The 54,905-nt window shown below is 59.8% G+C and carries 54 protein-coding genes; 22 read left to right on the top strand and 32 right to left on the bottom strand.

The features are described from left to right. The first annotated feature begins 597 nt into the window (after window positions 1–597). From VJ651_RS12320 to VJ651_RS12270, 11 genes are all read left to right on the top strand, one after another. Entirely contained in the window at window positions 598–894 is a 297-nt protein-coding gene (locus tag VJ651_RS12320) for a hypothetical protein (RefSeq protein WP_324107739.1), read from the top strand. Window positions 895–1,497: 603 nt separating this feature from the next. Then, window positions 1,498–2,448, top strand: coding sequence for a ribose-phosphate pyrophosphokinase (locus VJ651_RS12315; protein ID WP_324107738.1), 951 nt, complete (start codon window positions 1,498–1,500; stop codon window positions 2,446–2,448). A gap of 97 nt (window positions 2,449–2,545) precedes the next feature. Then, window positions 2,546–3,157, top strand: a complete 612-nt coding sequence (locus tag VJ651_RS12310; RefSeq protein ID WP_324107737.1) for a 50S ribosomal protein L25/general stress protein Ctc — start codon at window positions 2,546–2,548, stop codon at window positions 3,155–3,157. A 181-nt stretch (window positions 3,158–3,338) separates the two neighbouring features. Next, entirely contained in the window at window positions 3,339–3,917 is a 579-nt protein-coding gene (gene pth / locus VJ651_RS12305) for an aminoacyl-tRNA hydrolase (RefSeq protein ID WP_324107736.1), read from the top strand. Beyond that, on the top strand, window positions 3,914–5,014 hold the full coding sequence (locus tag VJ651_RS12300; RefSeq protein WP_324107735.1) for a patatin-like phospholipase family protein: 1,101 nt from the start codon (window positions 3,914–3,916) through the stop codon (window positions 5,012–5,014). Before pth ends, VJ651_RS12300 begins: the two co-directional genes overlap by 4 nt. Before the next feature lie 60 nt (window positions 5,015–5,074). Next, window positions 5,075–6,166: a redox-regulated ATPase YchF gene (gene ychF, locus VJ651_RS12295; RefSeq protein WP_324107734.1), complete on the top strand. Its 1,092-nt coding sequence runs from the start codon at window positions 5,075–5,077 to the stop codon at window positions 6,164–6,166. 186 nt (window positions 6,167–6,352) lie between these two features. Next, on the top strand, window positions 6,353–8,200 hold the full coding sequence (locus tag VJ651_RS12290; protein WP_324107733.1) for a phage integrase central domain-containing protein: 1,848 nt from the start codon (window positions 6,353–6,355) through the stop codon (window positions 8,198–8,200). A gap of 58 nt (window positions 8,201–8,258) precedes the next feature. Next, on the top strand, window positions 8,259–9,413 hold the full coding sequence (locus VJ651_RS12285) for a hypothetical protein (protein WP_324107732.1): 1,155 nt from the start codon (window positions 8,259–8,261) through the stop codon (window positions 9,411–9,413). Further along, window positions 9,401–11,806 (top strand): TOTE conflict system archaeo-eukaryotic primase domain-containing protein, encoded by a 2,406-nt coding sequence (locus tag VJ651_RS12280; RefSeq protein ID WP_414691341.1) that lies wholly within the window; start codon window positions 9,401–9,403, stop codon window positions 11,804–11,806. Before VJ651_RS12285 ends, VJ651_RS12280 begins: the two co-directional genes overlap by 13 nt. 165 nt (window positions 11,807–11,971) lie before the next feature. Continuing rightward, a complete protein-coding gene (locus VJ651_RS12275) occupies window positions 11,972–12,826 on the top strand; it encodes an MOSC domain-containing protein (RefSeq protein ID WP_324107730.1) in 855 nt (284 codons plus the stop codon). Between the two features lie 129 nt (window positions 12,827–12,955). Further along, the gene (locus VJ651_RS12270; RefSeq protein ID WP_324107729.1) at window positions 12,956–14,050 is read left to right on the top strand and encodes a sensor domain-containing diguanylate cyclase; all 1,095 of its coding nucleotides are present in this window, start codon (window positions 12,956–12,958) and stop codon (window positions 14,048–14,050) included. Between the two features lies 1 nt (window position 14,051). Here the strand turns inward: VJ651_RS12270 and VJ651_RS12265 are convergent, their stop codons facing one another. Genes VJ651_RS12265 through VJ651_RS12245 form a run of 5 tightly spaced genes read right to left on the bottom strand, consistent with a single transcriptional unit; the run spans window position 14,052 to window position 18,265 of the window. Beyond that, window positions 14,052–14,309, bottom strand: coding sequence for a YfhL family 4Fe-4S dicluster ferredoxin (locus VJ651_RS12265; RefSeq protein ID WP_136413297.1), 258 nt, complete (start codon window positions 14,307–14,309; stop codon window positions 14,052–14,054). Between the two features lie 54 nt (window positions 14,310–14,363). Further along, a complete protein-coding gene (coaD, locus tag VJ651_RS12260; RefSeq protein ID WP_324107728.1) occupies window positions 14,364–14,852 on the bottom strand; it encodes a pantetheine-phosphate adenylyltransferase in 489 nt (162 codons plus the stop codon). A 42-nt stretch (window positions 14,853–14,894) separates the two neighbouring features. After that, window positions 14,895–15,554 carry a 16S rRNA (guanine(966)-N(2))-methyltransferase RsmD gene (gene rsmD / locus VJ651_RS12255; protein ID WP_324107727.1) on the bottom strand — a complete coding sequence of 220 codons (660 nt, stop codon included), beginning with the start codon at window positions 15,552–15,554 and terminating at the stop codon, window positions 14,895–14,897. A gap of 3 nt (window positions 15,555–15,557) precedes the next feature. Beyond that, complete coding sequence (locus tag VJ651_RS12250; RefSeq protein ID WP_324107742.1) at window positions 15,558–16,880, bottom strand: pitrilysin family protein; 1,323 nt, start codon at window positions 16,878–16,880, stop codon at window positions 15,558–15,560. Between the two features lie 14 nt (window positions 16,881–16,894). Further along, on the bottom strand, window positions 16,895–18,265 hold the full coding sequence (locus tag VJ651_RS12245) for a pitrilysin family protein (RefSeq protein ID WP_324107726.1): 1,371 nt from the start codon (window positions 18,263–18,265) through the stop codon (window positions 16,895–16,897). Window positions 18,266–18,403: 138 nt separating this feature from the next. Between VJ651_RS12245 and ftsY the strand changes: the two genes are divergently transcribed. The 4 genes from ftsY to rpoH all read left to right on the top strand — a co-directional run bounded on the left by ftsY (window position 18,404) and on the right by rpoH (window position 22,309). Further along, window positions 18,404–19,594: a signal recognition particle-docking protein FtsY gene (gene ftsY / locus VJ651_RS12240; protein WP_324107725.1), complete on the top strand. Its 1,191-nt coding sequence runs from the start codon at window positions 18,404–18,406 to the stop codon at window positions 19,592–19,594. A 1-nt stretch (window position 19,595) separates the two neighbouring features. Further along, window positions 19,596–20,276: a cell division ATP-binding protein FtsE gene (locus VJ651_RS12235; RefSeq protein WP_324107724.1), complete on the top strand. Its 681-nt coding sequence runs from the start codon at window positions 19,596–19,598 to the stop codon at window positions 20,274–20,276. Further along, the gene (locus VJ651_RS12230; RefSeq protein ID WP_324107741.1) at window positions 20,276–21,199 is read left to right on the top strand and encodes a cell division protein FtsX; all 924 of its coding nucleotides are present in this window, start codon (window positions 20,276–20,278) and stop codon (window positions 21,197–21,199) included. The genes VJ651_RS12235 and VJ651_RS12230 overlap by 1 nt, the downstream gene beginning before the upstream one ends. 219 nt (window positions 21,200–21,418) lie before the next feature. Next, the gene (gene rpoH / locus VJ651_RS12225) at window positions 21,419–22,309 is read left to right on the top strand and encodes an RNA polymerase sigma factor RpoH (RefSeq protein WP_324107723.1); all 891 of its coding nucleotides are present in this window, start codon (window positions 21,419–21,421) and stop codon (window positions 22,307–22,309) included. Window positions 22,310–22,377: 68 nt separating this feature from the next. Here rpoH and VJ651_RS12220 read toward each other — a convergent pair whose 3' ends face one another. From VJ651_RS12220 to VJ651_RS12200, 5 genes are read right to left on the bottom strand one after another with little or no spacing between them, the layout of a single operon-like run. Then, window positions 22,378–23,007, bottom strand: coding sequence for an SCO family protein (locus VJ651_RS12220; protein ID WP_414691340.1), 630 nt, complete (start codon window positions 23,005–23,007; stop codon window positions 22,378–22,380). A gap of 3 nt (window positions 23,008–23,010) precedes the next feature. After that, a complete protein-coding gene (cyoE, locus tag VJ651_RS12215; protein ID WP_324107722.1) occupies window positions 23,011–23,895 on the bottom strand; it encodes a heme o synthase in 885 nt (294 codons plus the stop codon). Window positions 23,896–23,904: 9 nt separating this feature from the next. Continuing rightward, window positions 23,905–25,017, bottom strand: coding sequence for a COX15/CtaA family protein (locus tag VJ651_RS12210; protein WP_324107721.1), 1,113 nt, complete (start codon window positions 25,015–25,017; stop codon window positions 23,905–23,907). 6 nt (window positions 25,018–25,023) lie between these two features. Then, window positions 25,024–25,614, bottom strand: a complete 591-nt coding sequence (locus VJ651_RS12205; protein ID WP_324107720.1) for a cytochrome C oxidase subunit I — start codon at window positions 25,612–25,614, stop codon at window positions 25,024–25,026. After that, a complete protein-coding gene (locus VJ651_RS12200; RefSeq protein WP_324107719.1) occupies window positions 25,601–26,314 on the bottom strand; it encodes an SURF1 family protein in 714 nt (237 codons plus the stop codon). Before VJ651_RS12200 ends, VJ651_RS12205 begins: the two co-directional genes overlap by 14 nt. Before the next feature lie 71 nt (window positions 26,315–26,385). Between VJ651_RS12200 and VJ651_RS12195 the strand changes: the two genes are divergently transcribed. Beyond that, a complete protein-coding gene (locus VJ651_RS12195) occupies window positions 26,386–26,586 on the top strand; it encodes a twin transmembrane helix small protein (RefSeq protein ID WP_136413323.1) in 201 nt (66 codons plus the stop codon). Window positions 26,587–26,654: 68 nt separating this feature from the next. Here VJ651_RS12195 and VJ651_RS12190 read toward each other — a convergent pair whose 3' ends face one another. The 7 genes from VJ651_RS12190 to VJ651_RS12160 form a co-directional block, all read right to left on the bottom strand. After that, entirely contained in the window at window positions 26,655–27,521 is an 867-nt protein-coding gene (locus VJ651_RS12190) for a cytochrome c oxidase subunit 3 (protein WP_324107718.1), read from the bottom strand. A gap of 23 nt (window positions 27,522–27,544) precedes the next feature. Then, window positions 27,545–27,760 (bottom strand): DUF2970 domain-containing protein, encoded by a 216-nt coding sequence (locus VJ651_RS12185; protein ID WP_324107717.1) that lies wholly within the window; start codon window positions 27,758–27,760, stop codon window positions 27,545–27,547. A gap of 16 nt (window positions 27,761–27,776) precedes the next feature. Next, on the bottom strand, window positions 27,777–28,340 hold the full coding sequence (locus VJ651_RS12180) for a cytochrome c oxidase assembly protein (RefSeq protein ID WP_324107716.1): 564 nt from the start codon (window positions 28,338–28,340) through the stop codon (window positions 27,777–27,779). A 1-nt stretch (window position 28,341) separates the two neighbouring features. Then, the gene (locus VJ651_RS12175; RefSeq protein ID WP_324107715.1) at window positions 28,342–28,449 is read right to left on the bottom strand and encodes a cytochrome oxidase small assembly protein; all 108 of its coding nucleotides are present in this window, start codon (window positions 28,447–28,449) and stop codon (window positions 28,342–28,344) included. Window positions 28,450–28,484: 35 nt separating this feature from the next. Next, entirely contained in the window at window positions 28,485–30,080 is a 1,596-nt protein-coding gene (gene ctaD, locus VJ651_RS12170; protein WP_324107714.1) for a cytochrome c oxidase subunit I, read from the bottom strand. 18 nt (window positions 30,081–30,098) lie between these two features. After that, window positions 30,099–31,259, bottom strand: a complete 1,161-nt coding sequence (gene coxB, locus VJ651_RS12165) for a cytochrome c oxidase subunit II (protein WP_324107713.1) — start codon at window positions 31,257–31,259, stop codon at window positions 30,099–30,101. Between the two features lie 497 nt (window positions 31,260–31,756). Further along, entirely contained in the window at window positions 31,757–32,701 is a 945-nt protein-coding gene (locus tag VJ651_RS12160; RefSeq protein ID WP_324107712.1) for a methyltransferase domain-containing protein, read from the bottom strand. A 66-nt stretch (window positions 32,702–32,767) separates the two neighbouring features. On the opposite strand from VJ651_RS12160, the gene VJ651_RS12155 reads away from it, so the two are divergent. The 3 genes from VJ651_RS12155 to VJ651_RS12145 are packed head-to-tail and all read left to right on the top strand — an operon-like array spanning window position 32,768 to window position 34,501. Further along, the gene (locus tag VJ651_RS12155; RefSeq protein WP_324107711.1) at window positions 32,768–33,505 is read left to right on the top strand and encodes a ComF family protein; all 738 of its coding nucleotides are present in this window, start codon (window positions 32,768–32,770) and stop codon (window positions 33,503–33,505) included. 13 nt (window positions 33,506–33,518) lie between these two features. Then, entirely contained in the window at window positions 33,519–33,989 is a 471-nt protein-coding gene (gene trmL, locus VJ651_RS12150) for a tRNA (uridine(34)/cytosine(34)/5-carboxymethylaminomethyluridine(34)-2'-O)-methyltransferase TrmL (RefSeq protein ID WP_324107710.1), read from the top strand. Between the two features lie 29 nt (window positions 33,990–34,018). Then, window positions 34,019–34,501, top strand: a complete 483-nt coding sequence (locus VJ651_RS12145) for a copper chaperone PCu(A)C (protein WP_324107709.1) — start codon at window positions 34,019–34,021, stop codon at window positions 34,499–34,501. A 16-nt stretch (window positions 34,502–34,517) separates the two neighbouring features. Here VJ651_RS12145 and VJ651_RS12140 read toward each other — a convergent pair whose 3' ends face one another. The 3 genes from VJ651_RS12140 to VJ651_RS12130 form a co-directional block, all read right to left on the bottom strand. After that, a complete protein-coding gene (locus VJ651_RS12140) occupies window positions 34,518–35,525 on the bottom strand; it encodes an asparaginase (protein WP_324107708.1) in 1,008 nt (335 codons plus the stop codon). Between the two features lie 4 nt (window positions 35,526–35,529). Then, the gene (rfaE2, locus tag VJ651_RS12135; protein WP_324107707.1) at window positions 35,530–36,006 is read right to left on the bottom strand and encodes a D-glycero-beta-D-manno-heptose 1-phosphate adenylyltransferase; all 477 of its coding nucleotides are present in this window, start codon (window positions 36,004–36,006) and stop codon (window positions 35,530–35,532) included. Between the two features lie 71 nt (window positions 36,007–36,077). Continuing rightward, complete coding sequence (locus VJ651_RS12130; RefSeq protein ID WP_324107706.1) at window positions 36,078–36,935, bottom strand: ferritin-like domain-containing protein; 858 nt, start codon at window positions 36,933–36,935, stop codon at window positions 36,078–36,080. Window positions 36,936–37,068: 133 nt separating this feature from the next. Between VJ651_RS12130 and VJ651_RS12125 the strand changes: the two genes are divergently transcribed. Next, window positions 37,069–38,265 (top strand): MFS transporter, encoded by a 1,197-nt coding sequence (locus VJ651_RS12125; protein WP_324107705.1) that lies wholly within the window; start codon window positions 37,069–37,071, stop codon window positions 38,263–38,265. Here the strand turns inward: VJ651_RS12125 and moaA are convergent. The 8 genes from moaA to gabD all read right to left on the bottom strand — a co-directional run bounded on the left by moaA (window position 38,262) and on the right by gabD (window position 48,722). Then, window positions 38,262–39,272 (bottom strand): GTP 3',8-cyclase MoaA, encoded by a 1,011-nt coding sequence (moaA, locus tag VJ651_RS12120; protein WP_324107704.1) that lies wholly within the window; start codon window positions 39,270–39,272, stop codon window positions 38,262–38,264. The genes VJ651_RS12125 and moaA overlap by 4 nt on opposite strands. A gap of 123 nt (window positions 39,273–39,395) precedes the next feature. Then, on the bottom strand, window positions 39,396–40,478 hold the full coding sequence (locus VJ651_RS12115) for a porin (RefSeq protein WP_324107703.1): 1,083 nt from the start codon (window positions 40,476–40,478) through the stop codon (window positions 39,396–39,398). Between the two features lie 136 nt (window positions 40,479–40,614). After that, complete coding sequence (gene lpdA, locus VJ651_RS12110; protein WP_324107702.1) at window positions 40,615–42,012, bottom strand: dihydrolipoyl dehydrogenase; 1,398 nt, start codon at window positions 42,010–42,012, stop codon at window positions 40,615–40,617. Between the two features lie 9 nt (window positions 42,013–42,021). Further along, entirely contained in the window at window positions 42,022–43,269 is a 1,248-nt protein-coding gene (locus VJ651_RS12105) for a pyruvate dehydrogenase complex dihydrolipoamide acetyltransferase (protein ID WP_324107701.1), read from the bottom strand. Between the two features lie 30 nt (window positions 43,270–43,299). After that, a complete protein-coding gene (locus VJ651_RS12100) occupies window positions 43,300–43,842 on the bottom strand; it encodes a VOC family protein (protein WP_324107700.1) in 543 nt (180 codons plus the stop codon). A gap of 12 nt (window positions 43,843–43,854) precedes the next feature. Beyond that, complete coding sequence (locus VJ651_RS12095; protein WP_324107699.1) at window positions 43,855–46,059, bottom strand: alpha-ketoacid dehydrogenase subunit alpha/beta; 2,205 nt, start codon at window positions 46,057–46,059, stop codon at window positions 43,855–43,857. Between the two features lie 24 nt (window positions 46,060–46,083). Then, window positions 46,084–47,223 carry a GTP-binding protein gene (locus tag VJ651_RS12090; protein WP_324107698.1) on the bottom strand — a complete coding sequence of 380 codons (1,140 nt, stop codon included), beginning with the start codon at window positions 47,221–47,223 and terminating at the stop codon, window positions 46,084–46,086. Window positions 47,224–47,234: 11 nt separating this feature from the next. Then, window positions 47,235–48,722 carry an NADP-dependent succinate-semialdehyde dehydrogenase gene (gabD, locus tag VJ651_RS12085; protein ID WP_324107697.1) on the bottom strand — a complete coding sequence of 496 codons (1,488 nt, stop codon included), beginning with the start codon at window positions 48,720–48,722 and terminating at the stop codon, window positions 47,235–47,237. Between the two features lie 434 nt (window positions 48,723–49,156). On the opposite strand from gabD, the gene VJ651_RS12080 reads away from it, so the two are divergent. Continuing rightward, window positions 49,157–50,071 carry a LysR family transcriptional regulator gene (locus tag VJ651_RS12080; protein ID WP_324107696.1) on the top strand — a complete coding sequence of 305 codons (915 nt, stop codon included), beginning with the start codon at window positions 49,157–49,159 and terminating at the stop codon, window positions 50,069–50,071. Window positions 50,072–50,135: 64 nt separating this feature from the next. Here the strand turns inward: VJ651_RS12080 and VJ651_RS12075 are convergent, their stop codons facing one another. Then, complete coding sequence (locus VJ651_RS12075) at window positions 50,136–50,369, bottom strand: DUF2798 domain-containing protein (protein ID WP_324107695.1); 234 nt, start codon at window positions 50,367–50,369, stop codon at window positions 50,136–50,138. A 373-nt stretch (window positions 50,370–50,742) separates the two neighbouring features. Here VJ651_RS12075 and VJ651_RS12070 point away from each other — a divergent pair, with 373 nt between their 5' ends. Continuing rightward, window positions 50,743–51,720, top strand: coding sequence for a zinc-binding alcohol dehydrogenase family protein (locus VJ651_RS12070; protein ID WP_324107694.1), 978 nt, complete (start codon window positions 50,743–50,745; stop codon window positions 51,718–51,720). Window positions 51,721–51,908: 188 nt separating this feature from the next. Here the strand turns inward: VJ651_RS12070 and VJ651_RS12065 are convergent, their stop codons facing one another. The 3 genes from VJ651_RS12065 to VJ651_RS12055 all read right to left on the bottom strand — a co-directional run bounded on the left by VJ651_RS12065 (window position 51,909) and on the right by VJ651_RS12055 (window position 54,749). Beyond that, a complete protein-coding gene (locus VJ651_RS12065; RefSeq protein ID WP_324107693.1) occupies window positions 51,909–52,370 on the bottom strand; it encodes a cache domain-containing protein in 462 nt (153 codons plus the stop codon). Window positions 52,371–52,488: 118 nt separating this feature from the next. Then, complete coding sequence (locus VJ651_RS12060; protein ID WP_324107692.1) at window positions 52,489–53,742, bottom strand: Xaa-Pro peptidase family protein; 1,254 nt, start codon at window positions 53,740–53,742, stop codon at window positions 52,489–52,491. Window positions 53,743–53,843: 101 nt separating this feature from the next. Next, entirely contained in the window at window positions 53,844–54,749 is a 906-nt protein-coding gene (locus VJ651_RS12055) for an NAD(P)-dependent oxidoreductase (protein WP_324107691.1), read from the bottom strand. Window positions 54,750–54,905 lie beyond the last annotated feature (156 nt).

The raw sequence follows: 54,905 nt of genomic DNA, 5'->3' as shown, positions 1-54,905 counted from the left end.
GGCCACATGGTATGATAGATGAAGCGGAGGAGGAATAGGTTATGACGACATACAAAGAGAGAAGTGAGTTGACGGAAAAGAGCGGAGCAAGCTGCGATGTCAAGACATGGGCCGGGGCATGCCAGCATAGCGATTACAGAGCCGAGGGAGACGAGTATCTATGCTCCTCATGTGGGAAAATCATCGGGCTCACCCATGAGGTGCGTCACGAGGGGTTCCCCTATATCAGCGGCGATGAGGACAATTTGAGCTGAAAAATGTTGGGAGTCCGAGAAATCCGGCCCTTTTTCACAGTAAGTCTACAATAGAGGTTGCACGAGAGGTTGCATAAAGAAAAAGGGCCTATAGATGGAGGCTTTGGGGAAACCACAGGGCCTCTTTATTTTGATGCGATAAAAACCCACCATACGACTCTCCGAAAGACATTTCCCTTACCACACCCCCCATCAAACAAACACATTGATTGAGCAATCAAATTGATTGGCTATGCAATGTAAGTGGTTGATATTAAAAAAGAAATTGACCATTTACGGATTATCTGATAAGGTCGGTTTCATTGAATCACCTACTAAAATGAGAAGGCAAAAGGGGGGCGTCATGGGTCGTTTGGAAAAATGGCAGGAGACAAACTGGGATAACATTTGTGAGGCATACAACGAGACAGCGAAAAGCCATAGTCGGGCGGTTTCGGCAACACTCGCGCTGTCCGGTCTTCTGGCGACACACGCCAGCAAGGAAGGCAACCTGGACCCGGTGATGGTTGGGGGGCTGTCGGACCTCCTGCGGGTGCTGTCCGATGGCCTTTTTTACGACGTAAACCATTACCACGACATGGCAACCGTCGCAAAAAAGATTAGCGTGGGCGATATGAGCGTCGCGGAGGTGGGGAAATGACACCCCCAAACCCACTAGCGGACATTCCCACCAGCGACCTGCTGGCAGAGCTGGACGCGCAGACCCACATCATAAAAGGGGCGCTTGCTGAGTGCGACGTGATCCGCGAAGAATTGGAGCGCAGAGGATAGAATTGACCGGCAGGGGCGGCTTTGTTCGTTTAACCGTTTTGGGGAAATATCACCCGCGCCCAAGAAGAAGGGAGCATGGGGCAGGCGAAGGTGAATCTCCATAGGATAGGGGGAGGGGCCTTTTGTTCGTGTGCGGTTACAGGGGTAGGGTATGAGCTTCCCTCGTCCTAGCTCAATACCACCCCGCCCCCCTTAGTGCAAATTCAGTGCACTTGCTGACGATTTTGAGCAGCAATAACCAACATTGCACAATGACACAACCTTATTAAGATGCTGTTTTTATTATTGTTACGACCTGTTATCTGTTGGTGTTTATAGTGTGATAGGTGATTTTGATTCCGGCATTCCAAGGTTCGAATCCTTGTTCCCCTGCCATTAAAACAAAGAAGAAACCAATAAGCCGCCAACGCAAGACGACAAGTCAAGTTTTGGCGGCTTTTCATCCTTTTAAACCGTTTGCTTTAGGTGTGTCATGGCGCTTGAGAACCTGATGGTCTTTACCGGCAACGCGAACCCGGACCTGGCCGCCGGGGTAGTCAAGCAGCTGGGTATTCCGCTTGGCAAAGCCGTTGTCTCGAAATTTTCCGATGGCGAAGTCATGGTGGAAATCAACGAAAACGTCCGCGGCAAGGATGTGTTCGTTTTGCAATCAACCTGTGCGCCGACCAACGACCACCTGATGGAAATCATGTTGATGGTCGATGCTCTGAAGCGTGCATCGGCTGGTCGTATCACTGCTGCGATCCCTTATTTCGGCTATGCCCGCCAGGACCGCCGTCCGCGTTCCGCGCGCGTTGCGATTTCCGCCAAGGTCGTTGCCAACATGCTGCAGCAGGCCGGCGTCGATCGCGTCCTGATCATGGATCTGCACGCCGACCAGATCCAGGGCTTTTTCGATATCCCGGTTGACAACATCTATGCGTCGCCTATCCTGCTGGGCGACCTGGTGGAAAAGAATTACGACGACCTGCTGGTCGTTTCTCCTGACGTCGGCGGCGTGGTGCGCGCCCGTGCACTCGCAAAGCGCATGAATTGCGACCTCGCAATCATCGACAAGCGCCGTCCGAAGGCGAATGTTTCGGAAGTCATGCACATCATCGGCGAAGTCGAAGGCCGCAACTGCGTGATCATGGACGACATGGTCGACACTGCAGGCACGCTGACCAAGGCCGCCGAAGTCTTGAAAGAGCGCGGCGCGAAGAAAGTCGTGGCCTACTGTACTCACCCAGTGCTGTCCGGCCCGGCCATCGAGCGCATCATCACCTCGCCTCTGGACGAGCTGGTCGTCACTGATACCATTCCGCTGACTGCCACTGCCAAGGCCTGTACCAAGATTCGTCAATTGACCGCCGCCGGCCTGTTGGCCGAGACGTTCAAGCGCATCACCAAGGGCGACTCCGTCAGCTCGCTGTTCGTCGATTAAGTTTTTCCCTGTTGCTCTTCGAGGAACGGGTTTTCAGGTCCCCTGGTCGCGGGGGATTCAACGCAAGGTTGCGCCTTGCATACATTGGAGCTTAAAAATGAAAGTTGTCGCATTCCCACGCAAAGAGCAGGGGTCCGGAGCGAGCCGCCGCCTGCGCAATGCGGGCCAAACACCGGCCATCATCTATGGCGGTACCGCTGCACCGATCACCGTTGCACTGGACCACAATGCGCTGTACCACGCGCTGAAGAAAGAAGCCTTCCATTCGTCGATCCTCGACATGGAAATCGAAGGCAAGATCGAAAAGGTTCTGCTGCGCGACGTTCAGATGCACGCGTACAAACAGCTGGTCCTGCACGCTGACTTCCAGCGCGTCGATGCAAGCCAGAAGATCCACGTGAAGGTGCCGCTGCACTTCGTGAACGCGGACGTTGCACCGGCAGTGAAGCTGGGCGGCGCCATCGTCAGCCACGTGATGAACGAACTGGACATCACCTGCTTGCCGGGCGATCTGCCGGAATTCGTCGAAGTCGACCTGTCGACGATCGAAGCCGGCGCGTCCCTGCACCTGTCCGACATCAAGTTGCCGAAGGGCGTGGTTGCAGTTGCGCACGACAATCCGACCATTGCTACCGCCAGCGTTCCGGCCGGCCAAGTTTCCGCTGACGAAGCGGCAGCAGGCGAAGCACCTGAAGGCGAGAAGAAGTAATTTGCTCGACATTGGCAGTCATGCCAAATCAGCAGACCCCGCCCCTGTGGCGGGGTTTTTGTTTTTCGCGGCGCCTGTATCTGTTCTCGACAGATTGGACGGCGCAATGCGACATCCGTGATAATCATGGCTTTCGCCCGGGACTCATTTTCACGGGCATCGATACAGGACATGCAAACCCATGCCCATTCGCCTCATCGTCGGCCTCGGCAATCCAGGCCCTGAATACGAACAAACGCGCCATAACGCAGGCTTCTGGCTGGTCGACAACCTGGCCGGGAATCTGCTTCGGCGCGAAGCCCGCTTTAACGCTCTGGCGGCAAAAACCGTCGTCGCGGACCAGGAAGTCTGGCTGCTCGAGCCGCAGACCTACATGAACCGGTCCGGCCAGTCGGTCGGCGCACTGGCACGCTTTTACAAAATCATTCCCGATGAAATCCTGGTCGTGCACGACGAGCTTGACCTGCCTCCGGGCGCCGCAAAGATCAAGAAAGGCGGATCATCCGGCGGACACAACGGACTGAAAGACGTTACGGCCGCGCTCGGCACGCAAGACTACTGGCGGCTGCGTATCGGCATCGGCCACCCGCGCAGCATGAATCTGCAGCAGGCAGTCGTTGACTTTGTCCTGCATCGCCCACGCAAGGAAGAGCAGACGCTGATCAACGATGCCATCGAGAAGAGTCTGGATGTGATACCGCTGCTCTGCGAGGGAAAGTTCGAAGCGGCGATGATGAAACTGCATTCCGCGGCAAAATGACCAGGTACGCCCTATCGATCCACGCCGGCCCCAAGGCTCTCGCACATATCCGCGAGCATGGCCTGCGGGCGGGAGACATTGCGATCGTGCCCGCCGCTGCGGGCGGCCCGAAAGGCCTGATTTTCCAGAAGATGGATCAATGGCTGTTCGGCAGCTGGCTCCCGTCAGCTCCACGCGAGCGGACATTGATCGGCGCGTCGATCGGCGCATGGCGCATGGCAGCGGCCTGTCATGCCGATCCAGTGGACGCATTCGAGCGCCTGGGCGACTTGTATTGCGAACAGAAGTACCCGCCTCGCCCGACGGCGCGCTATGTGACCGAATCCTGCGAACGCTTTCTCGCCGAATTCATCGGAGGGCGAGAAAAGGAAATCACCAGCCACCCGCACTATCGTCTGCAAATCATCACTTCGCGCGGCCGGCGGCTGCTGAAGGCGCCGCGCCGCAACATTTCAGTGACCGCTGGGTTCGGTCTTGCCGTGATTGGCAATCTGGTCTCACGCTCGCAGCTCGCCAATCATCTGGCTCGCGTCGTTATCGGCGACGAGCGCGACCCGGCGTTCTGGCTGAAGGCAAAATTCGATGCATTCGACACGCAATTCGTGCCGCTGACCCCGGACAATCTGGCGAGCGCCCTGCTGGCGTCGGGCACGCTTCCGTTCACCATGGAGCCGGTGCGGGCCATTGCCAAGGCGCCGCCAGGAGCCTATTGGGACGGCGGGTTGATTGACTATCACCTTGCATTGCCCTATTCCCGCGTCGCCGGCAATCCAGACGGCGGCCTGGTTCTTTATCCGCATTTCAGCGATCAGATTGTTCCGGGCTGGCTCGACAAGTCGCTGCCCTGGCGCCGCGCCAACTTCGGCAGGAACAGCGAATGGCTCACCAACGTGGTGCTTGTTTCACCTTCTCGGGCATTCCTGCAAACCTTGTCGCACAGCAAACTTCCCGATCGCAAGGATTTTCTGTACTACGGCGCCAACAATGCTTTCCGAATTCTCAACTGGAAGCTGGCAATCAGCGAAGGCGAGCGTTTGCGCGACGAACTGGCCGAATTTGTCGCCAATCCGTCCCCGGACCGCGTACAAGCGATCTGATCCCGCCCCGCGGTACGGTAAAATAGCGGGTTAATCCAAACATTTAGCGAAGCACACATCATGAGTCTCAAATGCGGCATCGTCGGCCTGCCTAACGTCGGCAAATCCACTCTGTTCAACGCGCTGACCAAAGCCGGCATCGCTGCGGAAAACTATCCGTTCTGCACCATCGAACCGAACGTCGGGATCGTCGAAGTGCCCGATCCACGTCTGGATGCGCTGTCGGAAATCGTGAAGCCGGAACGCGTGGTGCCTGCCGTCGTGGAATTCGTCGACATCGCCGGCCTGGTCGCCGGCGCCTCGAAGGGCGAAGGCCTGGGCAACCAGTTCCTGGCCCATATCCGCGAAACCGATGCGATCGTCAACGTGGTGCGCTGCTTCGAAGACGCGAATGTCGTGCACGTCGCCGGCAAGGTCAGCCCGCTGGACGATATCGCCGTGATTCAGACCGAATTGGCACTGGCCGACATGGGCACCGTCGAAAAGGCACTGCAGCGCGAAAGCAAGAAAGCCAAGGCGGGCGACAAGGAAGCCATCAAGCTGGTTGCCTTGCTCGAGCGTATCCTGCCTCAACTGAACGATGCCAAACCGGTGCGCGCAATGGGTCTGGACGCGGAAGAAATGGCCTTGATCAAGTCGCTTTGCCTGATCACCGCCAAGCCCGCGATGTATGTCGGCAACGTCGCAGAAACCGGCTTCCATGATAACCCGCTGCTTGACCAGCTCGCAGCCTATGCCAACGAGCAGAACGCGCCGATGGTCGCCATTTGCGCAGCAATCGAAGCTGAAATCGCCGACCTCGACGATGAAGACAAGGGCGCCTTCCTGGCAGACATGGGCATGGAAGAGCCGGGCCTGAATCGCCTGATTCGCGCCGCGTTCAAACTGCTCGGACTGCAGACCTACTTCACCGCCGGCGTCAAGGAAGTCCGTGCATGGACCATCCATGTCGGCGATACCGCACCGCAGGCGGCAGGCGTGATTCATACCGATTTTGAACGCGGATTCATCCGCGCGCAGACCATTTCCTATGAAGACTTCATCACCTACAAGGGCGAACAGGGCGCGAAGGAAGCGGGCAAGATGCGCGCCGAAGGCAAGGAGTACATCGTCAAGGACGGTGATGTTCTGAACTTCCTGTTCAACGTCTAGCTCGAAGGCATCGTTTCACGACGTTCTACAAAACATCAAACACCCTCGAAAGCCCCGTATTTACGGGGCTTTTTGTTGATGGCGGTGTCTTGCCGTTCCTTGTGATCCCACCCAAAAGCGGGTACGTTTGTGGGTATGGTCCAAAAATACCCGTCCCAAAAAGCGGGTATGAAACGGAGGCCCGCCATGCTCACCGATTCGCAATGCCGCACCGCCAAATGCAAGGACAAGCCCTACAAGCTCACCGATGGCAAGGGGCTGTACCTGGAAGTCAAACCCAATGGCGTGAAAGCGTGGCGATACCGTTTCAAGCTCACCAAGGCAGGCAAGACGACGGAAAGCATCTTTGCGATTGGCGAATACAGCTACGCGCCACCGGGGGAGACGAAGGACCAGGCCAAGGCGCGGCGTGATGGCAAGCGCTTTACGCTGGCCGAAGCACGCGACGAGCGCGCCAAAGCGCGGGCGCTGGTCCAGCAAGGCATTAACCCGGCGCATAGCCGGCGACTCGACCGCATCAAGCGGGAACACGACAACGCAACCACGTTCGAGGCTGTGGCCCGTGAATGGCTGGCGCTCAAGGATTGGGAAGAAGTCACGAAGGCCCGGCGCCTGGACATGCTGCAGCGGGTCGTTTTCCCGAAGATCGGCGCATTGCCGGTCAAGCAAATCACGCCGGTCCACGTGCTGGATGTGCTGAACACGGTACTGAAGAAGAACGGCCCGTCGGTGGCAGCGGAAGCCAAGCGCACCATGTCCACCGTGTTCGAGCTCGCCGTGTCGACGCTGCGGGCAGAAACCGACCCGGTCTACCCGGTGCGCAAGGCACTGCCGGCGAACAAAACGCAGCACAAGCGTCCCTTGTCCACCGAAGAGATGGGGCAATTGCTCCGCGCACTGGACGGCTACGACCGGAATTTCCAGACGGTAGACGACCCTGAACAGCGCTTTCAATCGATCGATATTCGCAAGCCACTGATGATGGCGCTGCCGCTTGCCGAGGCCAGCATTGTGGATGAGTTGCCCAAGGGGTTTCGGTTGCCGGAAGGTGAACTGCAAAGCCGGCAAGAACCGGTACTGTCACGCAAGGTCATTCGGGAAGCATTGGCAAATGCAGTAATGCATCGCAGCTATCAGGATCACAGCCCGATCCAGATCATTCGCTACAGCAATCGCATCGAAATTCTCAATCCAGGATATTCACTGAAAGACATGGCGAGCTTGGGTACGCCCGGCTCACGCCTGCGCAACCCAGCGATTGCAGCGGTTCTGCACGAGCTGAGCTGGGCCGAAACCAAGGGTTCCGGCATACGCACGATGCGTCGCATGGCTGGCGAGGCGGGATTGCCGTTACCGGAATTTGCCTCGGACAGGCAGAAAAATGAGTTCAAGGTCACGCTGTTTCTGCACCATCTGCTTACTGAGGAAGACTATACCTGGCTCAAGGCGCTAGCGGGCGAGTCGCTTTCCGGCGATGAGGCCAAGGCGCTGATTTATGCACGGGAAACTGGCGCGGTGGACAACACTGCGTGCCGCGATTTTTCAGGGCTCGACACCTTGCAGGCGAGCAGCCTGTTGCGTCGTCTGCGTGACCGTGGCTTGCTGGAAAAGCAAGGGGCGGGGAGCCGTACCTATTACACATTGTCATCGCCGCAGACCAGCGTTGATCTTCATCCCGAACAAGGGAAACTTCCACTGGAAGGTGGTAACCAAAGCGAGGAAGGTGGTAAGCAGTCCAGTCAAGGTGGTAAGCGAGCCTTGCCGGACTTACCACCCGAGCTCGCCGCACGGTTGCCTAATCCCGGCCAGCGCTTGGACGGTGTAGGCTTACGGCAACTTATCCGCGACCTATGCAGGTGGCAACCGCTACGCGGAGAGGAGCTTGCCACCTTGTTGCACAAAGACCTGAAATACCTGCGCAACAAGCACCTGACCGAAATGGTGCAGACAGGGCAATTGGCATTTCTCTATCCAGAGTCGCCAAACCATGCGCTACAGGCTTATACATTGCCGATAAATGGAAACGGCGATTGATATTGGTTAAGGTGGCTGCTTTGTTCCAGGAGCCATCAGGCAGAAATAAACAAACAGCATGAGCGAGTACCAATACTACGAATTCGTTGCCATCGACCGGCCACTGACCCGTAACGAAATGGCCGAACTCCGCTCCCGCTCTTCGCGGGCGACGATCACAGCGACGAGTTTCGTCAACGAATACAACTGGGGTGACTTGAAGGCTGATCCGGCGGACTGGATGCGGCGCTATTTCGATGCCTTCGTCTACACGGCCAATTGGTGCACTTGCCGATTGTCCCTACGGTTGCCCCATCAGGCCTTCAAAAAGGCCGAGTTGAAGCGGTTCGCGACCCAGTATGCACTGACAATCGATGATTCTGGCACGCACTGGATCATCAACTGGTCACTGGATGAAGGCCAGGATTACGATCGCTTCGGCATGGAAACCGGTCAAGGCTGGATGGGGAGCCTGGTTCCGCTGCGTGACGAATTGCTGCGCGGTGACCTGCGTCCACTCTATCTTGGCTGGCTCGCCGGCGTCAGCGCCGGTGAAGTAGGTGACAATGCCGTTGAACCGGAAGTGCCGCCTGGCATGTCGCAGCTTTCGGCTGCGCAGCAAGCGCTGGTGGAATTTCTGGAGATCGATCCCGACCTGGTGGCCGCTGCGGCTGCGGGGAGCCAGGAGATCGAAGACTACTGCCACGATGATGACAGTGTCGAGGTATGGATGGCGGAACTGCGCAGGAATGAGATAGAAACTGTCATTAACCTGCTGTTGCAGGGCGCCTCGCAACAGGCCGAGCGCTGGGTAAAGTCGGAATTTCTCGCCTGGTTAAAGGAAAGCGGATCGCGAGAATCATCGCCCGCTAAACCACGCAAAGTGGCCGAATTGCGCACGCTTGCCAAGGAAGCGGAAAAACTTCGCCTGAAACACGAAGAGAAAGAGCGCGCCCGGCAAGAAGCTGAGCGCCGCAAGCAACGCGAGGCCTATCTCCTGACGCTGGCTGCCGATTTCGATCGGCACTGGAAGGCGATACATCAACATGCGGAACGCGGCACAGCATCCGGCTATGACGAGGCGAAACGCGCCATCGTCGATCTTGCCGACGCGTATGCGCTTGCCTCGAATCGGAACGCATTCGATAAGGCCTTGCGCCGCTTCATGGTACGCCATGCCAAACGTGGGGCGCTGGTTCGCCGTCTGGTCGAGGCTGGACTATGGGAGAAATAGCGATCAAACACGCGCAGTTTTCCGCATCAGGGTGTCCCGACTGCGAAAAGCTGCATGCCGAGAACGCACGCCTTGTCGCTCTGCTGGACGCGCACGGCATCGATTGGCGGATCCCGAAGCCCGCGCCGGTCCCGCCGGTGTCGATTGAGCCGGAACCATCCCGGCTGAGCACGGAAGAAAAGATCGCCCTCTTTCGCCGCCTGTTCCGTGGCCGTACCGATGTTTACCCCATCCGCTGGGAGAGCAAGGCCGGCAAGTCGGGATATGCACCCGCCTGTGCCAATGAATGGCGGGCGGGTATTTGCGAGAAGCCACGCATCAAGTGCTCCGATTGCAGCAACAGGCTGCTGATTCCGCTCTCCGACGCCATCATCTACGACCACCTCGCCGGCGAGCACACCATCGGCGTCTATCCGCTGCTATCCGACGATCAGTGCTACTTTTTGGCCGTGGACTTTGACGAGGCCGATTGGCGAGACGATGCACGAGCCTTCGTGCAGTCGTGCCGTGAATTAAGCGTGCCGGTGGCGCTGGAGGTTTCACGCTCCGGCAACGGGGCGCATGCATGGATTTTCTTCGCGTCCAGTCTCCCGGCGCGGGATGCCCGGCGCCTGGGCACGGCCATCATCAGCCACACCTGTGCCCGCACGCGGCAATTGAAGCTCACGTCCTACGACCGGCTGTTCCCCAACCAGGACACCATGCCGAAAGGCGGCTTCGGCAATCTGATCGCATTGCCGCTGCAGAAGAAGCCGCGCGAGAACGGCTGCAGCGTGTTCGTGGATGACGATTTCAAGCCGCACCCCGATCAATGGGCTTACCTGGCGTCCCTTTCGCCAATGTCCACGCAGGCTGTTGAGACTGCGATCTTGAATGCAACCGGCGGCACCCATCCATTGGACGTGACGTTCATCGCGGACGAGGATCAGCAAGAACCTTGGAAGCGCGTGACTTCGATGCCGAAGAAACTGCCGGGCGAGATGCCCAAGGCGCTTGCCGTGACGCTGGCAAACATGATCTATGTCGAGAAGGCGCATCTCCCGCAGCCACTGGCCAATCGGCTGATCCGGCTGGCCGCGTTCCAGAACCCGGAATTTTACAAAGCGCAGGCGATGCGCTTGTCGACCTGGGACAAAGTGCGTGTCATCGGTTGTGCCGAAAACTACCCGAAGCACATCGCGTTGCCGCGCGGCTGCCTGGAGGCGGTGAAGGAACTGCTGCGCGATAACGGCATCCGTCTTGATTTGAATGATCAGCGCTTTCCGGGTCAGCCGCTGGATGTCGCCTTCGCCGGTACGCTGCGCACGGATCAGGAAGATGCGGTAGCCAGGATGTTGGAGTTTGACACCGGCGTGCTACGTGCGCCCACCGCGTTCGGCAAAACTGTCACCGCTGCCGCGCTGATTGCGCATCGCGGCGTCAATACCCTGGTACTGGTGCACCGCACCGAATTGCTCAAGCAGTGGCAGGAACGTCTTCAATCCTTTCTCGGTGTTGGCAAAGGCATCGTCGGCACCATCGGCGGAGGCAAGGCCAGGCCGACCGGGAAAATCGATATCGCGGTGATGCAGTCTCTTTCGCGGCAAGGCGGGGTCAGTGAACTGGTCGAGAATTACGGACATATCATCGTGGACGAATGCCATCATCTCTCGGCCTTCTCGTTCGAGAAGATACTCAAGAGCGCCAAGGCCAGGTATGTACTGGGCCTGACCGCTACGCCAATCCGCCGCGACGGGCAACAGCCGATCATTTTCATGCAATGCGGACCGATCCGGCATACCGCCGCCAAGCCGGACAGCGCACCGCATGACTTGGCTATCGTGCCGCGTATGCTCACCACCCGGATCGACGTGTCCGCCGAGGCCGGCATTCAGGACGTTTTCCGGCAAGTGGCAAGCGATACCGGCCGCACACAAGCGATTGCAGCCGAGATCGAGGACTGTTTCAGCCAAGGACGAAAGATACTCGTCTTGACCGAACGAACCGACCATCTGGAAGCGATCGGTACGGCGTTGGAAGATCGGGTCGGGAATCTTTTCACGCTGCATGGCCGGATGACGAAAAAGCAGCGCAATCACCTGATCGACGAACTGGACGCCCTGCCACCGGATGCGCCACGTGTATTGCTATCGACCGGCAAGCTGGTCGGCGAAGGCTTCGACCATCCACCGCTCGACACCTTGGTGCTGGCGATGCCGGTCTCGTGGAAAGGCACGCTCCAGCAGTACGCCGGGCGTTTGCACCGCGAGCACGCGACCAAGACCGACGTGCGGATCATCGATTTTGTTGATGCCGGGCATCCAGCGCTGTTGCGTATGTGGGACAAGCGTCAGCGCGGGTACCGGGCGATGGGTTACCGGATGTGCGAACTTCCCGGGCAGTTAAACCTATAGACGAAACCTTACCGAAAGCAGCGGTTACAATAGCGTGGTGTAATTACCAAAGCGGGTATGAAAGCGGGTACAAAATGCGCCATCAACTGAAGAAATCCAGTCCTGACGCGCCCTGCAGCCGCGAATTCCTGTTCAACGTCTGATCGATCTCTCTTCGCTTCCAGCATGGCTATCCTGACCGAACTGAACCTGTATCCGATCAAGTCCTGCGCAGGCATCGCATTGCGTGAGGCAACACTGACCTCAGCGGGCTTGATGACCGAGCATATTTACGATCGTGAATGGATGGTGGTGGACGCGCGCGGCGAGTTCATGACGCAACGCGATCACCCGAGGATGGCCTTGATTACGCCGCGCATCAAGACCGAGACGCTGGAACTGCGCGCCCCTGGCATGCTGCGGCTGGAAATCCCGCTCGGCCTGCCCGATCCCGAAGATGAAAAGACCATCGAGGTCAAGGTCTGGGATGACGTTGTCACCGCGTACGACTGTGACGAGACAACGGCCGCATGGTTTTCCAATTTTCTTGGAACAAGCTGCAGACTGGTTCGCTTTCATGCGAATGCCAAGCGTTTCGCCAATACCAAATGGACCGATGGCGTCGAGGCGCCAACGCTGTTTTCGGACGGATTCCCCATGCTGGTGATTTCCGAAGCATCGCTCGCGGATCTGAACAACAAACTCCTGGCGCAGGGGCGCGCAGCCTTGCCGATGAATCGCTTCCGTCCGAGCATCGTGGTCGGCGATATAGCAGCATTCGAAGAAGATTACGCGGAGTCATTCAGCATCGGCGATGCGAAGCTGAAGCCGGTCAAGCCCTGTCCGCGCTGCCCTATCCCGTCGATTGACCAATCCACCGGCGAATTCGGCCCGGACCCGCTGGATATCTTGCGAGGCTATCGTGCCAACGCCAGGATTGATGGTGGAATCGCATTCGGGATGAATGCCATTCTGCTGGAAGGCGAAGGACAATTGCTGCGCGTCGGGCAGGAAGTGGAAGTCTCTCTCGCCTTCGAATGAGGCTTGTCGGCTTGCAGTGTTGCAGCCGAGGATCCCGCACGGTAGTATTTGTTCAACTATCGTCCCGCGCCAGCGACACATCGGCCATCGGGATGTTCATGCCGGTAACCATACTCTGGAGCCATGCCGATGTCGCAAGAACTGTTGGCGGAGAATCTGCGCCTGCGCAAGCAATTGTCGCAACTGCTTGCGCAGGCGAAGCAAAATCAGCAGATCCTGCAACGCCATCAGACTTTCGACCTTCAATTCATCGGCGCCGGCAGCTTCCTCGAACTGATCGACACGATCTTTCACTCGTTCGCCAGTTCGGCTTCACTCGATACGCTCACGCTGTCCTTGCTCGATCCGGAATATGCCATTCGCCGCATCCTGGTTGAACTGGATGTTCACCTGTCGGAGATGCCGCAATTGCTTTTCCTGCAGGATGAGTCCGAGTTCGGAGAACTGTCCACGCAATTGAGCGGACCGGTCCTCGGCGGCTATTCCGAGCAATTTCACGGCCACGTGTTCCCGGAACCGCTTTCGCCACCGGCCAGCGTTGCCATCGTGCCGCTCATTCGACGCGGCGCACTGATCGGCTGCATCGGACTCGGCAGCAATGACGTGACGCGCTTTGCGCCGCACATGAGCACGGATTTTCTTGAGCACATGGCATCGATCCTCGCGATCTGCCTCGAAAACGTGATCAACACCGAACGGCTCAAGCACATCGGCCTGACCGATACACTCACCGGCGTGAATAACCGGCGTTATGTCGAACGTCGTCTGGTCGAAGAAATCGGACGCAGCCAGCGCCATGGATACCCCTTGTCGTGCATGTATATCGACATCGATCACTTCAAGCAGATCAATGACAGCATCGGCCATCAGGCCGGCGATGAAGTGCTGCGTGACGTGGCTGCACGCATCAAGGCGGAACTGCGCCTCTCGGACGCATTGGGTCGATTCGGGGGAGAGGAATTTGTCGCGCTGCTGATCGATGCGCAGCGCGATGACGCGGTCAGCGTCGCGGAACGCATTCGAAGAAGTGTCGCGGAGCAGCCGATGATACTCGGCAGCGGCGAACAGATCGATGTCACCGTCTCGATCGGCGTCGCATCACTTGCAACGTCCAAAGACCATGAATCGGTGGAGAAAACCGCGCAGAAATTCCTGGCGCGCGCCGACCAGGCGCTTTACCAGGCGAAAAAGAACGGCAGGAATCGCGTCATCAGCGAAAGCTGACTTATGCCTTCAATGCCTCTTGCAGGCGTTCATATTTTGCCTGCAATTCTTCCTTCGTCTCGCGCCACGCCGGATTGAACGGAATGCAGTCGACCGGACAGACCTGCTGGCATTGCGGCTCGCTGTAATGACCGACACATTCGGTGCACTTATTGGGATCGATCTCGTAAATCTCCGGCCCCATGGAAATTGCGTCGTTCGGGCACTCGGGCTCGCATACGTCGCAATTGATGCAATCATCCGTGATCATTAAAGCCATAACTACCTCTGCTACGTAAACCCATGAAGCTTAAAAGGGAGCTTAAAAGGGTTTTTACTGTCCGCCCGCCGCGATCTTGTCCTTCAGCCATTTCTCGACCGAAGGGAATACAAATTTGGAAACATCACCGCCAAGTATGGCGATCTCCCGAACGATAGTACCGGAAATAAACTGATATTGATCGGACGGCGTGAGAAACAGTGTTTCAACATCAGGCAACAAATAGCGATTCATGCCAGCCATCTGAAACTCATACTCAAAGTCCGACACCGCCCGCAAGCCACGAACGATCACGCGCGCGTCATGCACACGAACGAAATCCTTCAGCAGGCCGGAAAAACTCTCCACCTTGACATTCGGATAATGCCCCAGCACCTCGTTGGCAATCAGCAAACGCTCTTCCAGCGAGAAGAAGGGTTTCTTGTTTTTACTGTCAGCGACGCCGACGACCAATTTATCGAACAAGCCCGACGCCCGACGGACCAAATCCTCATGACCGCGGGTGAGCGGATCGAACGTTCCTGGGTAAACTGCTGTGACCATCGTGGCTCCCTGACCAATGGTGAACAAATTCCGGAACGGGCATTATGCCTCAAAATCAGCCAAGATTTTGCGCTGCAACAGATGATAGAACACCATTCCTGCCTTGTCGGCCCGGATTACTTCCCAGCCTTCAAGCCATGCCTGCGGCTTTTCCGGGTCAAGCGGCATCTCCGCTTCAGCATATACCAAGCCGCCGGGCGCCAGCAGGCGCGCGCACAAGGGCAGCATTTTTGACAACCAGTCGAGGTGGTACGGCGGATCGAGAAAGATGATGTGAAAACGCATGGCGTCATCCCCGCCGCCGGCCGCCAGCCTCGTCGCCACCGATAGCGCATCGCCACGTAGAATGCGCACTTGTTCGGCATTCAGTTTGTCCCGATTCGCCTCCAGTTGGCGGATCGCCCCGGCATTATCCTCCACCAGGACGACTCGCGCCGCGCCCCTGCTTGCCGCTTCAAATCCGAGCGCGCCGGTCCCGGCGAACAGATCGAGGCAATGGACTTCCCGCCAATTACCATCGAGCAAATGATTCAGCCAGTTGAACACCGTTTCCCGTACGCGGTCGGGCGTCGGGCGCAGTCCCTCGGCCTCCAGCACGCGCAGCGGAGTGCGTTTCCATTGACCGCCGATGATCCGGACCTGGCGCGCCGGGCGTCCTTGGCGCATCGACGGCGCGGCCTTTGATTGATGCATCTTTGGCATGAGCTACTTCGCGACGCCGACCACCACGGTCGACATCTTGTCGAGCGCGATCTTGCGCCGGAAAGCCGCCTTGATATCGTCGATCGTGACTTTTCCGACCTTATCGGTCCAGGTATCGAGATAGTCGAGCGGAAGCTTGTAAAAACCGATCGCAGCGATATTGTCGAGAATCTTCTTGTTGTTATCGATGCGCAGTGCGAAGCCGCCGATCAGATTGTCCTTGGCCGCCTGCAATTCCTGCGGCGTCGGACCATCGCGGAGGAAGGCAGCAATCGTATCGCGCACCACCTTGAGCGCCTCGTCGGCCTGTCCCTTTTGCGTTTGCAGGCCCGCCTCGAACGGCCCCGGTTGTGCCAGCGGATTGAAGTAGCTGTACACGCTGTAGGACAAGCCGCGCTTCTCCCGCACTTCACGCGTCAGCCGCGAAACGAAACCGCCGCCACCAAGTGTGTAATTGCCGACCATGAGCGGAAAGTAATCCGCGTCACCGCGCGCAATCGCGGGCATGCCGGTGAAGATGTGCGCTTGCGATGCGGGATGCGGAATCCGCTCTTCCCTGGCGGGCGCGAGTTGCACCGATGGCAAGGCCGGCAGCGGCGCCCCTTGCGGCAGGCGTACCGTCAACTGTTGCGCGAGCTTGTCGGCTTCGGCGCGCGTGACGTCGCCGATCATTGCTATCACGGCTTGGTTGGCGACATAGTGCGCCGCATGGAAGGCCACCAGATCATCGCGAGTGATCGCCTCGACCGACTCGACTGTTTCATGCTCGGCATACGGATGACTGCCATACAGCAGCTTCCAGAATGCCTTGCTGGCGATCGACTCCGGCTTGGTTTCGTCTTCCTTGATCGATGCAATCATGCGCGCCTTGTCGCGTGCCAGAAAGTTTTCCGGAAAACTTGGATGCGCAAGAACGCGTGCCAGCAAGGCGACCGCCGTATCCCGCTCGGCGGCACTCGACAGCGTACGCAGGCTGGCACCGGCGCGGTCCGAGCCAGCGCCTCCTCCGCGCTGGGCCGCGATATCCGCGAAGGCATCCGAGATCTGCGCTTCGGTCATCGCCGGCTCCGCCACTGGCGCGGATGCCTCGTGCAAGCCGCGCGCCAGCATCGCATTGGTCAGTGCCGCCATGCCGGATTTTCCCTGCGGGTCGCGGCGCGAGCCGGCGTCGAATTCAACGCTGATGTCGAGGATTGGAATCGAATGATTTTCGACGAACAGGACCTTGGCCCCATTGGCGAGCGTCCATGACTGGATGTGCAGCGCTGCGTGCGCGGGCGCAACACCGATCAGGGTCAATGCAAAGATAAAAAGTATTCGCTTCATCATGATCGTCTCAATTAGTGCCGCAAACCTTTAGGCGGTGCCGACGTTTTTTTCTCGGACAAGGGCAATGGAACCAAGGTAGCGACAGTCAGTGCATCGTCGCCGAAATATTTCCGCGCCACCGCCTGCACCTGGTCAGCAGTGACTTCCTTCAGCTTCTCGATGATGCGGTCGATCTTGGTGTGCGAGATGCCCGCCATTTCCATCGTGCCGATTTCCATCGCCTGCCCGAAAATCGAATCGCGTTTGTAGATCTGGCCTGCGATCAACTGCGCTTTGACGCGCTTGAGCTCGTCTTCGGAAACGCCTTCCTTCGCGATGCGTTCTACTTCTGCGCGCAACAGTTTTTCGAGCTGTTCGGTGCTCGTACCATTGGCGGGCGTGCCGTCCAGCAGGAACAATACAGGTCCGCGCCCGATGTTCGAATAGCCCGCGCCCACTGAATTGGCGACCTTGTCGGTTCGCACCAGCTTCGCATTCAGGCGCGCGTTGTCGTAGCCATCGAGGATGGCCGACAGAACGTCAAGGGCGTGCGATTCATTGTCCTTTTCAACGTCCTTCAAGCGCGGTACCTTGAACGCCAGTACGACATAGGGATTTTCTGCCGGCGCCTTGACCGTCACCCGCCTGATGCCACGCTGTTCCGGCTCGTCCTGAGGCTTGGTGACAGGCACGTCCTTGCGCGGGATCTTGCCGTAATACTTTTCCGCCAGCGCGTACACGCGTTTGGGATCGACGTCGCCGGCCACCACCAGGACGGCATTGTTTGGCGCATACCAGCGTTCGTACCAGGACTTGGCATCCTTGACGGTCATGCTCTGCAAGTCGCTCATCCAGCCCGCAACCGGATGATGGTACGGATGCGCTTCAAATGCAGTGGCATTCAATGCCTCGTAGACCAAAGGTATCGGCTGATCCTCGGTCCGCCAGCGACGCTCTTCCATCACTACGCGGATTTCCCGCGAGAATTCGTCCTTGTCGAAAACCAGGTTGGCCATGCGGTCGGCTTCGAGCGCCATGACCTTCTCCAGCTTGGACTTCTCGACCTGCTGGAAATAAGCGGTGTAATCCTTGCTGGTGAACGCATTCTCTCGCCCTCCCAAGGCGGCAACGCGCTTGCTGAATTCGCCCGGCCCAAGCGTCCTGGTGCCTTTGAACATCATGTGCTCCAGCGCGTGGGCGACGCCGGTAGTGCCATTCGTCTCGTCCATCGCGCCGGTCTTGTACCAGACCATTTGGACAGCGGTCGGTGCGCGATGATCTTCCTTGACGATAACTTTCATGCCGTTCTTCAACATGAATTCCCTTGCAAGTTCAGCATGTGCGGCAGCGGACAGGAAGCTCATCAGCCATGCCGACAGCAATATAGCGATCCGGAATTTCATAATCTCCGCTCTGATAAAATAGTGGACTTGTTTGGTGCGAAAGCGTTTTCGCATGCACGCCTTGCAAAATGAGGTTCCGATTGTATCTTCTTTCTGCGACGCTCAAGCGTCCCGGACTGCCTTTCTGCTCAGCTCCCCATGTTTAGTTTCTTCAAGAAAAAACCGAAAGACACGCCTGCGGCTCCGCAAGAGGCCGCACCACAGCCGAGCGCACAAGAGGCTCCGGTAGCACCGGGAGTCGAGCCTTCGGCGCCGGCACCTGCGGAACAGAAGCAGTCCTGGCTGAACCTGTTCAAGAAGGAATCGCCGACGATTCCGGTTCCACCCGTATTGCCAGAACCGGTGCCGGCTCCCGCGCCTGAATCCGCGCCGTCGCCGGTGATGGAACCCGAAGGAGAAATCGTTCCTCCGCCTCCGCCGCCGGCGGAACAAAAGCGCTCCTGGATGCAGCGCCTGAAGGCCGGTTTGTCCAAGACGTCGTCGAACCTGACGACGCTGTTCGTCGGCGCGAAGATCGACGACGACCTCTACGAAGAGCTCGAGTCCGCACTGCTGGTGTCGGACGCCGGCGTGGAAGCAACCCAGTTCATCCTCGACACATTGAAAAAGCAGGTCAAGGCCGAGAAGCTGACCGAAGCGGAGCAAGTCAAAGCCGCCCTGCGCACCGTGCTGCTCGAGATACTGAGCCCGCTGCAGAAACCCTTCGTCCTCGGACGCCATCAACCGTTGGTGATGATGATTGCCGGCGTCAATGGTGCCGGTAAAACGACGACCATCGGTAAGCTCGCCAAGCATTTGCAGGCCCACCATCAATCCGTGCTGCTGGCCGCCGGCGATACCTTTCGGGCGGCTGCACGCGAGCAGTTGACAATCTGGGGCGAGCGCAACAATGTCACCGTCATTGCGCAGGAATCCGGCGACCCGGCCGCGGTCGCCTTCGACGCAGTGCAATCGGCCAAGGCGCGCAACCTGAACGTCGTGATGGTCGATACTGCCGGGCGGCTTCCGACGCAGTTGCACTTGATGGAAGAGCTGAAAAAGGTCAAGCGCGTCATAGCCAAGGGCATGGAAGGCGCACCGCATGAAATCCTGCTGGTCATCGACGGCAACACCGGTCAGAATGCGCTCGCTCAGGTGAAAGCCTTCGACGATGCTTTGCAATTGACCGGCATTGTCGTGACAAAACTCGACGGCACGGCAAAGGGCGGCGTACTCGCAGCCATTGCGAAGACACGACCCGTGCCGGTGTACTTCATCGGCGTAGGCGAGAAGATTGAGGACCTGCAGCCGTTCAATGCAGAAGAATTCGTCGATGCCCTCCTGAGCTGACATGATCGAATTCCGTCACGTATCCAAGCAGTACACGCGCAATACTGCCGCGCTGACCGACATTACGCTTTCAATCGACAAGGGCGAACTGGTCTTTCTGTCCGGCCCCTCCGGCGCCGGGAAGTCGACCCTGCTGAAAATGATCGCGGTCATCGAGCGGCCGAGTTCCGGCACCGTATCGGTCAACGGCCAGGACGTTGGCCGCCTCAACGCCTCCGGCCTGCCCTACCTGCGCCGCAACCTCGGCCTGATCTTCCAGCAACAATGTCTGCTGAATGACCGCAGCGTCCTTTCCAACGTGATGCTGCCGCTGATCGTTGCCGGCAGCACGAAAGCAGATGCCGAAAAGCGTGCGCGCGCCGCACTCGACAAAGTCGGTTTGCTCGACAAGGGAGCGTTCGACCCGCTGGCGCTATCCGGCGGCGAGCAGCAGCGGGTTGCGATCGCACGCGCCATCGTCAACCGTCCGCAGATCATCCTGGCCGACGAGCCGACCGCCAATCTCGACCGCGCAAGCGCCAACAAGGTCATGGACGCGCTCAAGGCATTTCATGACGTCGGCGTCACCTGCCTGATCTCGACGCATGACGAAACCATTCTCGGCGACGCGCAACGCATCGTTTATCTTCAGCAAGGACGCCTTGTCAATGCGGAACTTGCTATGAACGAAGGGGCCGCATGATGAACTTGCTGAGATTGCATGCTTTCGCCTTCGCCGATGCACTCAAGCACCTCGCACGGACGCCCGGCAGCTTCGCGCTGAACGTGCTGGTGGTCAGCATCGCGCTGGCGCTTCCATTCGCGGGCTTGACCGTACTCGAAAACGTTCGCCCAGTGTCGGAGCAGCTCGCCGTCGAGCCGGAAATCAGCATCTTCATGGCGATGGAGGCTCCGCGCGAGCGGGTGACCGCACTCGGGCCGCAGATCCGCAATATCGTGCTGGAGTCCGGAAACAAGGCCAGACTCGAATTCATCCCTCGTGAAAAGGCCTTGTCCTTGCTCAAGGACAAAAGCGGCTTATCCGACGCAATCACGGCCTTGGGCGAAAATCCACTGCCGGACGGCTATGTCCTGAAACTCGCCGGGGTTCAGAGTGCCCGCGATGCCGCTCGGGTCGAAGGTCTGGCGGTGCAATTGAAAGCGCTGCCCGGGGTCGAATACGTCCAGATCGATTCGGCTTGGGTAAAGCGACTTGCTGCCCTGATGCAAGTCTTTCGCCTCGCGTTGCTGTTTCTTGCATCGACCCTTGGCGCGGTTGTGGTGGCCGTCGTGTTTAACACCATTCGCCTGCAGGTCCTGACACAGCGCGAGGAAATCGCGGTGTGCCGGTTGTTCGGCGCCACCGACGGCTTTATCTGCCGCCCGTTTTACTATACCGGGGCGCTGCTCGGACTGGTAGCCGGAGGGGGAGCCCTCGGACTGGTTGCGCTGGCACTACCCCCCTTTAACAATGCCCTGGCTGAATTTGCCCGGCTCTACGCGTCCGAATTCCGGCTGTCAGCCTTAAGTCCGTTGACATCCATGGCGCTGTTGACCGCCAGTGCAGGTCTCGGTCTGATCGGGGCCTTGCTTTCGGTCAAAAGACACTTGGCGCGCATGAATTGACGCCGCCGAATAAGTTTCGAACGCTGCTTTGAGCTTTCGCAACTTTTTACGCTTCCATTACTCTAATCTAGGAATTACCAATTAATTTCCATAGATTAATAGATACACCCTATAAGACCAGTTGAAATAGCTGATTAGCACTCGAGGCAATAGAGTGCTAATATATTTCTGTAAGCGGATTTGATTCCATCGGTCTCAGCTAGGAGGCAAGGAGAAAGAATGAAAGTACAGTCTGCATTGGTTCCTGTAGGCAATCAAGCCTTGACGCTCGGGTTTTCGGGCAATCTTGGCAACATCGAGGCGTATATCTCGGCGGTTAATCGCATCCCCATGTTGACGCATGAGGAAGAGAGTTCGCTCGCCCATCGCTTGCGCGACGAGAACGATCTCGGTGCGGCGCAAAAGCTGGTGATGTCGCACCTGCGGCTGGTGGTATCGATTGCGCGCGGTTACCTTGGCTATGGACTGCCGCATGCCGACCTGATCCAGGAAGGCAATATCGGCCTGATGAAAGCCGTCAAGCGCTTCGATCCCGATCAGGGCGTTCGCCTGGTTTCCTATGCGATGCACTGGATCAAGGCCGAAATCCATGAATACATCCTGAAGAACTGGCGTCTGGTCAAGGTTGCTACCACGAAGGCGCAGCGCAAGCTGTTCTTCAATCTGCGCAGCCACAAGGAAAGCCTCGACGCGATGACACCGACGCAGGTCGACGACCTTGCGAAGACGCTTAACGTCAAGCGTGAAGAAGTTATCGAGATGGAAACCCGCATGTCCGGTCACGATATCGCGCTCGATGCACCGAGCGATGACGAAGACGACAAGTTTGCCCCGATTGCGTACCTCTCTTCCGATGCGACCGAACCGACCAAAGCGTTGGAGGCGAAACAGTATGATCGCCTGCAGTCCGAGGGTCTGGAACAGGCGCTCGGAGCGCTTGATCCTCGTTCGCGCCGCATCGTCGAAGCGCGCTGGCTGTCGAACGACGATGGCTCCGGCTCCACGCTGCATGAACTGGCGGACGAATTCGGCGTATCGGCGGAACGTATTCGCCAGATCGAAAGCGCGGCATTGAAGAAGATGAAAGGCGCGCTGGCGGCTTACGCATAGGCCGGTGATTGCCAATAAAAAAGGCGCTCGATATTGAGCGCCTTTTCTTTTTCCGGCATCGAAACAAGTCAGGACAGCAGCAGTTTCAAATCATGCACGATAGGCTCCGGTCCTTGACCGTGCCGGATGAACAAGCGGAGTCGTCCCTGGGGGTCGAATACATAGCTTCCCGCCGTATGGTCCATTGTGTAGCTGCCCGGCTCCTTGCCCGGCACCTTTTGATAAAACACCCTGAATTCCTTCGCGACCTTTTCGGTCGACGCCTTGTCCCCGACCAGCCCGAGGAAGCGCGGATCGAAAGCGGGAACATACTTCGCCAGCAATTCCGGCGTATCACGCTCCGGATCGACAGTGATGAACAACACCTGCACCTTGTCCGCAAGCGGCCCGAGCTGCTGCATGACGTTTGCCATTTCCGACATGGTTGTCGGACAGACGTCCGGGCATTGCGTGTAGCCGAAGAATACGACCACTGCCTTGCCCTTGAAATCGGCAAGGGTCCGCATCTTCCCCGTGTAGTCCGGCAGCGCAAAATCCTTTGCATAGTCGAGCCCGGTCACATCCGTGTTTTTGAACACCGTTTTCGCCGGCGACAGCATCATCGGCGTACCCTCGCCCGGCCTGTCACAAGCGGCGAGCGACAAAACAGCAAGGACAAGGGCGGCGGATGAAACGCGGACTGCGGATAGTAAACGCATGATTCAGAATTGGAGGTAGTGATCGAGAAGCAGTGCGGCAAACAGCAGCGACAGATAGACGATCGAGTAAGCAAAAGTCTTGCGCGCAACGAGATCCGTGTAATGCCGGTAGATCTGCCATGCATGCCAGAGAAAAACCGCACCGAGCAGCGCGGCGCTCGCCAGATAAATCAGGCCGCTCATATGCACCGCATACGGCAGCATTGTGGTGGCAACCAGTGCGATCGTGTAGAGCCAGATATGGAATTGGGTGAACTGCAAGCCGTGGGTCACCGGCAGCATCGGCAGCCCCGATTTCGCGTAGTCATCGCGACGATAGAGCGCAAGTGCCCAGAAATGCGGAGGCGTCCAGACGAAAATGATCAAAACCAGGATCCATGCCTGCATCGGAACGTCATTTGCAACGGCTGCCCAGCCGAGAGCGGGCGGCATCGCGCCGGAAAGCCCGCCGATCACGATATTCTGTGGCGTCGCCGGCTTGAGGAGCATCGTATAGATCACCGCATAACCGACAAAGGTGGCAAAGGTCAGCCACATGGTGAGCGGATTGACGAAGTTGAACAGCACCCACATGCCGATACCGCCGATCACTCCGGAAAATACCAGAGTCTGCGCAGCGCTGATTTCCCCGCGCGCGATCGGGCGGCGCGCAGTGCGCGCCATACGGGAATCGATTTCACGCTCGACCAGGCAATTGACTGCAAATGCCGCACCGGCAAGCAGCCAGATGCCAATGGTGCCTGCGACGACGATCCGCCAGTCGGGAAGATCGGGTGTTGCCAGGAACATGCCGATCACTGCGCAGAATACGGCGAGCTGCGTCACGCGCGGCTTGGTCAACGCCCAGTACTGCGCGATGCGGTTTGGTTGGAAGGTCAGAGTGTTCACAATCGCTCCTCAGGCGGCCGAAAACCGCGTTGCAGCTCGATCTGAAGCGACTTGCGCCGGGATTCGAGCCTGGAAGTTTAACATGGTCAGCATCAGCGCCAGGAACGCGGCGCCACCGTTATGCACGACCGCCAACGCCAGGGGCCAGTTCAGGAAAATCGTCGACATGCCGGTAACGAATTGCACCAGCACCGCAATCAACAGCCAACGTCCGGTCTTCTGCAGTCCATCGACCTTCATGGCTCGTGTCGCCAGCCACGCAAGGTAGGTCACGACAACGAAGGCGAATGCACGATGCGTCCAATGGATCGCCGTCAATGCATGGAAAGGCAGGAATTCACCAGTGCTGGTCTTGCCCAGATCCCGCCACAATGCAAACCCGTTGTTGAAATCCATCTCCGGCAATAGCGCGCCCTGGCACAGAGGGAAGTCGGCGCATGCCAACGCAGCATAATTGGTACTCACCCAACCACCAAGCGCGATCTGCACGACCAGCAGCACCATCGCCAAGGCTGCCGGGATACGCAGGTTCAATGCCGACTCCGAAACCGGGGACCGTTCGTTCTGACGCGTGCCCAGCCATGACAGCAGTGCCAGCAACATCATGCCGAGTAACAGATGCGTGGTCACAATGATCGGCTGCAATTTCATCGTGACGGTCCACGCGCCAAACGCGCCTTGCAGACAAACGAAGGCAAGCAGACCCGTCGGCAGCCAAGGCGAAAATCGCGTGTCCTGCCGTTTTGACTTCAGCCACATGCGCCAGGCAATGACCATGGCCGAAACGATCAGCACGCCGACCCCCATTGCAACATAGCGATGAATCATCTCGATCCATGCCTTCATCGCGGTCACCGGCCCAGTCGGCATGGCCGCTTCGGCCGCACTGATGCTCGCGTGCGCCTGGAATGGATTGGCATGACCATAGCACCCCGGCCAATCGGGACAGCCGAGGCCGGAGTCCGTCAGACGGGTGAAAGCACCGAACATGATGAGATCGAAGGTGAGAAACGCCGTCACCCAGACCAGTTTCCGGTATTTGTTGCTATCGCTGGAAACCCAGACGATAGTCAGTGGCAACAACGCCGCCAGCATACCCATGACCGCAAGTTGTATCAGCATAAGGTCTTATCCTATGCGGGATGCCTTGAGCAGCCTCGCGAGGTCTTTCTTGATCTTGTTGGGATCAGCGTCTCTGGGAAAGCGCATCATCAAATTTCCCAGCGGATCAATCAAGTAGATATGGTCCGCAGACGTTGTGCCAGCCTCGGCCGGCAGCCACGATTTTAACGCTTCCGGCTTGACCCGCAGCATGTGGGTACCGTCGTACTCACGAATGAGCAGTGTTTCGAGCGGTTTTTCGTCGGTGATCAGCCAGACGCGCTCAATGCGATCCATATCCTTGCCCTGTGTCAGGCGCAGTTGACGCATGTCATACAGTTTCTTCTGGCAGGATGCATCGCAGTCCGAATCCGCAACCTGCAGCATCAACCATTTCCCCTTGTAAGCGTCCAGCCCTGCCGGCTTGCCGTCAAGCGTGCTTCCTCCGAGCGCAGGAATCGGATGGGCACGCGGATCGAGCAGCGTTCCATAGTTGGTGCGTCCTTGCGGCTTGATAACGTAATAGGTCAAATAGGATGCAATCAACGGCGCTACACACACTGCAATGATCGCAAGAAGCTTCCAGCGTCCCGTGTTTTGTTGCTTATTCTCTTCCACGTCGAAATCCCGTCACGACAAAAAATATGAGCGCCATAGCCGCCAGTGCATACCACTGAAACGCGTATCCGCGGTGCTTTTCCACGCCAAGCGAAGGCCGCGGCCAGTCGCGAACCAATCCGTCCCCGGTATCGGTCACTTGCTCGATGATAAGTGGCTGCAAAGCCAATCCGGAAGCTTGCGCGTACTCCGGAATACTCACGTTCTGAATGATCGCGTGCGGATGAAGCCGTTCGGGAGTGCCGAGCTGAAGCACATGGCCGGGGTTGCGCACTGCGATGCCCTGCAATTCCACCATTCCGGCGGGCGTGGCTATCGGCGGCAGTTTAGCCCGATCGGACGGATTGCGCTTGACCCAGCCGCGCGCAACCAGGACGTGCATTCCCGAGCCGGCGACTCTCAAGGGCGTCAGGACGTAAAACCCGGCTGCGCCCTCATAAGGCCGGTTGTCCAGGTAGACGGTCCAATCGCGCAGGAACTCCCCTTTTACGACAAGCCTGCGATACTCCAGCTCTTCGGGATTCAATGGCGCCGTACCGATGGAAACCGGCGGTGCCGCGCCACGCTCAAGCAGCCTAGCCTCGATCGCTTCCTTTTCCAGCGCACGCCGGGTCTGCCACTGCCCCAACGCAATACCAAGCGCAGCGGCAAGAACGGCGGCGGCGAATGGAATCCAGCGGAAGCGGAATTTGATTGGCATTACAATATCTCTTTACTCATTCCCGCCAATTGTCACCGGCGATTGCATCCTGTTCCCTGCCCCGTGCTCTCATGAAAATCCTTGTCGCCATTGCCTTCATTCTGATCCTCGCCAGTCTCGGCTCCGCCCTCGTCTTCCTGATGCGGGACAAAGGCAAGAGCAATCGTACGGTGCAGGCGCTTGCGTTTCGCGTTGGCTTCTCTATTGCGCTGTTTGTCCTGATACTTATCGCTTACAGCCAAGGCTGGATCCAGCCGACCGGCATTCGATAACATATCGGTAACACATCAGTAAAAAAAGCCGCACCGAAGTGCGGCTTTTTTATGCCTTCGGTTCCGGCTTACAACCAGTAGACGACAACGTACAGGCCGAGCCACACCACGTCAACGAAGTGCCAATACCAGGCAGCACCTTCGAATGCGAAGTGGTGATCCGGCGTAAAGTGGCCTTTCATCAGGCGAACCAGCACCACTGCCAGCATGATGGCACCCATCGTCACGTGGAAACCGTGAAAACCGGTCAGCATGAAGAACGTGGAGCCGTAAATGCCGGAAGTGAGCTTGAGGTTCAGCTCATGATAGGCATGCACGTATTCATAGGCCTGCAAGCTCATGAACACGGCACCGAGCACGATCGTGGCAAACAACCAGAACGCGGTCTTGCCGCGTTCGCCGGCGCGCAATGCATGATGCGCGATGGTCAGCGTGACACCCGAGGTCAACAGCAATGCGGTATTAATCGTCGGGATCGGGAACGGTCCCATCTTGCTGAACGGTTCGATAGTGCCGCCCGGAGTATTGCCCCATTGCGCAGTGAAATCGGGCCACAGAATCTTGTGATCGATGTCAGCCAGCCACGGCATGGTGATGCTGCGGGCGTAAAACAGTGCACCGAAGAAGCTGGCGAAGAACATCACTTCGGAGAAGATGAACCAGCTCATGCTCCAGCGATAGGAGACGTCGATGCGGTTACTGTACAAGCCTCCTTCGGATTCCTTGATCGCATCACCAAACCAGTTGTACAGCACCACGATCAGGGCCAGGATGCCGGCGATATTTGCATAAGGGCCCCAGCCGTAGCCGTTCACCCATGCCGATGCGCCGAGCATCGTCAATAGCAGTGATGCTCCCGCCAGCACCGGCCATCTGGACGGTCCGGGTACGAAGTAATAAGGCGCATTACCGTGCTGATGAGCATTCATCTCCATCTCCCAATACAAATTTTAAATAGTTACTTTCCGACGACGCTTTTCACGATCAATATCAGCGTCGCGACAAAAATAATTGCGCCAAGCAGCCCGGCAATGATCACATGTACGGGGTTGAGCTGCTGAGCATCCTTCTCATAATCGCTTTTCTTCCTGATACCGAAAAACGACCAGAACACCGCCTTCATCGTCTTGCCGAAAGATGCATTGCGCTGCTTTATCTTTTCTAAGTCATCCATCGAGCTACCCACCGCTTCAGATTGCTTTCTTTCCAGACCCGCCCACTTCAAAGAATGTGTAGGACAAGGTAATCGTCTTGACATCCTTCGGCAGCGCCGGATCGATATAAAACACCACCGGCATCTGCTTTGCCTGATTCGGCGCAAGCGTCTGCTGCTGGAAGCAGAAACATTCCACCTTCTTGAAATGGGCTGCCGCCTGCTGCGGCGCGTAACTCGGAATCGCTTGTGCGTCGATACTGCGCGCCTGCGTATTCACGACTTCGTACACGACCTGCGCCATCTCCCCGGGATGCACCTGCATGCTTGCAATCGTCGGACGGAAGCGCCACGGACCTTGCGCATTTGCATCGAATTCGACAGTAATGGTGCGGGTCTTGTCGATTTGCGTATTTCCCTGCGCCGACGCGTCTTTTTGTGTAACGACGTTGACGCCGGTAATCTCGCAAATCTTCTTGTAAAGCGGAACAAGCGCGTAGCCGAAGCCGAACATCAGGACGGCAATAACCACGAGCTTGCCAAGCATTTGCGAATTCAGCTTCCCGGTCCGGCCCGTGGCCGCTTGTTCTCGCTGTTCCATTTCAGCTCAGCCAGATACGCTTGATGAATACGCCGACAAAAAACATCAGGGCGATCGACGCCAGGATCAACGCGGTCCGGATGTTGTTCGGTTTTCTTGGATCAGACATACAACCTTTAAAGGCGGGCTTACGCCCGCCATTGTTTATTTCACGGTCGGCGGTACTTCGAAGGTGTGGAACGGTGCCGGGCTCGGCACGGTCCACTCCAGCCCTTCTGCGCCATCCCACGGCTTGTCGGCTGCTTTCGGGCCACCCTTGATCGACGGCAGCACTACCGCAAACAGGAAGTACACCTGCATCAGTCCGAAACCGAAGGCGCCGATCGACGCAATCATGTTGAAATCCGTGAACTGCGCCGGATAGTCGGCGTAGCGGCGCGGCATGCCGGCCAGTCCCAGGAAGTGCATCGGGAAGAAGGTGATATTGAAGGTAATGATCGAGCCCCAGAAGTGGAACTTGCCACGGCCTTCGTTGTACATGTGGCCGGTCCATTTCGGGCCCCAGTAGTAGAAGCCGGCAAACAGCGCGAACAGGGAGCCAGCCACCAGCACGTAGTGGAAGTGTGCCACGACGTAATAAGTGTCCTGCATCTGGATATCGATCGGTGCAACCGCCAGGATCAGGCCGGAGAAGCCACCGATCGTGAACACGAAGATGAAGCCGACCGCGAACAGCATCGGAGCCTCAAACGTCATCGCACCTTTCCACATGGTCGCGATCCAGTTGAAGACCTTCACGCCGGTCGGCACGGAAATCAGCATGGTTGCATACATGAAGAACAACTGGCCGGTCACCGGCATGCCGGTGGTAAACATGTGGTGCGCCCAGACGATGAACGACAGGATCGCGATCGATGCAGTGGCATATACCATCGAAGCATAGCCGAACAATTGCTTGCGTGCGAAGGCCGGAATGATCTGCGAAATGATGCCGAACGCCGGCAGAATCATGATGTACACCTCGGGGTGACCGAAGAACCAGAAAATATGCTGGTACATCACCGGATCGCCGCCGCCGGCCGCATTGAAGAACGAGGTGCCGAAATGACGGTCGGTCAAGGTCATCGTGATCGCGCCAGCCAGCACCGGCATCACAGCGATCAACAGGTAGGCGGTAATCAGCCAGGTCCAGCAGAACATCGGCATCTTCATCAGCGTCATGCCGGGCGCGCGCATGTTGAGAATGGTGGTAATGATGTTGATCGACCCCATGATCGACGACGCACCCATGATGTGCACCGCGAAGATCGCCATGTCCATGCCGACGCCCATTTGCGTCGACAGCGGCGCATACAGGGTCCAGCCTGCGGCCGTGGCACCGCCCGGTACCAGGAAGGAGGTCACCAGAAGAATGGCGGCAGGCGGCAGCAACCAGAACGAGAAGTTGTTCATGCGTGCAAACGCCATGTCGGATGCGCCGATCTGCAGCGGGATCATCCAGTTTGCGAAGCCGACGAAGGCCGGCATGATGGCGCCGAACACCATGATCAGGCCGTGCATGGTGGTGAGCTGGTTGAAGAATTCCGGCTTCACCAATTGCAGGCCGGGCTGGAACAGCTCGGCACGGATCATCAATGCCAGTACGCCGCCGGACAGCAGCATGATGAAAGAGAACCACAGGTAAAGCGTACCGATGTCCTTGTGGTTGGTTGCGAACAACCAGCGCTGCCAGCCGTGCGGATGGTCGTGCGCGTGGTCGTGAGAGTGATCGTGTGCGTGATCAACTACAGTGGTGCTCATGTCAATCTCCTAATTCAATTACTTGCGCGCAGCCAGCACTTCAGCCGGTTGAACAATGTTTTCCTGAGCCTTGTTGGACCAATTATTGCGCGTGAAGGTGATGACGGCGGCAATGTCGGTATCCGACAGCACACCCTTCCACGGCGGCATTGCGCCCTTGCCATTCATGACGCGATCGATTTGCACAGCCTTCGGGCCAGTCACGACGGCCGAGCCGTCCAGCGCAGGGAAGGAGCCGGGAACGCCCTTGCCAGTCGGCTGGTGGCAAGCGACACAGTTGGCGGCATATACTTTCTCGCCCCGCTCCTTGAGCTCGGCAACGGTCCAGGTCTTGTTCGGATCGTCGGCCTTGGCCGCCATTTCCTTTTTCTTGCCATCGACCCACTTCTTGTAGTCGTCGTCGCTGAGAACATTGACCACGATCGGCATGAAGGCGTGTTCCTTGCCGCACAACTCGGCGCATTGACCGCGATAGACGCCGGTCTTTTCGGCGCGGAACCAGGTATCGCGCACGAAGCCGGGAATCGCATCCTGCTTGACGCCGAATGCAGGGATCATCCATGCGTGGATCACATCATTGGCGGTCAGCACCAACCGGACTTTCTTGTTCACCGGCACAACGACAGGATTGTCGACTTCGATCAGATAGTTGTCGTTCTTTACCTTGGTCGGATCGACCACTTGTTCGCGCGGCGTGGAAAGTGCAGACAGGAAGGAAATGCCTTCGCCCTCACCCTTCAGGTAGTCATAACCCCATTTCCATTGCATGCCGGTCACTTTGATCGTGAGGTCAGCGTTGGAAGTGTCTTTCATCGCAACGACGGTCTTGGTCGCGGGCAAGGCCATGCCGATGACGATCAGGAACGGGACGACAGTCCATGCAATTTCGACGGCGGTGCTTTCGTGGAAGGTCGCAGGCTGGTGTCCGACCGAGCGGCGGTGCTTGATGATGGAGTAGAACATCACGCCGAACACTGCGATAAAGATCACCAGGCAGATGATCAGCATCAGGTTGTGCAGGGAGTAGATTTCCTCGGCAATCCTGGTCACCGGCGGCTGAAAGGTCATTCCGCGGACAGCAGGGCCGCCGGGACTGTCTACCACCGCCCATGACGGCATGCCGGCCGCCAGAAGCGATACACCGAGCATCAAGGATTGAAGGCGCTGCGCAAGTTTCATGGTTTCCTCAAAAGCCTAAAATTGGAATTCTGTTCAATTCATCGACGCCCGCGCTCCGCACCTCCCGCGCAAGTTTGCGTCTTTTTCATTCTGGTCGGACTCGAGGGTGATCAACTCAAGAGCCGCTGCACGCGATCCGCCTCCTGCCTGGTAAGGAACGGGGGCGAGCCGCCTGACTTTTCTTGCGTGCATCGACATACCGTTGACCGTTGCTGCACGATGCCCGCGGCGAAATCCAGGCACACCAATGTTTCCCCTCTTGAAACCGGGTATGAAATCAGTGACCGGCAAGGAGATCGTGCGTTACAGCAATACCTGTCAACGGTTTCCAGTGCGCGACTATGAACAATGACGCCGTACAAATCTTTTCCGCTTGACGAAAATCAGTACCTATTCGTCATGCAGTAAAGAGTAGCGCCTGTTGCAAGCTGGGGAAGTATATGCCGGAACAGGCATGCATATCAAGCACAGAACTTTCCAGGCAACAATGATCTAGATCATTTTTTTCGAAAATCGAAGCGAATAATTGCTTCCCCGCTTGCAGTTTTTGTCGGAGCGGGCCGAAATGCGTGGCCGTAAATGATTTCGAAGGTAAGGGGAAGCTTGTTGTCGGCGCGCCGGTTTTTCTCCAGCGCTGCTGCGACCGCCGACCATGCCTGGCGCCCCAAGAGGCCGCGTTTTCGGGTGACGAGAGGATTGCCGCCCCAGGCGCGCACATCAGATATGAGCCTGTCGATGGAATCGTAGGTGACGGTAACGGTTTCCATGTCCATCACCGGCGTTGAAAATCCGACATCGACCAGCATGTCGCCGAAGTCATGCATGTCCACGAAGGTGAGTGCATGTCCATCCTGGTCGACCGATGCAAAAGCGGTTCGCAGCTCCTTGAAGGTGTCCGGACCAAAGCAGGAAAACATCAGTAGTCCGTCGACACGCAATACCCGCCGCCATTCGGCAAAGACGCGATCCGGCTGCGGATGCCAGTGCAGCGCGAGATTGGACCAGAGCAGGTCGATCGAGCTGTTTTGAAAAGGCAATTGCGCAAAATCGCCGCAGATCAAACCGCCCGACGCGTCCAGACCGGCACCGATCTTGCCCGGAAGCCATTTGCTTAACAAACGGTTCATGGATGACTTGGCGGCGCGCTGACGGTCGCGCGCGAGCCGCAACAGCGACTGCGAGGCGTCGATCCCCAGGACCTGGGCTTCGGCATACTGTTCCTGAAGCAACGGCAGGTCACTCCCGTCGCCGCACCCGAGATCGGCGGCACGCTCGGGCTTGATTTTGATGAGCGTCAGCCGTTCATGCATGCGCCGGGCTATTTCGCGACGCAGGAATTCGGACTCGGCAATGCGGGCGGGCGCGGCGAACAATTTGCGCACGCGTTGAATATCGATCGGACTGCTTGAACTGCTGTCCTTGGAATCGGAAATGGAAGACACGAGAAAATCCAGCCATGTCAATGAGATAATGGATGCAGTGTACACGCTTGAAGAGTTGCCTGCTCCATGTTCCAAACATTGCTCAGCCGGACGCGACAGTGGTGGGCGCGCTTGCCTGCCGCCCTGCCATGCTCCTGCACATTATGCGGAAGCGACAGTCCTGCGGCGCTATGCGACGCATGCCGCGCCCGGTTCTTCGGCCAGCGCAGGCATCGCTGCACACGTTGCGCGATGCCGCTGGAAGACAAGGCATCCAAGGAGTGCGGCGACTGCCTGAAGCATGCGCCGGCATTCGATGCGACAATCGTCGCCTCCGATTACGCGCCGCCGGCGGACCAGCTTGTGCTGGCGTTGAAGTTCGGGAATCGACTGGAGCTTGCCGGCTTGTTTGCCGGAATGCTGCATGATGCGCTGATGAACACCCCTTCCCTTGAGCTGCCGCAGCGCCTGATCGCGACGCCGCTCGGGCCGCAGCGGCTGATGGAACGGGGCTTTAATCAGGCCCTGGAGATTGCCAAACCCTTGTCGCGCAGGGTCGGCCTTGCACTGGATACAAAACTTGTGCTGCGCCAGCGCGAAACGCAGGCGCAAGCCTTGCTGCATCCGGACGCACGCCGAAAAAACATCCGGGGCGCCTTCGGCATTCGGCCTGAGGCGATCGATCGCTTGCGCGGGCTGCATGTCGGCATTGTCGATGACGTCATCACCACCGGCGAGACGCTGAACGAACTGGCGACGACATTGAAGCGTTTTGGCGCGGCGCGGGTGACGAATCTCGTGTTCGCCCGCACCGTGCAGAAATAACAAGGAGAAGCTCTTGTTTCATGTAGTACTGGTTGAGCCTGAAATTCCGCCGAACACGGGTAATGTGATTCGACTGTGCGCCAACACCGGCGCGCAACTGCACCTGATCGAACCGCTCGGCTTTCCACTGGATGACGCGAAGATGCGACGCGCGGGACTGGATTACCATGAATATGCGAAGATGAAAGTCCATCACGACTGGGATGCATACATGGCCAGTGAAGCACCCGATCCGCAGCGCATGTTCGCGTTGACCACGCACGGGTCAACGCCATTTGCATCGGTCGCGTTTCATCCGGGCGACGTGTTTGTGTTCGGCTCGGAGACCAGGGGCCTGGCGCCGGCGCTGCGCGAGTCGTTTCCGGCTTCCCAGAGAATCCGGCTGCCGATGCTGCCGAATAATCGCAGTCTGAATCTGTCGAATACCGTGGCCGTTGTCGTTTATGAAGCATGGCGGCAGAACGGGTTTGCCGGCGGAAGTTAATCGTCTCAACAACTTGTCAAGGGAACACCATGCAATTGCGCCACCTACTCTCCATTTCCATCGCCGTGCTGGCTTGCAATTTCGCCAACGCCCAGGAATACAAGCTCAAGGACCTGCGCATCGAGGATGTCTACGCGAGGGCAACCATGCCGAATCAGCCGTCCGGCGGGGCTTACCTCACCATCGAAAACCAGGGCAAGGAGGCGGACAAGCTGATTGCGGTCAGTTCGACGATTGCGAAATCCACGCAGATCCACAACATGTCGATGGAAAACAATGTGATGAAGATGCGCGAGGTGCCGCATGTCGAGCTGAAGCCTTCGGAAAAACTGGTGATGAAACCGGGCGGGGGCTATCACGTCATGCTGATCGGCTTGCACCAGCCGCTGAAGGCCGGCGACAAGTTTCCGTTGACCCTGACCTTTGAAAAGGCGGGCAAGACTGAGGTATCGGTACTGGTGAAGGATGTCACCGCGCCCGCCGGCGGCCACAACATGCCGCATGGCCATTGAGGTTCAGGTCACGCTTTCACACTTTCACAATGCGCACCGTCGACCGAATCTCGCCGGTGTGCAATCCCTTCAAATTATGAATCTGCGGATGCGCCCAGGAAGCGAGCGGCGTCGCATCCGTGGATGACAGCAAGCCCAGCTGCCGCAGCGCGGATATGGCGGCCGGATACAAGGCGCGAGCATTGCCGTCCGCAACCTTGATGGCAATTCCCAGGCCGGCGGAGCGAACGCCGATTGCCTGCACTCCTTCGGCGCCACCTTTCGCAACCCAATCGCCCGGTGCACTCTGCATGAAGGCGAGATCGGCCCGGCCCTTGCCCGACACCAGTTCGGGATGCGCGGTCATTGCGGCAAACAGGTCGTCGAACTGCTGGCCGAAATCCGGGTCTTCGCCTCCCTGCGCGAGACGCGCGTAGGCCAGCGCGAGGCGTGACAGCGGCATCGCGTAATTGGGTGCGGAGCATCCGTCGATGCCCATCGTGAGATCGTCCTGCGGCATGTCGGCCGCTTGCGCAACACACGCGCGTATCGAGGTTTGCAGGGGATGGGACGGGTCAAGGTAAGTGTCGAGCGGCTGACCGTGCTGAACGCAATAGGCGAGAAAGCCTGCATGCTTGCCGCTGCAATTGTTGTGCAGCTGGCTGAAGGTTTGATCCGCAGCGGGCCGCCTGTTTTCGATGCCGTAGTGGATAGGCACATGACAGCCGCAGCGCAAGTGGTGCTCGTCACAGCCGGCCCTGGCCAGCATCGTCGAGACGGTATCGATGTGCATCGGCTCGCCCGAATGACTGGCGCACATCAGCGCGATTTCGCGGCTGCCGAAACCGAACCTGGCAGGACCGCCGGCGCGCAGAAATGGCAAGGCCTGGAACGGTTTGAGCGTGGAGCGGGTAAAGGTCGGAAAATGCGGGTCACCGGCGTAATACAGCAGCGTGCCGCTCAGGTCGACAACCGCGACGGCGCCAGTGTGGATGGATTCAGGCTGCGCACCGCGCGTGACTTCCGCCAACGGAGCGAAGTTCATCGCTTTATCCCTTTCGGACCTTCGACAACAGATCAGTGGTCGAGCGGTCGTGCTTGAAATCGATCGCCACGGCGCGCCCGCCGTAAGCCGCAACGGCGCGTCCTTCCGGTATGGCGGTCATGTCGTAGTCGCCGCCTTTCACGTAGATGTCGGGCTGTGCTTCCTGCACGACTTCCAGCGCAGTGTCTTCATCGAACGGCACCACCATGCTGACAGCCTCCAGCGCCGCGAGAATCGCCATCCGGTCGTCGCAGGTGTTGATCGGGCGGTCATCCCCCTTGCCGAGCCGCTTCACCGATGCATCGGTATTGACTGCGACCACGAGCGAAGCGCCAAGTTCGCGTGCCTGCGCGAGATAGGTCACGTGGCCCCGATGCAGGATGTCGAATACGCCGTTGGTCAGCACCACGGGTTTGGGAAGCCGGGCGATGCGTTCCTTGAGATCGGCGCGGGGACAGATTTTCTTTTCGAAATTGGACATGATGAAAATAAAAGGGCCGCCAGCGTTTGCTGGCGGCCCCTAGCTTACATGAGTCGGAAGGTGGTTGGCGATCAGGCTGCCGGCTTCAGGGCCCCTTGGCCGAGGCGCGCAGTGACTTCCTTGCGATAGCGATTGAGGTCCTGCACCGATTCAAAGGTGCGCTCCATCAGCAACGACATGTTGTGCAGGATGCGGTCGACCACTTTCTTTTCCCAGTCGCCGTCGAACTTGATCTGGCCATCGAGCCAGCGCTCCAGCCAATTCGGATCCGGAAGACGGCTTTGCACGGTATCATTCGGAAACAATGCCTGGTTGACGTGCAAGTTGGTCGGATGCAGCGGCTTTTCGGTACGGCGCGCCGATGCCATGAGGACACCGATCTTGGTGAAGGCGGCACGTGCGCTGTCGCCGACCTCGTTGAGCGCTTTTTTCATGTAGCGCAGGTAGGCGCCGCCGTGGCGCGCCTCGTCCTGGCTGATAATCTTGTAGATGGCTTTGATGACCGGCTCGGTGTGCCAGTCGGATGCGCAGCGGTACCAGTGGTTGAGGCGGATTTCGCCGCAGAAGTGAAGCATCAGGGTTTCCAGCGGCGGTGCGGGATCGAATTCGAAGCGCACGTTGTGCAGTTCCTCTTCGGTCGGCACCAGTTCTGGGCGGAAGCGGCGCAGGTATTCCATCAGGACCAGCGAATGCTTTTGCTCTTCGAAAAACCAGACGGACATGAAGGCGGAAAAATCGCTGTCGCCGCGGTTGTCACGCAGGAACATCTCGGTGGCAGGCAATGCGGACCACTCGGTAATGGCATTCATCCGTATCGTCTGCGCCTGCTCGTCTGTGAGCTTTGATCCGTCAAACTGGTCCCAGGGAATGTCTTTTTCCATGTTCCAACGGACCTGTTCGAGCGATTTGAATAGTTCTGGGTACAGCATTACGCACCTTCAAAATTGAGTTAAGTATTTGATTCTACCAAGAAAAGCGTTTGACCCGGAATCTCGGCTCCGGATTCAGGTTTGTATGTAGTGCATCAATGCAACAAAATTTGTCCAACAAGCGCGAATTCCCATGACCACCTCTCTCGAACAAACACCCCATATCCCCCGTACAGTTTGGGTGTTGGGCTTTGTCAGCCTGTTGATGGATATTTCGTCAGAAATCATCCATAGTCTGCTGCCGGTATTTATGACCGTGGTTTTGGGCACAAGTGCGACCACGGTTGGTGTGATCGAAGGCATCGCGGAAGCGACGGCGTTGATCACGAAGGTGTTTTCCGGCGTCATCAGCGATTATGTCGGCAAGCGCAAATGGCTCGCGGTAATCGGCTATGGCCTGGGCGGCGCGACCAAACCCTTGTTCGCCCTGGCAACCGGCGCCGGATGGGTATTGAGCGCACGCTTTCTGGACCGTATCGGCAAAGGCATACGCGGCGCGCCTCGCGATGCCTTGATCGCCGATGTGACGCCGCAGGAAGTGCGTGGAGCCGCATTCGGCTTGCGCCAGTCGCTCGATACAGTGGGTGCTTTCGTCGGGCCGCTGCTGGCGATGGGTTTGATGCTGTTATGGGCCAACGATTTCCGTGCCGTTTTCTGGGTGGCGGTCATTCCCGGCATGTTGGCCGTGCTGCTGCTTGCTTTCGGCGTGCGCGAACCCGCGCGGGCGCGCCCTGCCGGGAAGACTGCCTTTCCGATCTCGAAGGCTGCGCTGAAACAACTGCCCGACGTCTACTGGTGGGTGGTGGCGGCCGGCGCCGTGCTGACGCTGGCGCGTTTTTCGGAAGCATTCCTAGTGCTGCGCGCGCAACAAAGCGGCCTGGCGTTGGCGCTGGTGCCGCTGGTGCTGGTGTTGATGAATGTCGTGTATGCCGTCGGCGCGTATCCTCTCGGCATCCTGGCCGACAAGATGAGCCACCATGCCCTGCTGATCATGGGAATCGTGCCTCTGATCATTGCCGACCTCTTGCTCGCCTACGACGGCGGACTGGGATGGATCGCTGCCGGGCTGGTGTTCTGGGGGCTGCACATGGCAGCGACGCAAGGCCTGCTGGCCGCCATGATTGCCGATACCGCGCCGCCGGAGCTGCGCGGTACGGCCTTTGGATTATTCAACCTGGGCAGCGGCGTGGCAATGTTGCTGGCGAGCGTGGTGGCGGGCGTGCTGTGGGACAGGATGGGTCCGGCGGCGACTTTTGCGGCGGGCGCTGTCTTCGCCGCCGCCGCGCTGGTGCTGCTGGTGCTGCGCCGGCCGCAGCCCGCTGCGGGTTAGCCGCCCGTCTGCGACATGAAACGGATGACCTTCTCCGGCTTCTCGCGGAAATCATGTTTTTGCGGCTTCAGCTCGATGGCGACCCGGATCGCGGCTTCCAGCTCCGCATCGCTGGCGCCGCCGCGCAACAATGGCCGGAATTCAAACTTCTCTTCCTGTCCCAGACACAGGTACAAGGTGCCATCCACCGCGAGGCGAACACGATTGCAGGTCGCGCAGAAATGCTGCGACATCGGCGTGATGAAGCCGATATTGGCGTTGCCGTCGGCGGTCGTCAGATAGCGCGCCGGTCCGCCGCCGAGTTCCGCCGCCTGCGGCCGGAGATCGAATTTCTCTTTCAACCGCGCCTGGATCGGCCCGAGATCGAGGAATGACGCCCGTTGGCCGGTGCTCCCCATCGGCATGGCTTCGATCAGGCGCAGGATGAATCCGTGCGCGATGCAGAATTCCACCATGCCGTCGATTTCATGATCGTTGATGCCCCGCAGCGCCACCATGTTGATCTTGATCGGCGAGAAACCGGCGGCCTTGCCTGCCATGATGCCGGCCATGATTTTCGGGAGGCTGTCGTGGCCGGTGATTTTCTCCATGCATTCGGCGTCGAGCGAGTCGAGACTGACATTGATGCGCGACACGCCTGCTGCCTTCAGCGACTCGGCGTAGCGGTCGAGCCGGGTCGCATTGGTCGATAGCGAGAGGTCGCGAATGCCGGGAAGCCGCGCGATGCGGCCGGCCAGTTCGGACAGGTTGCGCCGCAAAAGCGGCTCGCCGCCCGTCATACGGATGCGCGAGGTGCCGAGGCGCGCGAATGCGGCCAGCAGGCGCTCGATCTCGTCGAACGTCAGCCAGTCCTCGGGTTCTTCAAAGCCCTTGAAACCTTTCGGCATGCAATACGTGCATCGCAGGTCGCAACGATCGGTCACCGACAGACGCAAATATTCGATCGACCGTCCGAAGCGATCGACCAGCTTCGGGCGTGTTTCGTTTCCTGCTGCATGCGAAATCATATGATTGCCACTTCCTGCTCTATGTTTTCCACATCGCCGGCCTTCCGCATTCCGGGAGGTTCCACCGCTTTGACGCAGGCGGCGGAGCCTCCCGGGACGCGTGTGCCGGATGTCCGTCAGGTCTTAGAAGAAATGACGAACGCCGACCATCATGCCGGACTGGTCCACGCCGGCGGCCACGCTGCTGCCCGCGCTCACGGCAATGGCTGCTGCGCCGTCGTTGTTGATGTGACCGAACGAGGTGTAGACCGCGGTGCGCTTGGACAGGTTGTAGGTCACCCGCGCGCTCAGCAGGGTCGAGGCGTCCGGGCTGTTCTTCACGTCCAGACGGGCGACCTGCGCATCCAGCATCCATGCCTTGGCAAACGGATAGCTGACGCCCGCGTAGTACAGATCCGCGGTGTTGTCGGTCGCGGCATGCGTCTTGCGCTTGATCAGGCCGCCGCCGAACTTGGTGTTGCCGAGCATGGCATAGCCGTTCAGCGAGGTGCGTTCGACGTAATAGCTGCTGTTCGTCAGGCCGCCGGCGGCGCCTGCGTTGCCATACAGCTTGTCGTAGGCAGCCGCAACGCCGAATGCCTTGGTGTCGTAGGCGAGCAGGCCGGTGAACTGGCTGCAGGCCTTCGAGTTGCCGGCAACTTCACCGCCGCAGTTGGTGGCAGCGGGGCCGCCGGCTGCGGATGCATCGCGGCCGAAGCTGTAGGTCGCGCCGACGCTGAACGCATCGAACTTGCCCATGTATCCGATAGCGTTATCGCTGCGCGCATTCGGCAGATAACCGTCCATGTTGCTCATGCCGTGGATGTTCGGGCCCATGACGTCCGCCTTGAACATCGATACAAGCGTCATGTTGGCCTGGCGGCCCAGCGACAGCGTGCCGTAGGCGCCCTTCAGCCCGACGAAGGCCTGGCGGCCGAACAGGCGATTACCCTGCCCCACGGCGCCAACGTCCGGCGACAGGCCGGTTTCCAGCACATACAGCGCCTGCATGCCGCCGCCGAGGTCTTCCGTTCCCTTGAAGCCGATACGCGACGGCAGAGAACCGGTCAGCGTCGGCATTTTCACGACCGAGTCACCGGCCGCGTTGGCGTGCGTCACATACTCGACGCCGGTGTCGATGATGCCGTAGATCGTGGTCTCGGCCATCGATACGCCTGAATACAAACCTGCCGTCATGGCGAGTGCGCCGTACAGATATTTTTTCATTTTGCTAAGTCTCCACCTAAAAAATTAAGAGCACATTTCCAGTTTCGTTTTGCTTGCTGCGATGTTGTTGTGTTGTGACCCCTCCCCCTGACTGGTGTGTTACAGCTGCGTGTGATTTCGTGTGAATGTTCTCGCCTCAAATGTGCAGCGCATGGCCGTAGGCATTGAGCACCGATTCATGCATCGCTTCGGACAGCGTCGGATGCGGAAACACCGCATGCATGAGTTCGGCCTCGGTGGTTTCGAGCGACATGGCAATGCCGTAGCCATGGATCAGTTCAGTGACATCGGGGCCCATCATGTGCGCGCCGAGCAGTTCGCCTGTCTTGGCGTCGAAGACTGTCTTGATCATCCCTTCCTCGTCGCCCAGCGCGATTGCCTTGCCGTTGCCGACAAAGGGGAAGCGCCCGACTTTCACCGCATGTCCGAGTTCCTTTGCCTTGCGCTCGCTCAAGCCGACGCTGGCGATTTGCGGATGGCAGTAGGTGCACCCCGGGATGACGCGAACGTCGAGCGGGCGGACGTGGGCCAGGCCGGCGATCTTTTCCACACAGATCACCGCCTCGTGGCTGGCCTTGTGCGCCAGCCATGGCGCGCCGGTCAGGTCGCCGATGGCATACACGCCGGGCTCGTCCGTCTCGCAGTAGGGTCCGGCCACGATGCGACCGCGGTCGAGCTTGACGCGGGTGTTCTCCAGGCCGAGCTGCTCGGTGTTGGCGGTGATGCCGACCGCGAGAATCACGCGCTCGGCGCGTACCGCGCTATCCTTGCCGCCGGCCGTGATGGTTGCGGTGACGCCGACGCTGTCCTTGGCCAGCGCCTTGACGGTAGCGGAGGTGACGATCCTGATCCCCTGCCGCTCGAAGGACTGGCGCGCCATGGTCGAGATTTCCTCGTCTTCGACGGGCAGGATGCGGTCCTGCACTTCGACGATGGTGACTTCGGCGCCAAGCGTGCGATAGAAGCTCGCGAATTCCACGCCGATGGCGCCCGAGCCGACGACGAGCAAGGACTTCGGCATGGCCTGCGGCGTCATTGCTTCGCGATAGGTCCATACCTGTTTGCCATCGGGTTCAAGGCCGGGCAGCACGCGGGGCCGCGCGCCGGTTGCGAGGATGATGTGCTTGGCGGAGATTTCGCGCGCGCCCTTGTCCTTCAGGCTGACCCGCACCTTACCGCCGCCGACCAGCGTGCCGCTGCCTTCGATGATTTCCACCTTGTTCTTGCGCAGCAGGTGGCGCACGCCGGCCTGCAGTTTCGCGGAGACAGCGCGCGAACGCTTGACCATGGCCTCCAGGTCGAACGCAAGGCCGCTGGCCTTGACGCCATAGGGCGCGCCCTCGTGCGCCAGATGAAAGACTTCCGCCGAACGCAGCAGCGCCTTGGTCGGAATGCATCCCCAGTTGAGGCAGATGCCGCCGAGATGTTCGCGCTCCACCACCGCTGTTCGGAAACCGAGCTGGGCGGCGCGGATCGCGGCAACGTAGCCGCCCGGTCCCGCGCCGATCACCAGCACGTCAAATGCGTCAGACATTGCCATCTCCTACACCAGTATCGTCAACGGGTTCTCGATCAGCTTGCGGAATTCAGCAAGAAACTCTGCGCCCATTGCGCCGTCGACGACCCGATGGTCGGCCGACAAGGTGCAGGTCATGAGCGTCGCCACGGCCAGCGCCCCGTCTCGGACAACCGGCCGCTGCTCGCTCGCACCGACGGCGAGAATGCAGGCCTGCGGCGGATTGATGATGGCCGCGAACTCGCGAATGCCGAACATGCCCAGGTTGGAAATAGTGAAGCCGCCGCCCTGATATTCTTCCGGCTTGAGCTTGCCTTCCCTCGCGCGCGCGGCGAGGTCCTTGACGTCGCCCGAGATGCGGCCCAGGCTCTTTTGATCCGCACTGCGCACGATCGGCGTAATCAAGCCATTCGGCGTGGCAACCGCGACCGAAATATCGACATCGCGATAGCGCCGGATCGCATCGTCGGTCCACGATGCGTTGCAAGCCGGAATGCGGCGCAGCGCCAGCGCGACAGCCTTCACGATAAAGTCGTTGACGGACAGCTTGACGCCGTCCACCTGCCGGTTCATCTGGCGGCGAATGTCGAGCAAGGCATCGACGCAGCAATCCACGCTCAGGTAGAAATGCGGCACGGACCGCTTGGCTTCGCCCAGGCGCTGGGCGATGGTGCGGCGCATGTTGGTATGCGGGATGTCTTCGTAATTGACGCTGGCCACAGTTGGCGGCGCGCTCTTCTGCGGCTCCGGCGCGTGCGTCGCCGCTTGCAGGACGGCAGCCGCCTGCGCCGCCGCTTCCACGTCCGCGCGCAGCACGCGCCCCTTGGGGCCGCTGCCGCTCACCTTCGACAAGTCGACGCCGAGCTCCTTGGCAATGCGGCGCGCGAGCGGGCTGGCGAGGATGCGGCCGACGTGGCCGACCGGTGCCGCCTTGACGGGTGCGGCAGGCACTGCTGCTGTCGCGGACTGCGCCTCCTGTTTGACCGAAGCGGCGGATACGGAGGTGGCAGCGGCCAGCGATGCCGGATTTTCGCCGTTGACGGCAATCAGGCCGACGATGCTGTCGACCTTCACGTTGTTCGTTCCTTCCGCAACCAGGATCTTGCCGAGAACGCCATCGCTCTCCGCTTCGACTTCGATCACGGCCTTGTCTGTCTCGATTTCGACCAGGGCTTCGCCGCGCTTGACGGCGTCCCCTTCGCGCTTCAGCCAACGCACGACGCTGCCTTCGGTCATCGACGGACCGGCCGAGGGCATGAGAATTTCAACTGGCATGGATGCTGCCTCCCTGAATGAATAAACTGATCACCGTTCCGGATGCGCCGGATGCCAGAGCCGCGCGGCGGTGTCCTTCTCGTAGCCCTTGCCGTTCGGGAAACTCACGAGTTCGAACTGCATGCCCCACGGCGCGAGGAAATAGACCCAGGTCTGGCCGCCGCTCGGCCCGCTGGTGCGCACCGTCGGCTCGCCGAGAATGCGCACGCCGTGGCTGCGCAAATGCGCGAGCGCGGCATCCATGTCGTCGACATAAAAGGCAAGGTGATGTCCGCCGACATCGCTGTTCTTCGGCTGCGTCCGGTTCTGGTCGGGAGACGCGTACTCGAACAGCTCGAAATTGGAACCGTTGCGGCAGCGCAGGAACTTCAACTTCTTCATTACCGCGCGCGGATGGACATTGAGATGCGTCTCCATCCAGTCGTCGTTCGCGACAAACGGGCCGAGTTCGTAAAACGGTTCGCAGCCGATCACGTTGATGAAAAATTCTGCTGCTTCATCGACATTCGGCACCGTGAAGCCGATATGGTCGGTACCACGCAAGCCCGGCAATCCCTTGCTGCTGGAAGACATCGCTTTCCTCCCTCAGGCCAGCTTGCGGCCGGCTTGCGTCAGCGGCTTGCCGGCGTCCGCCATGACGCCCGCGAAACCGGCGCGAACTTCGTCCAGGCCGACGAAGGCCGCGCGCTCCAGCACCTTGGACACATTGGGCGAGGCCTCGCCGCCATGGATGCGCTTGACCGGCTGGTCGAGATAGTCGAACAGGCGGCGCTGCAGCTCGTCGGCCAGCATGGCGCCGTAGGATGCCGTCACCGAGCCCTGCTCCAGCACCACCACGTTGCTGGTCTTGCGCACGCTGGCGCCGATCGTTTCCCAGTCGATGCCGGCGCGATCGAGCGAGCGCAGGTCGATGATTTCCGCATCGACGCCGAGTTCTTCCGCTGCCTTGATTGCAAGCGGCGTCATCGCAAGATAGGTGAGCACGGTAAAGGCGGTGCCGGGGCGGACCACCTTGGCCTTGCCCAGCGGGATGTAGTAGTCGTAATCCTCCAGCGGGCCCATGCCGCTCGTGTTGTACAACTCGACATGCTCGATCACGAGCACCGGGTCTTCGCATTGCAGCGCGCTGTTCATCAGGCCGACATAGTCGAAGGGCGTGGACGGCGCGATGATGCGCCAGCCCGGCCACATCGCATACAGGCCGGCCGGGTCCATCGAATGCTGCGAGCCGTAGCCGGTGCCGATCGCGCACTTGCTGCGCAAGACGAGCGGCATGCGCGTGTCGCCGCCGAACATGTGGCGCGCCTTGCCAACCTGGTTGAAGAGCTGGTCGGCCGCGACGAGCGCGAAGTCGGCATACATCAGTTCGACCACGGGGCGGTAATGACCTTCCATCGCCACGCCGCCGGCCAGCCCCACAAAGCCCTGCTCGGCAATCGGCGCGGGAATGATGCGGTCCGGGAAGCGCGCAGCCAGGCCGCGGGTGGCGCCGTTGGTGCCGCCCTTGAGCTTGTGGATGTCTTCGCCGATGCAGAAGATGCGTTCGTCCTGCTCCATGCGACGGCCCATGACATTGGCCACCGCATCGATGAACTTGACTTCGCCCACTTTGCCGCTGGCGGCCTCGAGTTCTTCATAGCGAACGCCATCGAGTTCAGACAAGTCGCCACGCAAGCCTTCATCGCGGAATTCCGGCTTTGGCCACAGTGTCGGAATGATGCGGCGCTTGTTGCCGTCCTTCTCCGTGAGGCGCGAGGCAAGTTCCTGCATGCAGTCGCGCGCCGCGGCACGCATTGCGGCGTTCTCGTCGGCCGTGAGCCACTTGCGCTCGGTGGCGCCGCGTGCGAGTGTGAGGAGCGGATCACGCTCGCGCCAGGCGGCTTCCTCATCCTTGCTGCGATAGCCGAAGGCGCTGCCCGGCAGACCGCCGCTGTGATGGAAGAAGCGATAGAGATCGGCTTCGATGATCCACGGGCCGCTTCCGCCGCGCATGGCATCCACCGCCATTTGCGTGGCGACGCGCACCGTGACCGGGTCCATGCCGTCGACGCGCAGCGCGGGGATGCCGTAGGCGCCGCCGCGCGAGGACAGGCGGCCTTCGCGTGTTTCCTCGCTCAGCGTGGTGGAGACGGCGTAGCCGTTGTTTTCGATGAAGAAGCAGATCGGCAGCGACCACAGCGCGGCAAGATTCATCGATTCGGGCACGGCGCCGATGTTGACCGCGCCGTCGCCAAGGAAGGTGAACGCGACATTGCCTTCGCCGCGACGCTTGCAGGCCCAGGCGGCACCGGTCGCGAGCGGCACGCCGCCGCCGACGATGGCATTGGTGCCGAGCGCGCCCGCCTCTGCCCAGCGCAGGTGCATGGAGCCGCCGCGCCCACGGCAGAAGCCGTCGGCCAGTCCGAGAATCTCGGCCAGCGAGCGATAGAGCATGGTTCTGATGTCGTCGGGCAGCGGGCCGCGCGGGTCGCGGTCGGCCTTGTCGAGATGGGCCAGACACTTGGCGAGGAATTGATGATGGCCGCGATGCGAGCCGGTAATCAGATCGCCCGAACGCAGCAAGGAGACCGCGCCGACCGCACCGCCGTCCTGGCCGATGCTGGAGTGCGCGGGGCCATGCACCAGGCCTTGCGATTCGAGCTCGAGCACGACCTCCTCGAAGGCGCGCACCAGGTGCAGGTGATGCAGCATCTGCACGACGGTTTTCGCACCGAGATTGTCCCAGTCCTTCGGCGTGGCGCGGACCTCTTGCCAGGTCGCGCTGTAACTGAGGTTTTCAATGTTTGGCATGTTGGTTCCCTGTATTGGCAAGCCCTAGGCGACGGGGCGTGGCAGCGGTTTTTCTGATAATTCGGATAGCGGCAGGCCGCGCGCGGAGTCGGCGGCGAGGCCAGCGGCGCGCGCTTTCGCCTGGACGGTGCGGGACTGCATGCGTTCCATCAGGCCGAGCATGTCTTCGATCTCTTCCTGGTCGGTGTCGAGCGTGATGAACACCAGGCGTGTGCGACGATCCGCTCCCGGCCATTGCTGCAGCCAGGCGAGTTCATGCAGCAGGGTTTGCGCTCCATGCACGATGGCCGGGCGATCCGGGTGCTGCGCGACATTGACGATGCCCTTGAGACGCAACAGACCGGGGCCGAGATGCTTGCCGAGCCCCGACAGAAACATCTCGAGGGCGACCTCGTCGATCGGCTCGTCGCGCGTGATGCAGAACGAGCGGACGCGGCCGCTGTGGTGGCCATGGTGTTCGTTCCCTTGCGCGTGCCGGTGTCCGGCATGGCTTTCGTAGTGATGCGCGCCCAGCCAGGCCTGCGGGTCGCACGCCTTGCGTTCCGGGTCGAAAGGCGTCGCGCGGCAAATCTCGCGGATGGCCGTGGTCGCCTCTTCGATCATCGCCGCCGGGCTCAGGTGGCGCAGGTGCCGGGTCAGCACATCCATTCTCGCCAGTGCCGTTTCGGCCGCCAGCATGTCCTGTTTGGTCAGCACGATGCGGTCGGCGACCGCAATCTGCTTGACCGCTTCCAGATGCGCCTTCATGGTCGCCGCACCGTTGATGACATCGACCGTGGCGAGCACGGACTCGAGCACATAGCGCGCATGCAGGGAGGGCTCGGCCAACAGCGCCTGAATGATGGGCCCGGGGTCGGCCAGCCCGCTGGTTTCGACGATGACGCGCGAAAAGGGAAGCACGCTGCCTTGGACGCGGCGCCTGTGCAGGTCATCCAGAGTGCGCACGAAATCGCCGCGTACCGCGCAGCACAGGCAGCCGTTGGGCAGCAGCACGACCTCGCCGTCGCTGGCCTGCACGAGTTCGTGATCGAGGCCGATTTCACCGAATTCGTTGATGATGACTGCCGTATCGACAAGGTCCGGCTGGCGCAGCACGCGGTTGAGCAGCGTGGTCTTGCCGCTGCCGAGGAAGCCGGTGATGATGGTGACGGGAATGCGGCCCATGATCTCTTTTCCTAGCAGCCGATGCCGCCCATGGCGACATACTTGATCTCGGTGTATTCCTCGATGCCGTGGCGCGAACCCTCGCGGCCCAGCCCGGATTCCTTGATGCCGCCGAATGGCGCGACTTCGGTGGAGATATGGCCGGTGTTGACGCCGACCATGCCGTATTCCAGCGCTTCGGATACGCGCCAGGTGCGTCCCAGGTCACGCGTGTAGAAGTACGCTGCGAGTCCGTACTCGGTGTCGTTGGCCATGCGGATTGCTTCGGCTTCGTCGTCGAAGCTGAACAGCGGAGCGAGGGGACCGAAAGTTTCTTCGGTGGCGACCTTCATGTCGCTGGTGACGCCGATGAGTACGGTCGGCTGGAAGAACAATTCGCCGCCGTCGGCACGCTCGCCGCCGGCGAGCACCCTGGCGCCCTTGGCGACCGCATCCGCGATATGTTCTTCCACCTTGCGCACGGCCGCCGCATCGATCAGCGGTCCTTGTGTTACGCCCGGCTCCATGCCATTGCCGACCTTCAGTTCATTCACCTTGGTCGCCAGCTTGGCGGCAAATTGATCGTACACGCTGCAGTGAACGAGCAGACGGTTGGTGCAGACGCAGGTCTGTCCGGTGTTGCGGAATTTGGACACGATCGCGCCTTCAACCGCGGCGTCGAGATCCGCATCCTCGAACACGATGAACGGCGCATTTCCGCCAAGCTCCAGCGACATCTTCTTGATGGTGCCGGCGCACTGCTGCATCAGCACCTTGCCGATTTCGGTGGAACCGGTGAAGGTCAGTTTGCGCACGATCGGATTGGCGGTCAGTTCGCCGGCGATTTCACCCGCGGAACCGGTGACGACACTGAACACGCCCTTCGGCACGCCGGCGCGTTCAGCCAGCTCAGCGAGCGCGAGCGCCGAGAAGGGCGTGGCTGTCGCCGGCTTGACGATCATGGTGCAACCTGCCGCCAGCGCGGGCCCGGCCTTGCGGGTAATCATCGCAGCCGGGAAATTCCATGGCGTGATCGCGGCGCAAACGCCGACCGGTTGCCGAATGGTGACCAGGCGCTTGCCCGACTGATAAGTCGGAATCGTTTCTCCGTAGGTGCGCTTGCCTTCTTCGGCAAACCATTCGATGAATGACGCGGCGTAGCCGATCTCGCCGCGCGCCTCGTCCAGCGGCTTGCCCTGCTCCGCTGTCATGATGCGCGCCAGATCATCCTGGTGAGCGATCATCAGGTCGAACCAGCGGCGCAGGATCGCGCTGCGCTCCTTCGCGAGCTTTGCGCGCCATGCGGGCCACGCGGCATCTGCGGCGTCAATGGCGCGCCGCGCTTCGGCCGCGCCCATCACGGGAACCGTTCCCAGCGCAGCGCCGGTCGCGGGATTGGTGACAGCGACAGTCTTGCCGCTGTCGGCGCCAATCCACGCGCCGTCGATATAGCAAAGCTGGCGCAGCAGGCCCGGATCCTTGAGTTCGGGGAAGGCGCAGGAGAGTGAAACGTCGTTCATGGGGTCGTCATCCTCTTTGTGTGGAGCGGCGCTGCGCTTCGGCCTTGGCAGACCGGCATTCCAGACGCCCGGCAACTGCATTGCTTGCCTTGTGATTGTTCGATTGAAAGTGGATCAAATTCTAAGCAGCGGGATGATCGCAAAGTGATTCCATGTTCGATCACGGTGATCGTGCCTGGCGAACACCCGCCCGGAATGTTGTGGATTTGCTTGCGCGAGAAAGTTGTAGTGCAGTGAGTTGATGAGAGGGTGACATGACGCGGCGCGTGGTTCGCCGGACTGCTCGTGCCGGTGCGCGCCATCAATGACAAGACTAGGCGAGACGAAGTATTCCCTCTCTCGATCAGGGTCATTCAGGAGCGAGAAAGAACTATCATGAGGTCGAATCATCATTTCATGATGAAGCGCACTCAGTAACATCACACATCTTCAACATGAAACTCAGTCAACTCCATCATCTGATCGCCGTCGCCGAAGCCGGCACGGTGCGCCAGGCGGCGAAGATGCTTTTTCTCTCGCAGTCGTCGGTCACCAAGAGCTTGCAGCAACTCGAAGAATCGCTCGGCGTCGAACTCCTGCATCGCGGTTCGCACGGAGTGACGCCGACCGCGGCCGGACGCGCGCTGATTGCGCGCGCCAAGGTCATCGAAGCCGAGCTGCGCGAGGCGCGCAACGACATCGATTCCATCATGGGCGCCGGCTCCGGCGAGATCAAGATCAGCATGTCGCCCTCGGTGGCGATGGCGCTGGCGCCACAGGCGATCATCGAGTTCAAGCGTACCCGGCCGAAAATCAGTTTCCATCTGCAGGAAGGCGTCTATCCTGACGCGCTGCATACCGTGCGTACCGGCGAATTCGATTTTGCGATCTGCCTCATGCCGGAACGTCCGCGCGACGAAGGCCTGTCCTGCGTGCTCCTGCTGCCCGACCGCCTGACGCCGGCAGTGCGCGTCAAGCATCCGCTGACGCAATCGCGCAAGACGCTGGTCGACCTGGTGCATGCGGACTGGGTGATCTACCGGCGCGGCCCGAGCGGACGCGACGTGTTCGAGCAGACATTCATTGCGGCGGGGCTGGAGCCGCCGACCAGCACCATCGAATGCACATCGTTCGCCTGCGCGCTGACGATGGTCGAGCGCAGCGATTACATCACCCTGGTTCCCAAGCAGTTGTTTTCCGATCGCGCGGCGCGCTGGGGAATTGTGCCGATCGCCATGGATGCGGCGCTGCCGGAGTGGAACATCGCCGTCTTCTACCGTTCCGACCACGAACTGTCGCCGGTATGCCAGGCCTTCCTGCAGGAATTGCAGAACGTCGCCACCAACATGCTGGTGCATTCGCGCACCTGATTCCGGGCGCTTGTCCGTTCCCGGCGCGCTTCACGATGCCGGGAACGCAAGCGGCCCGTGCGCGTCACCTCTCCTGCAAGGGAGGCTGCGTCAATGCCAGCACCACCCGCCTGACCAGCGGCATCACAACGATCACCGCAACGAAGGCAATCGGCCACACGCGCACGAAACTGTGTACCCAGTCCGCGAAAGAAGGATGCCCGCTCATCAGGTTGAGCACTGCGGTGATGATGAAAACCATGAACAGGGACATGAAAAATCCCGTCAGGAACGGCGCCCAGCGTGCCGGCAAGCGCATCCTAAATCCTCCCTGAGGGGCAGGCGCGATCCAATCGCATGCAGCAGTCCATGGTCGTCGCTCTCCCCTACTGATAGAGCACATCGCCGGACGAGGGCGAGTGCCGGTCTTCCCGTGTACGGGTATGCCCGCCGACACGTTCGGCGGGGCGCCCGAGACGCTGAGTCTATGCCACCCCTATGTGCCGCATCGATTCCGTGTTTGCGCAAATTGATCGCTTGCGGCGATCGCCCGGCAACAAAGCGATTCGCGCTGCTATTCTCCGATGCATGTGGGGTTATTTGAATTCAAGTACCGGCGCGAACCGCAGCAATGCGCGGCACGTTCGACCATTCCCGCGACCGTCGCAAAAAAGATTCGAGGAGAAGCACACATGGTTGCAGTACGACTGACAGAGAAGGCGGCCGACGCCGACTCCCTTAACCCTACAATCACGCCGCAGCCCTGCCCCCGCTTCGGCGCCGGACAGTGCGTCGTCGAGGTCAAAAGCGCCGGCGTCAATCCCAGCGACGCCAAGGCCGCACTGGGCTTGATGCCTCATGCCATATGGCCGCGCACGCCGGGCCGCGACTTTGCCGGAATCGTGATCGGCGGACCGTCGCGCCTGGTCGGTCTGGAGGTCTGGGGCAGCGGCGGCGACCTCGGCATTCGACGGGACGGCTCGCATGCGCGCTATGTCGTGCTCGATGTGAGCGGCGTCTGCATCAAGCCTCCCACCCTGACCATGCGTGAAGCGGGCTCGGTCGGCGTCCCCTTCGTCACCGCATATGAAGGATTTCGCCGAGCCGGCATGCCGCAGGCCGGCGAGGTGGTGCTGATCATGGGTGGCACCGGCAAGGTGGGCCAGGCGGCGATCCAGCTCGCGACGCAGCACGGCGCGCGCGTCTTCGCGGTCGTGCGCGGCAGGCAGCCCTATGCAGGGCATGCGAACACGGAGATCACGTTGATCGACGGCGAACAGCAGGATATCGCCGCCTGTGTGCGGGAGCAAACCAATGGTCACGGCGCCGACATCGTCTTCAATACGGTGGGCAGCCCCTACTTCGCCGCCGCCAACCAGTCCATGGCAATCGGCGCGCGGCAGATCCTGATTTCGACCCTTGAACGTCCGGTACCTTTCGACATCTTCCAGTTCTACCGCGGACAGCACACCTATGTCGGCATCGATTCGCTGGCGCTCGACCATGTGGCCTGCGCGAAGATCCTGCGCGAGCTGTCGCCTGGATTTGCGAGCGGCGCGCTCAAGCCCTTTCCCATTGCACCGAACGCGGTGTATTCCCTCAAGGATGCAGCGCACGCCTACCGCGCCGTGCTGGCGGGCACGCGCCAGCGCATCGTGCTGGAGTGCTGAGCCGCCGCATAACGCAGGCAGGCAAGCAGGCAAAAGCCCGCGACGAGCGGGCTCGTTTCATTTACCTCATTGGCATTCGGCGCGCTCCTGTTCTCAATGAAAAAGGGCGACGGCCCCGGTGGGGTCGCGTCGCCCTTTTGATCGGCGGACCGGATGATCGTCGCGGACGCCTCGGCCGGCGAAGCGCTTTACTTGCGATACACGCCGACGCCGAGCCAGTGCTCGCCATCGATCTTCAAGCCGTACGACGACTTGTTTTCCATCGAATGGGTCACCGGGTTCGCGAACACGTAATCGATCCAGCCCGAGCCCTTGGACATGACCATCGCGGTCTGCTCCTTGGCGAAGAACTTGCCGTTGGCATCCTTGATGTCGGAGACATTGTGGCCATTGGTGCGCGGGATCGCCGCGTGGCAGATCATCAGTGAATTCTTGTCCTGCAGGAAAACATACAGCTCTCCCTTGAAGTATTCCCCGCCTGCTACGGCAAAATCCTTGCAAGCCTTGTCGATGCCGACTTCCTTGACATGCGCCACCGCCTTCTGTGCAAGAGCGACCGCATCGTCCTTGCTGGTCGCGAAGCCGAGTGCGGGAATGGCAGCGGCCAGAAATGTTACCACCGCAAGATGTGCCTTGATCATGCGTTTCATTGTGTTTCCTCCTGTTGTTTGACGAGCCGGTTCATGTTGCCGGCATTCTTTACTGCGGTACTACTCTGTTGATGTTGTCTCGGTTGAAGCGGCGTCCGCACACGGACGCCGGATCGGATCAGAACACGTCGCATCCCGGCAGGCCGCAGGAAATCAGGCGGTCCGACGGGAAGTTGGTAATGACTTCGCAACCATCCTTGGTCACGACGACTTCTTCTTCGATGCGTGCCGCACCGGAGCCATCGGCCGCACCCTTCCAGGTTTCGACGGCGAACACCATGCCTTCCTTGAGGACCGTGTTCTGCCCCTTGAAGCGGCGGCTGATGATCGGGCGCTCCCACAGACTCAGGCCGATGCCATGGCCGTACTGCAGCAGGAAGGCCTCTTCCTCGTTCTTGTAGCCGAACTCGTCGGCCGCCGGCCAGACGCTTGCCACTTCCTCGACCGTGGCGCCCGGACGGATGGCGTCGATGGACGCGCTGATCCATTTGGATGCGGTTTCATAGGCTTCGATCTGGTACTTGTTCGGCTCGCCGCACACAAAGGTGCGGTAATAGCAGGTGCGATAGCCGTTGAACGAATGCATGATGTCGAGGTACACCATGTCGCCCGGCTGGATGATGCGGTCCGAGAAGGTATGCGAATGCGGCGTGCCGCGCGGGCCGGCCACGGAGTTGACGCACTCGACGCGCTCGGAGCCGAGGCGGAACAGGCGGTCATTCGCAATCGCCACCAGTTCGTTCTCGCGCACACCCGGGCGAATCGCCTTGCAGATGTCGTAATACGTGGCGTCGACCATGGAAGCGGCGACCTTCAGGCACTGGATTTCTTCCGGCGTCTTGATCTCGCGCGCATCCAGCATGGCCTGCTGTCCGTCAACTACCTCGATGCCTTCCTTCTCGAGCGCGCGCAGCATGGGCAGCTCCAGCAGGTCGATGCCGAGCGGTTCCTTGTCGATGCCGTAGTGCACCATCATCTTCTTGATCTGCTTGGCGAAGTCCGCCTGCGCACCGACCTTGGGCGGCAAGGCGCCCTGCATGTTGCTGATCGGCGCACCCAGGTGATCGGCAATCCACGGCGAGCTGATGCGCTTGGCAGGCGGCGCCGGATCCCACAGGTAAGGTTCGCCGTCGCGCGGGCACAGCGCATAGCGGTCGAACTTGTCGCGCGCCCATTCACCGATATGCGTGCCGGTGATGTAGCGCACGTTGTCGACGTTGAAGCACAGCACCGCGCCGAGGCCGGAAGCCTTGACCGCAGCTTGCGCGCGCAGGAAGCGTTCGCGCACCATGCGCTGATAATCGACACCCAGTTCCCAGTCCTTCGCCATCGTTCCCCAGGCGGCTGTCGCGTGCGGGCGGTTGTATTTCATCGCGTCTTTCCTTTCAATGTGGCCGGATCCATGCACTCGCTCGGTCCGCGCCGTTCATACGTTCAAATGACATTGCCGGCGACTTCGCCGGTATTCCTGCTTCATTCCAATCCGCTGGCGCGCGCCTGCTCCCTGGCGACCACCGCCCAGTCCTTGTCGCCATCGCCGTGCGCAATCGCGCCGAGCAGCCGGTCGCGCAAGTTACTCGCGCTCGGCAAGGGCACGCGTTCGGCCTGTCCGGCAGCGAGTACCAGGTTGATGTCCTTGAGACCGAGCAGGGTGGCGAATCCGACCTTGTCATAAGCTTCATCGACGATCAGGCGTCCGTACACCTTGTATGCCGGCGCGGCAAACAGGCCTTCCGTCAAGACGTCGTACAGAACTTCCGGCGCGACGCCGTACTTGCGCACGAGCGAAAAGGCTTCGCCCATGGCCTCGATGCAGCAGCCCAGCAGGAAGTTGTTCGAGAGCTTGATGGCGGCGGCACCCGCCGCGCCGTCGCCGGCCTTGAAGGTACGCTTGCCGATGACATCGAACACGGGCTGGCAAGCCGCAACGGCTTCCGCCGGACCTGCGGCGACGATTCCGAGCTGACCGGCTTCGGCAGCATCCGGGCGTCCGAGCACAGGCGCGGCGACCAGTTGCTGGCCGCCCTGCCGGTGCGCCGCATCCAGTGCCCGGATGGCATCGACGCCATGCGTGCCCATCGCGATGTGGATGGCGCCGGCTGCCAACGAATCGCGCACGCCGCCCTGGCCGAGCACCACGGCATCGATCGCCGCGTCGTCGGCCAGCATGGTGATCACCACATTGCGTCCACCACAGACGTCGGCGATGGAGGTCGCCACGCGCGCACCGGCCTTCGCCAGGTCGGCCGCCTTTTCCGGCGTGCGGTTGTAAACGGCGAGGTCGAATCCGTGGCGCAACAAGCGTCCGGCAATCGCCGTGCCCATGCGCCCCAGTCCGATAAAACCGATCTTCATCCGGTGTTCCATTGCGGCGTTCACTGCTTAGTCCTGGACTTCGGGGACAACGAGATGAAACAGTTTGAGCGTGCCGTTCTCGCCGGCGCTGATCGAGGCCGTCTCGTTCGGCCCCAGGTACACGCCGGCCCCGCGGCCCACCGCATATTCCCGGTCGTTCAGCCTGATCTTCCCTTCCCC

Origin of the sequence: Noviherbaspirillum sp. (assembly GCF_035254865.1) — a bacterium.
In the GTDB taxonomy this organism is placed as follows: domain Bacteria; phylum Pseudomonadota; class Gammaproteobacteria; order Burkholderiales; family Burkholderiaceae_D; genus Noviherbaspirillum.
This window is presented reverse-complemented; position numbering and strand designations above follow the sequence as displayed.

Bases quoted from the DNA above. Each gene is read 5' to 3' on its own strand.
- VJ651_RS12130 (WP_324107706.1), bottom strand. From the start codon at position 36,935: ATGCTGTACCCAGAACTATTCAAATCGCTCGAACAGGTCCGTTGGAAC.
- VJ651_RS12105 (WP_324107701.1), bottom strand. From the start codon at position 43,269: ATGCCAGTTGAAATTCTCATGCCCTCGGCCGGTCCGTCGATGACCGAA.
- coxB (WP_324107713.1), bottom strand. From the start codon at position 31,259: ATGAAACTTGCGCAGCGCCTTCAATCCTTGATGCTCGGTGTATCGCTT.
- ctaD (WP_324107714.1), bottom strand. From the start codon at position 30,080: ATGAGCACCACTGTAGTTGATCACGCACACGATCACTCTCACGACCAC.
- VJ651_RS12280 (WP_414691341.1), top strand. From the start codon at position 9,401: ATGGGAGAAATAGCGATCAAACACGCGCAGTTTTCCGCATCAGGGTGT.
- VJ651_RS12245 (WP_324107726.1), bottom strand. From the start codon at position 18,265: ATGAAATTCCGGATCGCTATATTGCTGTCGGCATGGCTGATGAGCTTC.
- VJ651_RS12075 (WP_324107695.1), bottom strand. From the start codon at position 50,369: ATGCGCTTGCCGGCACGCTGGGCGCCGTTCCTGACGGGATTTTTCATG.
- VJ651_RS12180 (WP_324107716.1), bottom strand. From the start codon at position 28,340: ATGGAACAGCGAGAACAAGCGGCCACGGGCCGGACCGGGAAGCTGAAT.
- VJ651_RS12185 (WP_324107717.1), bottom strand. From the start codon at position 27,760: ATGGATGACTTAGAAAAGATAAAGCAGCGCAATGCATCTTTCGGCAAG.
- VJ651_RS12175 (WP_324107715.1), bottom strand. From the start codon at position 28,449: ATGTCTGATCCAAGAAAACCGAACAACATCCGGACCGCGTTGATCCTG.
- VJ651_RS12095 (WP_324107699.1), bottom strand. From the start codon at position 46,059: ATGCCAAACATTGAAAACCTCAGTTACAGCGCGACCTGGCAAGAGGTC.
- VJ651_RS12190 (WP_324107718.1), bottom strand. From the start codon at position 27,521: ATGGAGATGAATGCTCATCAGCACGGTAATGCGCCTTATTACTTCGTA.
- VJ651_RS12155 (WP_324107711.1), top strand. From the start codon at position 32,768: ATGTTCCAAACATTGCTCAGCCGGACGCGACAGTGGTGGGCGCGCTTG.
- VJ651_RS12310 (WP_324107737.1), top strand. From the start codon at position 2,546: ATGAAAGTTGTCGCATTCCCACGCAAAGAGCAGGGGTCCGGAGCGAGC.
- VJ651_RS12220 (WP_414691340.1), bottom strand. From the start codon at position 23,007: ATGCGTTTACTATCCGCAGTCCGCGTTTCATCCGCCGCCCTTGTCCTT.
- gabD (WP_324107697.1), bottom strand. From the start codon at position 48,722: ATGAACGACGTTTCACTCTCCTGCGCCTTCCCCGAACTCAAGGATCCG.
- VJ651_RS12100 (WP_324107700.1), bottom strand. From the start codon at position 43,842: ATGTCTTCCAGCAGCAAGGGATTGCCGGGCTTGCGTGGTACCGACCAT.
- VJ651_RS12195 (WP_136413323.1), top strand. From the start codon at position 26,386: ATGAAAATCCTTGTCGCCATTGCCTTCATTCTGATCCTCGCCAGTCTC.
- lpdA (WP_324107702.1), bottom strand. From the start codon at position 42,012: ATGTCTGACGCATTTGACGTGCTGGTGATCGGCGCGGGACCGGGCGGC.
- VJ651_RS12230 (WP_324107741.1), top strand. From the start codon at position 20,276: ATGAACTTGCTGAGATTGCATGCTTTCGCCTTCGCCGATGCACTCAAG.
- VJ651_RS12300 (WP_324107735.1), top strand. From the start codon at position 3,914: ATGACCAGGTACGCCCTATCGATCCACGCCGGCCCCAAGGCTCTCGCA.
- VJ651_RS12125 (WP_324107705.1), top strand. From the start codon at position 37,069: ATGACCACCTCTCTCGAACAAACACCCCATATCCCCCGTACAGTTTGG.
- VJ651_RS12070 (WP_324107694.1), top strand. From the start codon at position 50,743: ATGGTTGCAGTACGACTGACAGAGAAGGCGGCCGACGCCGACTCCCTT.
- ychF (WP_324107734.1), top strand. From the start codon at position 5,075: ATGAGTCTCAAATGCGGCATCGTCGGCCTGCCTAACGTCGGCAAATCC.
- VJ651_RS12090 (WP_324107698.1), bottom strand. From the start codon at position 47,223: ATGGGCCGCATTCCCGTCACCATCATCACCGGCTTCCTCGGCAGCGGC.
- VJ651_RS12275 (WP_324107730.1), top strand. From the start codon at position 11,972: ATGGCTATCCTGACCGAACTGAACCTGTATCCGATCAAGTCCTGCGCA.
- VJ651_RS12250 (WP_324107742.1), bottom strand. From the start codon at position 16,880: ATGAAGCGAATACTTTTTATCTTTGCATTGACCCTGATCGGTGTTGCG.
- VJ651_RS12270 (WP_324107729.1), top strand. From the start codon at position 12,956: ATGTCGCAAGAACTGTTGGCGGAGAATCTGCGCCTGCGCAAGCAATTG.
- VJ651_RS12080 (WP_324107696.1), top strand. From the start codon at position 49,157: ATGAAACTCAGTCAACTCCATCATCTGATCGCCGTCGCCGAAGCCGGC.
- VJ651_RS12065 (WP_324107693.1), bottom strand. From the start codon at position 52,370: ATGAAACGCATGATCAAGGCACATCTTGCGGTGGTAACATTTCTGGCC.
- VJ651_RS12210 (WP_324107721.1), bottom strand. From the start codon at position 25,017: ATGCTGATACAACTTGCGGTCATGGGTATGCTGGCGGCGTTGTTGCCA.
- VJ651_RS12115 (WP_324107703.1), bottom strand. From the start codon at position 40,478: ATGAAAAAATATCTGTACGGCGCACTCGCCATGACGGCAGGTTTGTAT.
- VJ651_RS12290 (WP_324107733.1), top strand. From the start codon at position 6,353: ATGCTCACCGATTCGCAATGCCGCACCGCCAAATGCAAGGACAAGCCC.
- moaA (WP_324107704.1), bottom strand. From the start codon at position 39,272: ATGATTTCGCATGCAGCAGGAAACGAAACACGCCCGAAGCTGGTCGAT.
- ftsY (WP_324107725.1), top strand. From the start codon at position 18,404: ATGTTTAGTTTCTTCAAGAAAAAACCGAAAGACACGCCTGCGGCTCCG.
- VJ651_RS12060 (WP_324107692.1), bottom strand. From the start codon at position 53,742: ATGAAATACAACCGCCCGCACGCGACAGCCGCCTGGGGAACGATGGCG.
- VJ651_RS12315 (WP_324107738.1), top strand. From the start codon at position 1,498: ATGGCGCTTGAGAACCTGATGGTCTTTACCGGCAACGCGAACCCGGAC.
- VJ651_RS12235 (WP_324107724.1), top strand. From the start codon at position 19,596: ATGATCGAATTCCGTCACGTATCCAAGCAGTACACGCGCAATACTGCC.
- VJ651_RS12140 (WP_324107708.1), bottom strand. From the start codon at position 35,525: ATGAACTTCGCTCCGTTGGCGGAAGTCACGCGCGGTGCGCAGCCTGAA.
- rpoH (WP_324107723.1), top strand. From the start codon at position 21,419: ATGAAAGTACAGTCTGCATTGGTTCCTGTAGGCAATCAAGCCTTGACG.
- VJ651_RS12320 (WP_324107739.1), top strand. From the start codon at position 598: ATGGGTCGTTTGGAAAAATGGCAGGAGACAAACTGGGATAACATTTGT.
- rsmD (WP_324107727.1), bottom strand. From the start codon at position 15,554: ATGCCAAAGATGCATCAATCAAAGGCCGCGCCGTCGATGCGCCAAGGA.
- VJ651_RS12200 (WP_324107719.1), bottom strand. From the start codon at position 26,314: ATGCCAATCAAATTCCGCTTCCGCTGGATTCCATTCGCCGCCGCCGTT.
- VJ651_RS12265 (WP_136413297.1), bottom strand. From the start codon at position 14,309: ATGGCTTTAATGATCACGGATGATTGCATCAATTGCGACGTATGCGAG.
- pth (WP_324107736.1), top strand. From the start codon at position 3,339: ATGCCCATTCGCCTCATCGTCGGCCTCGGCAATCCAGGCCCTGAATAC.
- VJ651_RS12285 (WP_324107732.1), top strand. From the start codon at position 8,259: ATGAGCGAGTACCAATACTACGAATTCGTTGCCATCGACCGGCCACTG.
- coaD (WP_324107728.1), bottom strand. From the start codon at position 14,852: ATGGTCACAGCAGTTTACCCAGGAACGTTCGATCCGCTCACCCGCGGT.
- rfaE2 (WP_324107707.1), bottom strand. From the start codon at position 36,006: ATGTCCAATTTCGAAAAGAAAATCTGTCCCCGCGCCGATCTCAAGGAA.
- VJ651_RS12145 (WP_324107709.1), top strand. From the start codon at position 34,019: ATGCAATTGCGCCACCTACTCTCCATTTCCATCGCCGTGCTGGCTTGC.